The following is a 57,671-nucleotide window of genomic DNA, read 5'->3' on the forward strand; positions in this document are numbered from 1 at the left end:
TTTAAACCACAAAATTCAAAATATTATCTGTATACAACAGTAAATTTAGCTATAGTCAATAGTAACCTTACTTCCTTCTCCTGTTTTAGATGGAGTAACTAAAAGTTTTATAGGTACCCTATTTTTTAATTCTTCAACATGACTAATAATTCCAACACTCATTTTATCGCTTCTTAATTTTTCAAGAGATGTTATTACAGTGTCTAAAAGTTCATTATCTAAAGTACCGAAACCTTCATCTAAAAAGAAGAATTCTAAGGGTGCACTTCCTTTTAATTGTATTTGAGATGATAATGCCAAAGCAAGGGATAGAGATGTTACAAAAGTTTCTCCTCCAGATAAAGTAGATGTAGCTCTTATGCTTCCACCATTATTATCATCTCTTATTACAAAATTTCCGTTGGGATCTAATAAGAGAGCATATCTGTCATTTGTAATACTTTTAAGCCTTTTAGATGCCTCCATAGCTATATACTTTAACTGGCTAGTAGCAACAAATTCTACAAACTTATTCCCATGTATTAATTTTTCTAAATCATCTAGGAGACTTTTTCTGTGCTCTATTTCATTTTTTCTTTTTAATAATATTTGTAAATTATCTAGTGCAATTTTTATATCTTTCAATGATTTTTCAACAGTGGCTATTTCTTTTATTTTTCTATTTAATAAAATATTATTCTCATTTATCTCCATTTTAAATTTTTCCCATGTATCCTTATCCAAGGTTTTGCCATTTAATTTTTCACTTATCCTATTTATATTATTTTTTACATCCTTTTCTTCATCTTCAAAATATTTTATTTCATTTTCCAAATTCTCTATGGCTTCTTCTGAAATTGAATATTCTTCTACTTCTTTTTTAGATTTAAATCCATTTTCTATTAAGCTTATTTTTACCTTTTTTCTTTGATCAACTTTTAAAGCATTTAAACTTTCTTTCTTTTGTTCCTCTCCTACCTTTTTATCATATATTTTTTGAGTTTCTTCAGATATAATATTGTATTTATCTTTTAAATTTTCTTCTAAATATTTTATATTTTTTATATTTTCTTTTATTATATTTAAGTATTCCTCTGGTTCTTTTCCCTCAGATAATCTTTTTATTTCCTTTTCTTTATCATCTATTACAATTCTCTTTTCTTTTCCACTTTGAACAATTCTCGAAATACTATTTGACACTTCCAAAATTTGTTCATCTAACTCTTCCTTACTTTTGTCTACTTCACTTAATTTTTCCCTAATACTTTTAACTTCTTTTTCTAATATTTCTTTTTCTCTTTCCTTCTGTTTTATAGAGTTCATTTCATCATTTATATTAATAACATTAATTTTATTTTTTATATTATTATAACTTTCCTCTATAATATTAAATTCTTTTAAAATTTTAATATAATCTTCATTCAATTCTTTTAAATTAATTTCAACTATCTCTATACTTTCTTTTAATTTAATACTTTCTTTATCAATTGAATTTAACTTTACTTTTTCTTTTTCTATTATATTTTCTAAATTTTCTTTTTTTTCTTTCCAAAATCTTATATCTTCTCTTAAAATATTAAATTTTTCTTCTTTTAAAATAATAGTATTCCTATTTTCATGTATAACATTATCATTTATTTCTTTGAGGTCTTTTATATTATTCTCCATATTATAGATATCATTCTCCATTTTAGCCAATTCTATCTCAATACTTTTTTCTTCCCTATGCAAAATTTCTATGGAGTTTTCTAAATCATTTTTATTTTTATTTTTTTCTTCTAAAATATTTCCATCTATTTTTTTCAAAATCATAGGATGCTGAACAGATCCACATAAAGGACAAGGTCTCCCATCCTCTAATTCTTCGATTAAAAGACTAGCTATACTTTGCCTTTCTATTTTTTTTATTTCTTTAATTAATTCATTAATTATACTCCTTTTGTTTTCCAAAATTTCCTTTAATTTTAAAAGTTCCTTTTCCTTAACTAACTTCTCATCTTTTATAAGTTTTATATTAACATACAATTCCTTCTTCTTTTCATTTTCTTTAATTAATATATTAAAATTCTCTTTAATACTAAAAATTTCATCCTGCAGTTTTATTAAAGAATTTTCATCTCCAGGCATGTCTCTTATAAGCTTATCTTTATTTTCCTGTAAAAGTTTTAACCTTTCTTGTTTTATTTCCTTATCTTTTAATAATAAATTATACTTATACCTATTCTCACTTATAAATGACTGTTTTAATAAAATTTTATTTTTAAGCTCCTCTTTTATTTTTTCAACTTCCCCATATCTTTCCTCTAATTTATATGCCTTTTCCACCATTTCTCTGTATTCTGTTTCTACCTTTAGATCTTCAAATGCTCTTTCTCTTTCATTTATATTTTTTAAAAACTTTTGTTTATTTAAAGTATTTTCTTCCAACTTAAAACTTAATAGTCTATTATCCCTACTTTTTTCTTTATACTCTACCTCAAGGCTTTGTCTTTCATTTTTTAGCTTTTCTAGATCCATTTTCACCTTAATAGCTTGATATAAATTAGTTTCCTTTTTAATTAACTCTGGAAGTTCTTTATCCTTTTTAAGTAAAATATCATTATACTTACCTTTAATATGTTCAAGTTCTATAGTCTTATCTTTAAAATTTTTATTTAATGCTTCTAACAAAGTTTCATTTTCTTTTATCTTATTCTCAGTATAAAAGATTTCATCCATATAAGGTTGTACTTTTAATGCTGCTTTAGCTTTGCTTAACTTATATTTTTTATCTTCAAATTCCTTATTTCTTAACTTAAGCTTCTCTCCCTTAGTCAAATAATACTTAAGTTCTTGGCTTAGTTCCCAAATAAATTTATATTGGTCATAGTCTTTATCCATTTTCTCTTTTTTATTTTTAATTTGTACTTCCTCATCTAAAAGCACTTTAAACCGATTATCAAGTTCTATATACCTTTCATTAGAAATATCTTTATAATGTTTCATTTCTCCATCCAACTTATCTAATTTTGCTAAATTAATATTTCTTGCTTTTTTTATTTTCTCCCATAAATTTTTCCCATATTTCTGAAGCCTAAAAATCCTCTCCAGCATATCTCTTCTCTCTTTACCAGTAAGTCTTAAAAACTCACTAAACTTCCCTTGAGGCAATACCACAGAACGAGTAAAATCTTCTGCGGTAAGGCCTATTATTCCTTCTACCTTTTTTAAAACATCTCTTGCCCCTTCTGCAATTACATTATCCTTCTCATTTATTTCTATAAGCTTAGCAGAAAAAGTCTTATATTTACCATTTTTGTCTCTCTTAATTATTCTCTCTGCAATATAATTTCTTCTTTTACCTTCACTATATATTTCAAACTCATAACTTACATATAAATTATCTGAATAAGTATTTATATATTCACCATTTCCTCTAGCTATATTCCCATATAAAGAAAGAGTTATGGCATCAAGTATAGTAGATTTACCACTACCAGTAGATCCAAAAATACCAAAAAGTCCCCTACTTATTAAAGTTTCAAAATCAATTGTTTGCATTTCTATAAAACTATTTAGCCCTTTGATTTTAAGCCTTTTAGGTTTCATCTTTTTCCTCTCCCTCTCCATGGCAAATTTCTAAAAATAGTTTTTTAACTTCCTCCTCTGGCTCTACACCCCTCTGAAATTTATAAAAGCTTTCAAAAAGTTGTTCCATTGACTTATCTTTTATATTTTCACTTTCTATAATCTCTTCTTCTCCTAATATTATAGGTTTTATTTCTAAAATATCTTTTTTTAAATTTCTCATAGTTTTTATATCTTCCTGTGAAATAAAGCTATCCGTTCTTATCTCTAAATATACCCATGAATTTTTTTCTCTATTTTCTTCGCATTTTTTTATTGCATCATCTATTCCATTACATTTCCATATTTCAATAGGTTTATAATTATGAAACATAATACTTTCAATCCTTGGATCCTGCCCAGCTTTTATGTCTAAAACATAACAACATTTAGCATAATTTATTTCACTTTTGCTATATTGAAGAGGTGATCCTGAATAATATGCATTTAAACTTGTCCCCCTTACTTTTTGAGGTTTATGTAAATGTCCAAGGGCTATATATTGAGCTCTTTTAGGAAGTTTATCTACATCCACAGCTAAGCTCCCCCCTAACTCAATAGGTCTTTCAGAATCACTACTATCGCTACCACAAATAAATATATGAGAAACAGCTATATTTATAGTATCATCTCTATATTTCAAAGATAATTTTTCAAATATCTCCCCAACTCTATCAGAATAACTCCTCCTTTTTGCTTCCTCATTTAAATCATAACTTAGTACTTCATTAAGCCTTTTTTCACTAGGATATGGCAGTACTATTATTACTGCCTTTTCTCCTCTTAATTCTATTTCAATATATCCTTCACCAGAGTCATTTATAAAAGCATCTCCATATTGACCTTTTTTTACTACAGTTTTAGGTAAATCTACCATCACTATTCCATGCTCTTTAGCAATGGGACTAGCGGCTACTAATCTATTAGGACTATCATGATTGCCAGATATAATAAGTATAATTCTCTTACCATTATCTGATATATCCTTAATTATTCTATAAAACATTCTCTCTGCTCTTGCAGGAGGGTTACCACTATCATATATATCCCCTGAAATTATAACCATATCTATATTATATTTTTCAACTATTTTTTTAAAATCCTTTAAAAATAGCTCTTGCTCATCTAATCTACTAACGCCCTCTAAACTCTTACCCAAATGCCAATCAGAAGTATGTAATATTCTCAAAGTTAATCCCTCCATTAAATTATACACATCACTATAATTCTACAGCCTCTATATAAAAAGGTAAATAGAAGAAAAGTACATAGCAACTATATACTTTTCCTCTTTCTTAAATTTTAAATTTTTGGGATAGTTCCTCTAATTTTAATGATGTACTCTTTAACTCCTCTGTCATCTCAAATACTTTATTTATAGTAGATGATTGTTCATTCATAGATGCAGATACCTCCTCGGTAGAAGCTGCGGATTCTTCGGAAATAGCTGATATTCCTTGTATAGTAAGCAAGACCTCTTCTTTATCACCATCAACATCAACTATATTTTCTGCTAAACTTCTAATATGTTTAAGAGTTATTTTTATACTTTCATCTATTTTATCAAATACCTCTTCAGTACTCTTAACAGCTTCTGCCGCTTGAAAAACAGACTTCTTTCCGTCATCCATGCTTAGTTTTGCGTTGGATATTTCCTCTTGTATTTCACTTACTATTTCCTCTATTTCCTTAGTAGATAACGATGTTTGTTCTGCAAGCTTTCTTATTTCATCTGCAACTACAGCAAACCCCTTTCCTGCCTCTCCTGCTCTTGCAGCTTCTATAGCAGCATTTAAAGCAAGTAAATTTGTTTGTTCTGCAATAGATTGGATAGTGTTTATAATTTCCCCTATAGATTCGGATTTTTCATCTAAAATAGAAATATTATCAGCCACGTTTTCAACTGCTTTCTTATTTAGCTGAAACTTATCTACAAGTTTAATAAGAGAATTCATGCCTATATCATTCATTTTCTTTACATTACTAGAATGTTTTTTTACTTCTTTTGAATTATTTACCACTGTACTAATTTGAAATGCTAATTTTTCTAATTTCTCTGCCCCACTTTGAGATTGACTTGCCTGTTCTTGGGCCCCCTTAGCTATCTCACCAACTGTATTAGATACTATTTCTATTGAATCATTACTCTCATCTATAGCTACTGCTAAACTCTTAGAACTTGAAGATATATTAAATATGCTATCATTTAAGTCCTTAACTATATTTTTTAATGACTCTCTCATCTTTAGTACTGCCTTTACAATATCACCAATTTCATCTTCACTTGTGGTCATATAAATTTCTTCAGTATTTAAAGTTAAATCCAAATTTGAAGTTGCATCTATTAAATCTTTAGTTTTATTTATTCTCTTTATTATATTTATTATTATCATAATTCCTATTAATACTGATACTATTACTGCAATTAAATCTACTATTCCTATTAATATAAATGAATTTTTTTTATTTTGTTTTGTCTCAATAATTTTATCTTTAGCAAAACTTTCAACTATTTTACCTATATTTTCTATATTCTGTCTTGCAATATCAAATCTATTTTCTACAGATTTTTCATCTATCATTTCTGTTTCCCTATTATTTAATTGTTTTTTAGCTAAAGAATCAGTTATTTTTATACATTCACTTTCCCATTCTGTAAAATATTCATTAAACTCATTAAAATCTTGGAATATATCCTTATTATCTACCTTATATTTTAAAAAAGCCTCTTTATTCTTTTCAACCAATTTTTTTGCAGCAGCAATTTTTTCCCTTGTTTCTTTTATGTTAGTATCTCTATCCTTTATATGTTCTTGAAAATTAGGATCTTTTCCATCTGTTAAAAATAAGTTTCTTTGAGCCACCATAGCTTGATACATATCCCTATCAGCATTTAATATTAAATTAGAAATGCTATAACTTTGTTCATATAGACATTTTATTAAATTTTCTTCCAATGAACTACTTTTTGCTACAGTCAATATTATTGTAAGAACTAATGCAGTTATTGGTACAAATAATACAATTGTTAGCTTCTTTTTTAGCTTTAAGTTTTTGAACATATTGATAACTCCCCCTATTGTTTTTTTCATATATATACCATACTTAGAAATTATATCATAAAATAATTGAGATTTGTGTACTGAAAATTACATTTTTATTATAAATATTACAAATATGTAAATTATATTCGTGTATTTTCATAGTTTATTAAATTTATTCCACAAATATTATGAAGTAAATTTTATGTAAAATGGTCACCTAGCATAACATTTTTAATAGTCTCTCATATAATATATTATCTAAATACAATAATTAAAATTTTAATCCTTTACCTATTTTAGGAGGTGAATTTATATGCTTTGTTGTTGTATACTATCCTACATTGCATGGATAATATTTATTCTAATAATATACTGCGTACTTTCCTGGATATTAAGATGCTTCTGTCATTGCTGCTAAAATTATATAAATTTAGGGGAAACTTACTTATTTAAGTTTCCTCTTTTTAATATATATGATTATGTTATAATGATGTAATATAATATTAATTATACAAAGGAGAATAACCATGCAGAACATTGAACTATCGCTATTTTGTCAGTTAGAAGGGGCTAGAGTTCTTCTTCGTACTCCTACAATGAATGATATAAGTGCTATAATAAAATATTATAAAAAAAATGAAACTTATTTAGCCCCTTTTGAGCCTGTTAAATGCGATGATTTTTACACTGAAGACTTTTGGGAAAAGAAAATAAAAAATATGATTAAAGAAATTCATAATAAGACTTCACTTAGATTGTTTATATATGAAAACAACCATCCCGATATAGTTATAGGTACAATATCTTTCAAAGATTTTTCACCTTTTCCTAGTTATACCTGCAATTTAAGATATAGTATCGCTAAAACTAAACAAGGGAATGGATATATGACAGAATCCTTAAAATTAGCTATAAAATATGTATTTGAAGAATTACATATACATAAAATTATAGCAAAATATATGCCTATAAACGATAAAAGTAACAACTTACTGAAAGGCTTAGGATTTTATGTTGAAGGCTATTTTAGAGAATGTGTATTAATAAATAATCACTGGGAAGATCATATAGTCGCTAGTTTAATAAATAAAGATTGGAAAGAACCCTAACAATAAAAAATCCCTAGTTATATATATGGGTTATAACTAGGGATTTAATTATTTACACACCATTTTATTTTTATCATACTTTAGAAAGCAACTTAGAATAATTCTCCATTGCTTTTAAAATCAACTCCTATCTAAAACTTTTTCTTTTAGTTTATTTGAGAGTTACTAAGCAATTCTTTTATGTCTATTGCTTTTTTTTTTGTCTTCTGGCTTTTCCATACTTTCCTCAAGACATTCATCTATTATTTCTTGGGTTAACTTAAATATTTTTTCGTCTTTCATATAATATACCTCCTTTTAATTTAATGTTTATATTTTGCATATGAATAAGTATATCATTTTTAATTATAATTGCAAGTTGTTTTTGATACCCTTGCAATTATATAAACGTTTTCTTTTATTAAAAATTTGTTAAGATTATTTATACAAAATAATAGATTGATGTTTTTTTATTAATACATCAATCTATTATGGAGACCTTCATCTAAAAGTCTGAAAATTCTAGTCCTATAATATTTCTATTATCGTCTTGTAAATAGTTATTTTTAAATTCTAAATTTTTGTCTATATATGAAGGAAATTTAATTATAAATTCACTTCCATTTCCTTCTTCACTATCAACGCTTATATCTCCATGATGTAAATCAACAAGTGCTTTAACAATAGATAATCCAATACCACTTCCTTCACAGCCCCTAACACTCTGACTATTTATCTGCCTAAATCTTTCAAATATAAATTTTTGCTTGTTTTTAGGTATTCCTATTCCATTATCTTTTATAGAAATTTTAATTTCATCCCCACTATCAAATAGTGCAACGCAAATTTTGCCATTCCTAGGTGTGAATTTTATTGCATTTGACAATAAATTTAACATTATCCTTTCTATTTTTTCAGAATCACAACACATTATCTTCTCCTCAACATTTGTATCAAATATTAGTTCAATTTCTTTGCTTGATGCAAATTCTGCAATAGACAATGTAATATCTTCTATTACATTTACTATATTACAATTTTCCATATATAATTTATAAAATCCTGAATCTATTTTGGTTATATCTATTAAATTATTTATAAGTCTTAAAAGTCTTAAACAATTTTGTTTCAATATTTTAATTTTCATATCCAAGTTTGCACCATTATCTATAATTAGACCTTTATCATTATATAGTTTCATTAACTGTATACTACTTAGCATAACATTTAGTGGAGTTCTTAATTCATGGGATACATTAGCAAAAAATTCAGTTTTAAACTTATCATTTTCCTTTACTTCTTCTAATAATTTTTCACTTTTCTCTGCCTTAACCTTTAGCTCATCATTAATCTTTTGATGCGTAATATCTCTTCCAATTATTCCTATACCTTTTCTACTCCCATCTAAATTATAAACAGGAACCTTTATTACATCAAAAATTTTATTGTTACCATTTCTATCTTTTATAGTCTCCTCTGTTCTATATATATTTTTGTTTTCCCATACTAATTCATCAGATTTTATAAATCTTTCAAATATATGCTTACACCTAGGGACTATTTTAGAAAGTTCCCTATCATTTTTTCCTTTATAATCTACATCATTTAAGTCCAATATATTTATATTTGTTTCATTTAACATTAAATATTTACCTTCTCCATCTTTAAAACATACAAGGTCTGGCACTGCATCTATTAAATTCTTCAAATTTTTCTCGCTATCTTTTAATACTCTTTCTATACTTTTTCTTTTATATATATTGTTAAGTAAAATAAATATAATTCCTAAGAGTACACACATAGATATTAAGATAGATATCCATAAATATTCCCTTGAAATCTGATATACACTTCCTTTAGAATTATAATTATTAAGCAACAAATTATTCAATACCATTTTGTTATCAGTTAGTATAATTGAATCTTTATCCATAATTGTGAATTTAGTATATGATTTTAGATTTGCCATATTATTTATATGCTTTTCATTTGTATATAATTGTAAATCTCCATTAAGATTATTTTGCTTTTTATCATAGTCATATTCATTATTATAAAAAGCAATAGGTATATTAGGGAATATTTTTTTATGATGTTCATTTATAAATGAGGAAGTGCAATTATTACATGATATAATCATGTCGATTTCTTTATTTTTATATTTTTTAGTAAAGTAATTTAATAACTTTTCAATATCTTTTTTACTAAAAGATTTTTTATAATCTAAATACTCTTTTTCTATTATTATTCCATTATTGTTTACAATATTTTGAATTTCTTGAAGAACTGAAATATCATTATGATGATATGAATCAATAATTAAAACACATCTTTTTTCTATTTCTCCGTTATATATAAAATTATTATAAAAAACATACGTCCCTAAAAACAATGTACATAAACAGAGAAACAAAATAATTTTTTTTTGATTTTTTGACATTAAATCTATCCCTCCTATCTAAATTTAATCTTATATTTCAATGTATGAGTAATATTTCCATTTTATTCATGTAAATTTTTTTAATAATTGTCTAATATTATCGTATAATTTGTAATACAGTATAATATTAACATTAAAAAACATGTTTTTCAACAAATTTTAACATTAGATGTATACACATCCAAAAAAAGACTATATAAACTCTATTTAGTTTATATAGTCTTTTAAATACACACAATTTATTTATTAAATAAATTACATTATATGTTTAATACTATATTTTGTAAGTTAACTCTACTATATTTATTATTACTTGTACTGCTTTCTCCATAGCATATACTGGGATATATTCATATTTCCCATGAAAGTTATGACCTCCTGTAAAAAGATTTGGTGTTGGTAAACCCATAAATGATAATCTAGCTCCATCAGTCCCCCCTCTTATTGGACTTATATCAGGTTTTACTTCTGCTTCTACCATAGCTTTATAAGCTAAGTCTATAATATACTTTACAGGCTGTATTTTTTCTTTCATGTTATAATATTGGTCCTTAATTACTAATTGTAAAATACCTTCTCCGTATTTTTTATTCAGTAACTTCACTTCATTCTTTAAGTTTTCTTTTCTTTTTTTAAAGTTCTCCTTTTCAAAATCCCTAATTATATATTGTAATTCAGTTTTTTCCACTTCCCCCTTAATACTTATCAAATGATAAAAGCCCTCATACTTTTCTGTCCTCTCTGGAACTTCATTTTTAGGCAAACTATTTATTAATTCCGCAGCAATTGTCATAGAATTAATCATTTTATCTTTCGCAGAGCCTGGATGAACATTTCTTCCATTTATACAAATTTTAGCACAAGTTGCATTAAAATTTTCATACTCCAATTCTCCAATAGTCCCTCCATCTACAGTAAATGCAAAATCCGCATTAAATTTTCCTACGTCAAAATTATCCGCCCCACATCCTATTTCTTCATCTGGAGTAAAAGCTATACATATTTTACCATGTTTTATTTCCGGATGATCTATTATATATTTTACAGCAGTTATTATTTCAGCTATTCCTGCTTTATCATCTGCCCCAAGTAAAGAAGTGCCATCAGTAGTTATTAAAGTTTGACCAATATAATTTTTCAACTCTTTAAAGTCCTTTGGAGATAAAACTATATTTTTTTCTTCACTTAATATAATATCTTTACCATCATATTTCTCTACTATTTTAGCGTTAACATTTTTTCCATTCATATCTGGACTGGTATCCATATGAGCAATAAACCCAACAGTTTTTACTTTTTTTTCAGTATTAGCTGGAATTTCTCCCATAACGTATCCAAACTTATCTAATGACACATTTTTTAACCCTATTTCAATAAGTTCATTTTTGAGTTTTTTCGCAAATTCAATTTGACCTGCTGTACTAGGAGATGTACCAGTATTTTCATCCGATTTTGTATTTATCTTTGTATATCTTAAAAATCTTTCAACAACCTCTAACATATTCTCCACCTTCCTGTATAATTTATTAATCCTTATACTTAGTATTTTAACATAATATATTCCAATATTATCATATTAATCTTATTTAATTATCTTATGCAATAAACATTTTCTCAAACATAAACTATATTATACATATACTAATAATATAAATTTAAAAAGAGAGTGATATATTTGAAGGCTGATGCTGTTTTTGAAGGAGGAGGCATGAGAGGTATAGGCATTATTGGAGCATTAACTTACATGGAAAAATCAGGTTATATCTGGCAAAATACTGCCGGAAGTTCTGTAGGGGCTTTAATAGCGTCCCTAATTGCTGCAGGATATTCCTCTAAAGATTTAAAAGAAATGGTTATAAATTTAAATTTTCTAAAATTTTTAGATACTAGTGGTTTACAGCGCTTCCCCCTATTTGGGAAAGCCCTTGGTTTCTTTAAAGAAAAAGGTATTTACTCTGGAGATTACTTAGAAGAATGGATAAAAAAATTATTAAATGATAAAAACATAGATTCCTTTAAAGATCTTAAGTTCTATAATAAACCCTCATTAAAAATAATAGCTTCAGATATAACTAGAAAGAGGATTTTAGTATTACCAGATGGATTATCTGAATATGGTTTAGATTGTGACAATTTTTCTGTGGCTAAAGCAGTTAGGATGAGTACTAGTATCCCGTTTTACTTCAAACCTGTAGAATTTAAACACAAATATGGCACAAGTTATATAGTTGATGGGGGTATATGTTGTAATTTCCCTATTGATATCTTTGATATCGAGGGAGTTCCACCTTGGCCAACTTTTGGTTTCAAATTTCAATTTCCTAAAACAAGTTATACTGCCTCAGGTAAAACAGATCCTTTATCCTTTTTATTTGACATAGCCGATACTATGAAAAATGAATCTAATGCCCCTTGGAGTAGAGAGGAAAATAAAGCTAGAACCATATTTATTCCTTCTGCTACAGTGGACTCAGTAGAATTTAATATTTCTAAAGAAAAAAGTATTGCTCTATTCAAATCCGGTTATAAAAGTGCTAAAGAATTTTTAAATACTTGGAGTTTAGAAGATTATATAAAAAAATATAGAAATTAATATTTTATATAAATAAAAGGAGAATTTTATCTCCTTTTCATTTCTTATTATTTTATCCTTATAACTTTGGGAACTATTAATTGAAATTTTGTTCCTATATTAACTTCTGAGGAAAAGTTAACCTCAATCCCTAAACTATTAGATATAGATTTTAATAAACTAAGACCAATACCACTACCGGTAATATTTGAAGCCCTCACATTGGAACTTCTAAAAAATCTATCAAAAATACGCCTCTGATCCTCCTTTTTTATTCCTATCCCAGTATCTTTAATAGTTATCTTTATATTTTTATTAAACTCTTCAAAAACTATTGTGATACTATCTTTAACTTTGGTATATTTAAAAGCATTTTCAAGTAATATTACAATAATTCTTTTGATCTTGTCATAGTCCCAACTTACTTTGATAATACCATTAGGTCTAATGACTTCAAACTTTTTATTCTGAATTTCTGCTAAATCAATATAAAACTCACTTATATTCTTAATAAATTCTTCTAAATTAATACTATCTATTTTAATATTGTTGCTTAAATCCTCCTTTGTTAATAATAATAAATCACTATTTAATTTTTCAAGCAACTTTATCTCACTCATCATTTTAGATATATACTCAAAATTATTATCAATGGATTCTCCCCATGAATTTGCCAGTAATTCCAACTTACCTTTAATAACTGCAAGAGGGGTTCTCATTTCATGAGATGCATCTTGAACAAAAAATACTTGCTTATCATAAGCCTCCTTTACTGGTTTTATAATTTTTTTCCCTAAAAATGAAGATAATAAAAGTGCTATTATAATCAATACTATTAGACTTAAAATTATAGAATTATTTAATTGATTAATAGACTGTATCTGTGAATCAATATTAGTAAATAACTGGATATTATACTGTCTATATACAAAACTTAAAGCCCTAAATTTATGCCCTTTATAATTTAATGTAATTATTTTATTTTCTGTTAACTTTTCCATTTTAGGAACATTTGTATTAGTAAAATAAGCACTTGGGCTAACAAACTCTAATCTTTCTTGAAAATATATTATAGCTGTAATATTAGGTGGAACTAATGGAGGATTAAAGTGAAACTTTCCATCCAATAAGTCTTTGTTTTTTTCCTTCATAATCATTGGTAGTGAATGTTCAATCATATCTTTTTGATGCAAAATATCTCTATCTACATTATTAAAAACTCTAGAAGTATATAAAAATCTGGTTACCATGGCAAAAATAAAAAGGCATATAAAAACTATTGTTGTACTTATAAATATTATATTTTTTTTGGTATAATAAAAAACATCTTTTTTACCCAATTCTATTTACCAATACTCTCATCTAATAAATACCCCATTCCTCTTTTGGTAATAAGATATTTATCATATCCAAAAGGTGCCAATGCCTTTCTTAATCTGCTTACATATACCTCTATTATTTCAGTTGAAGCATCACTATCATATCCACATACATTTTCAAATATTTGCTCCTTAAATAATAAAACTCCTTTATTAACCATAAGATATTGAATTAAACTATATAGTCTTTCATTTATATTTAGTTTTACTTTATCAATATACACAGATTTAGTTTTCATATCAATATACATATCCTTAAACTCTATTAAATTAGGTTTACTTATTTTCCCCATACTTTTTAGTATTGCATTAATTCTTGCTCTAAGTTCTTCTAAAAAAAAAGGTTTTGTTAAATAATCATTTGCCCCTAGATTAAAAGCCTTTAACTTATCCCCTAATTCCTCTTTTGCCGTTAATACTATAACACCAGTATTGAAAAGATTTTCTGAAATATACTTTAACACAGTCATTCCATCCACTTCTGGCAACATAAGGTCTAGTATAACCACATCATAAGTAAACATATATAAACACTCAAGTGCCTCTTCGCCATTATATACTGCTTCTACATTCATGTCCTTTCTAAAATACTCACTTATATTTTCACTAATCTTTATATTATCTTCAACAAGCAAAATTTTTATCATTTGTTTCACCTCAATTTCGGACTATTATACTACACAATCCTTAATAATAGCTTAACATAAACTCATATTTTTATTTATCGGTAATATTAATGTAGAATTTCATATTTTAGAACAATTTAAAATATTGGCTTTTTATATTTACTTTAAGTAATATATAGAGTATTATTATTATAAGATAATAATTATTTTAAAATAAACCTATATAAATTATGAATATTAAGGAGTGATTGTATGGATCAAAAAGCGCTTCATAAGTTTAGTTATGGTGTTTATATAGTTTCTAGCTGTCATGAAGGTAAGCAAAGTGGTTGTGTAGTCAACACCCTTTCTCAAGTTACATCTAATCCAATAAAACTTTCAGTTACTATTTCTAAAAATAATTTTACAGAAGAAATTATTGAGAAATCCGGTTACTTTGCAGCCATAACTTTAGCACAAACTGCACCAATGGATTTAATAGGTGAATTTGGTTTTAAAAGCAGTAAAAACATAGATAAATTTGCAAAATTTCATACTAAAACAGATATCAATGGTATTAAATATGTAACAGATTTTGCTGCTTCGATGTATAGTTGTAAAGTAATTAATTCATTTGATTTAGGAACCCATGTTATGTTTATTGGTGAAATTCTAGATTCAAAAGTATTAAGTGACCAAGAGGTTATGACATATAGCTATTATCATAAAATAAAAAAAGGAGCTACACCTAAAAATGCTCCTTCTTATATAGAAGAGCCTCCAAAAAAAGGTTATCGTTGTACTGTGTGTGGTTACATTCTAGAATCCCATACTATACCAAATGATTTTATATGTCCTATTTGTGGTGTGGATAGAGATAAATTTATAAAATTATAAAGTACAAAAGGAACAATTATACTTTATAAGTTAAATTGTTCCTTTTGTAGCCTTGAATTCTAAACTAAGGTATCTACTTCTTTATTTCCTACATTAAAATCATCTCTAAAACTAATATGTAACTCACTGATAAATTCCTAATAATATTAAAAACTTGTTTTTACAAAAATAAAACCTTTAAGTATATTTACTACACTTAAAGGTTTTATAAGAATTCTTTAATTTGATTTAGCTAAATTCTTTTTTACTCCTCTATATCCAATGAAACTTAAAATTATCATAGGTATAACGAACATTATATACATAATAAACACTACTCCTGCAACACAATAAAGTATAGCCCCTGTTAATGCAAAACCAGCCTTATTTAAAAATGCTCCCAATGTATTAAATATTGCAGCTAATACCACACAAATCATATGAGGCGTTACTAATGCAGTTGCTATTGCTCCTCCTAAAGCCTCTGTACTATTATTACTCCCAAATGCAGCACCACCAAAATAGCTTATTAAATAAATTGAATATATAATTCCTAATACTGCTGATATTATTAATACTTTACTTTTTTTCATAATTTAAATACCTCCCCTTTTTTACTTTTCTAAAACAAAATAATATCTGTCACAGTTAATTTCCTACGACAGATATTATTATAAAATATATACATTAATAATTGGTATGCTGTTAGCATACATGTAAAAACCCAACATTAATTTATATAATTTAATATAGACCCTGTAACAAATAATAAAAAAATAGTATACAATATATAACCAAAAAATTTTATGCTTTTTCTATCTTTTTTTAACAAGGGCATATTATTATTCATATTTAAAAAATTTGTATAAAGTGCTGTTAATAATAATAATACTATAAATACGAGCAAATCTACTAAAAATGAATTTTCACTAGGTAGTATTAATGCTAATATTAAAAAACCATACCAAAAAGAAGCTATAATTTTTTTGAATCTACCATTTCCCCTAAATCCTGGTATTAATTTGTAAAAATTTTTAAATGTTGTATTTTCTTTTGTTTTTATATTTTTATTCCATATGTTATCATTTTTAATTTTCTCTAATTTTTTTCTAATATCATTATCTAAATCTATTATAGATTGATATCTTTCCTCTGCTGAGATCATTATACACTTTTTTATTACATCCTCCAATATACCATTGTTCTTCTTATATTTAGGATAATTTCCAGTAGTTAAAACATTCATTAGTATGCCCATAGAATATATATCACTTCTACAATCGGTTTGAGAAAAACCAAATTGTTCAGGAGAAGCATATTCTTGAGTCCCCATTATAATAGTATCACAATTTTCTGCTTTTTTATAATTTCTAGATACATCATAATCTATTAACTTTAAAATTCCATCATTATTTATTATAATATTAGAAGGTTTTATATCTCTATGAATTATAGGAGGATTTAAACTATGAAGATCTTTCATTATATTACAAAGACATAACATATATTCTATGGTTTTCTCCTCTGATAATATCTTTTCTTTATTTAATATTTCATCTAATGTAGATCCATTTATAAATTCTTCTATAATTATTAATCTACCATCTACTTCTAAAATTTCGTATATGTATGGAGTATATATATTATCAATCTTTTGGACCTCTTTATATACAAATATATTATAGTTAGTTAAAATCTTTTTTACATAAATATTGCCACTTTGCATATGCTGTACTAAAAAAATTTGACTTTTATTATTTTCATTTAGTTTAGTTAACTCTTTATACTGTGATAATTTATATTCAACTACAAAATCTTCCATTAGAATTCCCCTTCAAAAATTGATTTTATACACATGAAATTATATCATATTAATGTATACTTTGATAATTTGAACTTTAAACTTTAGGAGGATTATTATGGAAAACAAAAAAACTTCTGAGCTCTTAGATATTTTAAATTCAATAGAGGATGAGTCTAAATTAACTAACTATATAAATGAAGCAAAAAACACATTTTCAAATCTAAATTTTCATTCCTATTTTGGAGATATTATTAAGAAAAAAAACTTAAAGAAAAGTAAGCTAATTGAAAACTCAAATATTGATAGAACTTATTGTTATCAAATACTTAATGGAACTAAAAATCCAAGTAGAGATAAAATTTTACAGCTTTGCATCTCAGCAAAATTAAATATTAATGAAGTTCAAAGATTATTAACTCTAGGTAATGTTGGACAACTTTACCCTAAAGATGCTAGAGATTCTGCTATAATTTTTGCTATTAATAAATCATTAACTTTATTAGAAACTGATTATATGTTAAGTGAATTAAATCTTACTCCATTAGGAGATGAATAATATTTTATTAAATAAAATTGACAAATTTATAGTACAAGTGTAATATTATTACTATAAATTACGTGTGTAATCTAAGGAGTATTATTATGGAAAATATACCTAAAATATCTGATTCTGAATGGAAAGTAATGAAACTACTTTGGGATAATAATCCTTGTAATGCAAATTACGTTATAGAAAATTTAGAGTGTGAAATGAATTGGAAACCCAAAACTATAAAAACATTACTAAATAGATTAGTAAAAAAAGGAGTATTAGGATTTGAAATCAGTGGACGATCATATTATTATTATCCATTAATAAAAAAAGAAGATTGTATAAAAAAAGAAAGCACCTCTTTTTTACATAAAGTTTTTAATGGGGTAGCTAAAGACATGGTATTAAATTTTATACAAGACCCTGACCTCACTGATGAAGATATAGAAGATTTGAAAAAAGTTTTAGAAAAGAGAAAATAATATGGATAAATCAGTATTTTACTTATTCTTAATTTTTAGGCTAGTAATGGAAATGTCAATATTTTCTATAATACCTATAGTTTCTATTACTATTTTAAACAAGCTATTAAATAAAAAAATTTCAATAAAATTTCAATATATACTCTATATTTTTATATTAATAAGATTAATACTACCTATAATGCCCAAAAGTTCCTTAAGTTTATATAACAAAGCAAAAATCTTAGTGAAAATAAATAATAAAAATAATATAGTAGAAATGATAAAAAATGAAAATAAAGATAGGAATTATGATAACAGCTTAAATTATTACAAAGAAAAGAATACTGATTTTAATAATCCTAAGTATTTAAGCTTTACCCACATAATAAATAAGTTTAATGTTAGTACTAAATATTTATTTATTATATGGTGTTTAGGCTTAGGTATATTAACTATATATACCATATTAACTTATGTTATATTCCATAAAAAAATAAAGCAAAGTGGTAAAAACATAACTGATAATACTATACTTGATTTTATGTTGGACTGCACTAAACTTTTAAAAATTAAAAATAGTTTCAAATTATTAGAACTAGATTACATAAATAGTCCAGCTACATTTGGAATAAAAAAACCTATGATACTCATTCCAAAAGGAATGTTTTCCAAACTAGGAAAAAAAGATTTAAAAAATATATTATTACACGAACTATGTCACTGTAAAAGAAAAGATATCCTGATTATATACCTTTGTAAAATTATTTCTATACTATATTGGTTCAATCCTCTAATTTGGCTTACTATCAATGAATTGAAAAAATCTTTAGAACTAAGTTGTGATGAAATGGTACTTTCTTATATAAATAAGGAGGAAAAATTAAATTATGGATACACTATACTAAATATTTTGTCTTGCTCTAAAAATAAATCATCAATATACTTTCCTTTAAATATACTTGGTACCAAAAAAGAGCTTTCAAAAAGACTTTCCTTTATACGTGACTTTAAGAAGAAAAGTGTATGCAATAAGTCTATCTCTTTAATAGGAGTTTTATTAACTGGATTAATCATGTTAACAGAGCCTAACATAGTTATTTCTACAACTGTAGATAAAGATATATCTACCAAATATATAGTGGATGAAAAAGGCAGAATTAGAAAAATTGATAATACTGACTTCCCTTTCACTAAGGATAATACAGTTTTAGGTGAATGGGTTTCCATAGACTTTATAGAAAAACCAAATGATTTTATTCCTAATAAAAAAAGCTTTAGAGATGATTTATACATTAACAATATACATTTCTTTCAAAATGGACAAACAAACAAAGTGTTTTATAAATGGTCAAAAAATTTTATTATATGTCCTTATGATAAAACTGTTAGTAGGTATTATATTAAAATTATAAATAATACTAAATATATGTTTTTACAATGGAAAAGTGGGGATTATGCATTTAGAAATAGTTTACCACGTTATTATGTATTAAAAAAAGTTAAATAGTTTATTATTAGAGACGCATTGTTTCATATCTCTAGTAATAAATTTTTTTGATAAAGATTACATTTGTAATCTTTATCAAAAAATAATCTTAAGGAGGACACTATGTCAAATTATTTTAAAACAATTAGTACTAAAAAGAAAATATGTTTCTCAATTATTTTTATCTTAATTATACTTATAATATTTACTTTTACTTTTCCAATATGCAAATATAGTAATGCAAAAGTAAATAGTAATAATGGTATCGCTAAAGTTCCCAATGTGGCAGATTTTAAAAGAAAGCAGTTAAAAGCTCTTCCAAAGTACAATAAAAATTCCGAAAAAATGTGGCAAGTAGATTTAAGAGGTTATGATTTATCTCACCTTGACATTAAAAATGATTTAAATGATTTATTATATGCAGATTTTGATAGTAAAACAAAATGGCCTTCAACTCTTCCAAAAAGTTTTAATAAAAACTCTATTATTGAGTACGGCAAAAATCCTGGTTTAAATTTAAGAAAATTACATAAAAAAGGTATTACGGGTAAAGGAGTTAGTATAGCAATTATAGATCAAACTCTTTTAACCAATCATAAGGAATATAAAGATAGATTAAAATTTTATGAAGAAATCCATAATATTGACGATGAAAACGGTGCCTCTATGCACGGTACTGCTGTTAGTTCTATTGCCGTAGGGAAAACCGTAGGTGTTGCACCAGAAGCAGATTTATATTATATTGCAGAAACTCATGGAACTTTAACCTTAAGTAGCTTTATAACGAGATTCCCTTTTGATTTTACTTATTTAGCAAAATCCATAGATAGAATTATAGAAGTAAATAAAACCTTACCTAAAGAAAAAAAGATAAGAGCCATTTCCATGTCTATTGGCTGGATGGAAAAAGAAAAAGGTTTTAAAAAAGTAGATGAAGCCGTAAAAAGGGCTAAAGCTGAAGGTATATTAATGGTTTCAACAAATTTTTATAAATATTATGGAGTTAATTTTTGGGGGCTTGGACGAGACAGCATGAAAAATCCAGATGATTTTCAAAACTATGAACCAGGAATGTTTTTTAATAATACATTTTTTAAATCTAATGAAAAGTTCAATTATAAAAAAGATATTATGGTTCCAATGGATAGTAGATGCACTGCCTCTCCTACAGGTACATCTGATTATGTATTTTATAGACAAGGTGGTTTAAGCTGGTCCGCTCCTTATATAGCAGCATTATATGCTTTGTGCTGTCAAGTAAATCCTTATATAACTCCAGATGAATTTTTAAGGGCAACCGTAGACACAGGTAACATCATACAAGTAGAAAAAAATAACAAAAAGTATAATTTAGGGAAAATAGTAAATCCTGAAAAACTTATAGAAAAAATACAAGTAAATAAATAAAATATAACATACTAATATTATTGAAAAATAATTAAAAAAGGTTATATTAATAGTGATTTTACAAATATAACCTTTTTTAATATATGAAGTTTTATTATTCCTATGATTAACTATATTCTAGAATATAGTATTTAATTAATCACTTTAATAGTAGCAAAACTATTTTATACTTTCCAAATTCATTTCAATATTGCTTCTATAATAGTATCTGCCATATATAAATTTTGTTTCTCAATCTCATCATATATTATAATTGATTTTTCATAATCTTTATTTAGAATATAAACTATCTCAGATTTTATTAGGCCTAAATACCTTTCTAAATTTACCTCCCAGTAATTTTTATCACAATGACTATTAAAATTTTTAAGTAAATTAGCCACTTTTATAGCATTTGTCTTCCATTCTATTTCAATGCTATCCGCTTCTTTTTTACTCTCATTATTCACTGCTTTAATGTATCTAATAGTAAATTCAATATGATTTTTTACTAACTCGCTTAATTTTACTACTACACTTTCTAAATAAAATTCTTTTAGTACCATGTTAATATCCACAAGATTTTTTATAAGTCGTTTAGCAATAAACTTTTCATCTTTGGAATCTGTTATTATACTAGTAATAAGCATTCTTATCCATGCAGTGTGTTGGCTACTAAGCATACGAATTTTATTGGTTAAATTTATTTTAAATTTATTCCTTTTTTCTTCAACATAATAATTACATTGATCATACTCTCCATATTCCGCACATACAAAATTAGGATTTAAAGTCACAATAGAGTTTAAATCATTGGGATACTTTTTTAAATTTAAATTACCACTAGAAAAGAACTTTATCTTTGAGCATTCTGGCAATATACTCACTCCTTTTTAATAATTAATTAAACCAACCCATTGTGTCCTATTTTAAATTTCACTTAAGGACTACATCTTTTCCTTATTTCGCCAACCACAAAGCTATTTCAGATCCTACCACTCCCTCTCCAATTTCAGCTACTTTGTTTTTTGACTAGCTTTTTACTTAAAAGTACCTCTGTTGCCGTTACTAAGTTGTTATCTGTGACTTCATCCACATCCAATACTACTAAATCAAAGCCGATAGCTACTATATTCCCCCTGTTAACTCTATATATTCTCTTTATATATAAATATTATCATTAAAGGTAATTACTGTAAACATTCTATCCCTTGGTTTTACAGTATATAATCAGTTATAAAAAAATTAACTCTCCATATCTAATTAATTCTAATTTTACCTAAATAAAAAATCAGTTTAGTATTTAAATAAATAACACTAACCTGATTTTTCTAATTTTAATTATAGAATTTGTTAATGAGTTCCTCTTACTACTTTAAAACCTTCTTTTTTAAGCATTTCTTCATGCTGTTCATACATTTCACATTCTATCTTTATACAAACTGATAAGTGTATAGTATCTACTTTGTTTTTTTTCAATTGATTTATTTTATGTCTCCAATTCTCATCCTTGGCTTTAGTTTCTTTGCAACCAAAACAATAAAAGAAACTATTAAGTAACGGTTTATCTTTCTTATATATTTCAAAGGCAGCTTTAGAATTATTATATGCCTTAAAACAACCTGTACCTGAGCATTTCCCAACTAGCTTTCTACATGCCATTATTGCTATAGCCATAATTTAACCCCCTCTCTAAATAGTTTTAAATATAATATGCATATGGCCCTCATCAAAGTGAATCTTACAATCCACCTGGTATACTTTTTTAATAAGCTCTTGTGTTAATACATCTTTAGGTCTCCCATCTGCGACCACACATCCTTTGTTCATAACATATAGTTTGTCACAATAAGCCGCTGCTAGATTTAAATCATGTAGTGCTACCACTACAGTAATTCCTAAAGACTTTACTAAGTTTAATATTTGAATTTTATATTTTATATCTAAATGATTGGTAGGCTCATCTAATATAAGTAATTCTACCTGCTGAGCTAAAGCACGTGCCAATAAAATTCTTTCCTTTTCACCCCCTGACAAGGTTGAAAAACTTCTCTTTGCTTACTGAAGCATTTCTACTTTCTCTAACTATTTTATAATCATTTTCTGTATTCTTTTCAAGCACTTTTTATGAGGATTTCTACCCATAATCACCATATCTTGGACCTTTATATCAAAAGCTACATGATTAAACTGACTTACAACTCCTAACTCAGTGTCCATATCTTTTATAGACATATCTAAAAGGCTTTTATTATCTAAAAATATACTACCTGATTTTGGTTTGCATATACGATAAACAGCCTTTTACAAAGTAGATTTTCCACTTCCATTTGGACCAATAATCCCTACAAAATCACCTTCTTTAACACTTACACATGCATTTTTTACTATGGTCTTTCTCCCTATTTCCACATCTATATTTTTAATATCTAGCTTCATATTAACTACCCCTCTCCAAAACCATACCAACGCTTTAATATAATATATATAAAAAAGGGAGCTCCTACAGCTGAAATTATAATACCTAATATATATGGATCTGCCAAAGGATTTTGAACTATAGCTTACATTACTACTCCTCCTATAGCTAATCCCATACCTGCAACTACACCAAGCAAAACTCTTGGCAATCTTATCTGCCAGATTATATCAACAAATGGCCCTTAAATAGCATCTCCCTCTCCTATATTAAATCCTTTGTTTAATATAACCTTATAAACATCTACAAAAGATACATTAACTGGTCCAATAGTCACTGCTAAAATAATTGAAAATACTAAAGTTATACTTAATCCTATTACAACCATTAAATTACTAAATTTCATTGGTTTTCTCTCTTTATTATATTTAATTAAATTAACCATATTTTATTTAAACAATTCTGGATACAATTCTTTAGAGTATCGTTCTACTGCATCAACTGTTCTTACTCCTACTGCCCAAGTTTCTGCCAAATCAGTAATAATTATTTTATTGTTTTTAATAGCATTAACATTTGCTAAAGCTTTATTTTTAGTAAGTATTTTAGATATATCTTTATCACTTATTTTTTTATTATCTCCAAAATGAATAAGTACAATAGCATCTGGATTAACTGATACAACGTTTTCTAAACTTATAGAACCTGACTTATCCCCTAAGTTTTCTGCTCCTGCCTTTACCACCATATCTCCTACTAAATAATTTTTTCCATAAACTCTAAATGTGTTTTTACCTTTATGAACTTTTTATGCAACTTTTTAATTCTTTTTTCCTTCATATCTTACTTCCTCTTTTCTTAAATTTATCATATTTATTTTAGATTTGAAAAAACTCTTTAACTACAATTAGTTAAAGAGTTATATATACATAAACAATCCATAATAAACACCCCCTATTACTCGTAGAGTTACAGTGAAAAAAATAGGCAGATCTTCTGGCTCAAGCATCATAATTTTCTTTTGCCTTCCCATAATAAAACAGTAGCTTATATTGAAGAAAACTCCTCTGTTACAGCGGCGGTACCGCGTGGGATTTACACCCAACTTCCCTTTTAATTAATAAAAAAATTAAACCTATTTATAATTTTCTATGAATTTCTACAAATTATTTTAGCATAAACATATTCTTATATCAAGATATGATTTGAATATTCCAAACTCCAAATATATTAATAAATCTTTAATGTTAATTTACAATACTAATTAGTTTTTATTAACTTTTAATATTACAACTACCTTTATTTAATTAATTATTATAGTTATTTTTTTTATAAAATAAATTATTTATCCTATATTTATAATTTAGTAAAAAGCTAAGAACTATTAACCTTTTTAAATGCATGTACACATAAAATCATTAATGTTAAACTTAGGTTATAACAAAATAATTTTGCTGTGAAAATTATTGCCCATAAAGAATATTCACATAAATAATTTAATTTTCTCATACTTTACTATAATTAATTCTTTATATTATAAATTAAGAAAGGATTTTTTAAATGAAAAATATTATTATTATCTTTACTGGTGGAACTATATCCATGAAAGAAAGTGAAACCACTCACGCAGCAATTCCTGTTATGTCTGGGAATGATATATTAAAACTTACACCTGGAATTGATAAAATTGCAAATATTGATTTCTTAAATTTTGGGATGTTTCCTGGCCCCCACATGACCCCTGAAAAAATGTTTGAACTATCTAATATAATAAAAGATAAAGTTACCTTGGGAGGCTATGATGGTGTAGTTATTACCCACGGTACAGATTCCCTTGAAGAAACTGCATATCTAGTAGATCTTACTTATAAACAAAGTAATCCCGTAGTATTTGTAGGATCAATGAAGAATAGTTCAGAATTTGGTTGGGATGGACCTAGAAACCTTATGGATGCAGTTAATACTGCTACTGCAGATGAATCTTATAACAGAGGTGTAATGGTGGTTATGAATAATGAGATACATGCAGCTTCCCAAGTTACTAAAACTAATACTCATACTCTTGATACCTTCAAAAGTGTGGATTTCGGGCCTATTGGTTTTGTTGATAATAATAAGGTATATTTCTATTACAATTATACTAAAAGACAATACATCAAAACAAAGCATGCTAGTAGTATAGTAGATATTATAAAATGTGGATGTGGTATGAATAATCGTCTTATAAATTTTTGCGTGAGTTCAGGAACTAATGGCTTAATAATAGAAGGTATGGGGCGAGGTAATGTTCCTCCCAAAATGGTATCTGGTATAGAAAATGCTTTAAATAAAAACATCCCTGTGGTCTTAGTGTCTAGATGTATAAAAGGAAAAGTACTTGATGATTATGGCTATGAAGGTGCTGGAAGAGAGCTTAGAGAAAAAGGCGTGATTTTAGGAGATAATCTTAATTCACATAAAGCAAGAATAAAACTTATTATTGCTCTTGGATATACTAATAGAATTCATGAAATAAAGGATATCTTTGAAAAAAATTACTATTAATTATAAAGGAGTTTATTAAATGGATGACACTGATGATAAAATTATCCAAATTCTACTGAAAAACGCTAGAATCTCTATGAAAGAACTAGCTAAAATTATTTCTCTTTCAGCACCTGCTACTGCTGAAAGAGTTAAAAAACTTGAAGAAATTGGAGTTATAAATGGTTATAAAGCTATTATTAACTATGAAAAAATAGGCCAGCCTATTAATGTTCTAATTAATGTAGATATGAAAATAGAGGTAAATGAAAAATTTATGAAATTTATAGAAAATGAAGATTCAATTATAGAATGTCACCATGTTACAGGACCTTACTGTAAAATTTTAAAAGCTAGTCTTAAAGATATGGCTGGTTTAGAAAATTTAATTGGGAAAATTCAAGTATATGGTAACACAGAAACTTTTATAATATTGTCTTCCACAATAAAGGATAATATTATAAAATTAAATGACATTTAGTATGTTTTATTAACAAAATATTATGCTTATTTAACAATACCTATTTGACAATATTGGTGTTAATTTATATAATCAACCTTAAAAACACAAAATTATTTTACCCACATATTACAATAAATATATCTGGTGATCTAATGCGCTAAATATTTAAGGGGGTTGATTTAAAATGATGTGGAAAGAAAAATATAGGGTTGGAGTAGATTTAATAGATCTTCAACATAAAGAACTCTTTAAACGTGTCTCAGAGTTTATTAATATAGTCCAAGATAAAAATACTACAAAGTGGAAAGATAAAATACAACAAATTAAAAAGACTATGATTTTTATGCAGGAATATGTAGTGTCTCATTTTGATGCTGAGGAAGCTTACCAAAAGAAAATCAATTATCCTGATAAAAAAAATCATGAAAAAATTCATAGTGATTTTAAAAATATGGTTAATAACTATGCTATACGTTTAGAAAAGGAAAATTATCCTGAAGAATTAGTAAAGGAACTAGCAGGCAAACTAATGACTTGGCTTATTATGCATGTAACTCAAACAGACCAAAAAATTGGGGATTTTGTAAAGAAGCAAGGGGGAGAAATATAGTGAAACAAGAATATATAAATTCATTTTATAAAGCTACTATAGATGTATTTCGCCTAATGCTTGACGTTGAAATAAATAGAGAGGAAATTTCTCTTGTTGATGGAATGATAAGCAGTAAAGAAGCTAATGTTGTACTTGGAGTAACTGGAGATTTAAAAGGGTCAATACTTTTTAGTTTTCCTAAAAAAATGACTTTGAAGATGATAAAAATTATGTGTGGTATGGAAATGGACAGGATTGATGAATTCGTTTCTTCTGCCCTAGGTGAAATGGCTAACATTATTGGAGGAAATGCATTAACCCTTTTAAACTCTAATAATTATCTTTGTGATATAGTTCCGCCTCAAATTTTTGTAGGTGAGTATAACTCTTATTCAATGGCCAATGAAAAAGCACTATTCCTTCCAATTAAATCTTCTATAGGTAATTTTGACATACATATTTTTTTAGAAGAAAAAGCAACTAATCAATTTTAGTATATTATTTTATAATAAACACATAATATTATTCAGAGAGGTGATTACCAATGGGTAAATATTCTAGAGAAAATTATATAAGGTTATACCGAAAATAATTTTAAATCTCAAGGATTTCACTAATCTAATTGCCAGAAAGCCCTAATGCTTTCTGGCTTTAATTTTCATTATATACTTTTGTTTCAGTAAATCACTAATAAAAATAATTTATTAATTTGTTATAATTAAATAATAAATTATTGTATGTAGGGTGAAAAATTTATAAAAATTAATAGGCTATTAGCAATTGTAGTCATACTTTTAAATAGAGATAAAATATCTGCACCAGAATTAGCGGAAAAATTTCAAGTTTCCATTAGGACAATTTATAGGGATATTGAAGCAATTAATCTAGCAGGGATTCCTATAGTATCTCAAGCTGGTAATAAAGGAGGATTTTATATTATAGATAATTACAAAGTAAACCATAAGTTGTTAATATTAGAAGATATGATTGCAATAATAGAAGGTCTAAAAAATATGAATAGATTATTAGATGATACAACTGTACAAGTTGCCATTGAAAAAGTAGAAAATATCATATTTAAAGAAAAAAGGAAGTTATTGATTTGCATTTGAATAAATATTTATAGATACCTGACCATGGGGTTTTAATAAATGTGAAAATGAAAGCTTAAAATATAAAATTATATATAATACTATTAAAATACTTCAAGAATTTAAAAAAGCTTTTGATAAAATTCCTTTAATCTCACAAAAAGGACATCCCTCAAAAAAAGTATTACTACCTTTAAAACCTGATTTTATAACCGGATGGTCTAATTTTTTATCTGAAAAAAATTGTGGTTCCATTGATTATTTAATAAAAGAAAATATGAATGCTGTAATTTTAGAATCAGCAGGTGGGTTAGGTACTCTAGATACTGTGTATAAAGACTTTCTAACACTTGGTAAAATATTTAATGCTGAAGAAGATTCAGTATCAGTAATAAATAAAATGAAAAAAGAACAAAAAGAAGTTGAAAATAAAGTAACCTCCGTAAAAAATAAGCTTAAGGTACTTGGATATGATTCAGGTGAAAATCATCCCTTCGTAGTAGCTGGTGGCTTAGGAGGAAACTTGATTTAGTGTCTGTATACATAAGAGCTTTTGTAGGAGACTTATTAAGAAGTGCTTATTAATAATAAAAGTGTACTTAATATGAATCTAAAGGAAAGGGCTACTAAAATGGCTGTACTAGCCCAAACTTCAAATCAAAATCTTAACTTTAAAGTAATAGATATTGTATTAATGAGGCTTTATGCTACTAAAAAAAGTATATTTTCCTACACAAAATCTGAAATATATTTTGCTTTATCTGCTTTAGATAAACTAGGAATTGCTCATCTTTCTAGTAGAATATTTAGTACTTTATATGGAGGCGAACGTCAAAGAGCCCTTATTACACGAGCTATTTGCCAAAATGTTCAACTTTTAGTACTTGATGAGCCTTTAAATCATTTAGATATATTCTATCAACTTGAAATAATGAAACTAGTAAAATCTTTTGGTTTAACAGTAGTTTGTGTACTTCATGATTTTATAATAAATTTGAAATTATGTGATAAATTGGTTATAATGAAAGAAGGTTCCGTATATGCTACTGGTCATACAAAAGACTTAATAAACTCATCTATACTAAAAGATGTTTTTAAATATAGATGCAACTATAATTTTTCAAAAAAATATCTGTGGTATTTTATATTAATAATTTAAAATAAGAGAACTTTTTAAGAGCTCTCTTATTTATCTATATATCAAATTATATTAATATTACTCATAAACATACTTAATAAATTTCTTTTCAACATATTTATAAATCTGTACTCTATTTATGTATTTTATATATTTGTGTAATATATAAAAAAATTTATAATAAAGATTTATTGTATAGATAATAAGAAAGGGGTGTATATATTTTGAACAAAAAATTTGAAACTTATTCAAAAACAAATGCTTTAGTTCTTTCATTAGCCATATTAATGGGTGCATCAACACCTGTTTGTGCTATAGAAAGAACTACTATAAGGGAAATTACTACTAAGGGACAATTGACATTTAATAATAGTCATTTTATTACTAATAAAGAAAACCCAGTTGCTAAAACTGAATCACCGGCTCCATTCCAAATTGCTATAGACAATTGGGATGGGTCTCCAAACTATACAATATCAATGAATTTATGGTATGGTGAAAATGGTGATATTTGGAATATTTATGAAAATGGCAAGTTGATTAAAGAGGTAAAATTAGTAAACAATTCACCAAATGCTCAACATGCAGAAATCAAATTTACAGATAAAAATAATGGCACCTACGAGTATACTTCCGAACTTATAAACGCAGCAGGTGTAACTAAATCTCAAAACACTATTGTTCATGAGGTAACTAAAAACGATAAACCTATTGATGTTCCTTTACCTGAATCAGTTAGTGGTGAACCTGCCGTTGGTTATACGGTTCTAAATGAAACAGAATCAAACTTTGAATGGGCAGTATTTGTATCAAATCCTAATAAAAATTATGTATGGGAAGGAAATAGTTTTTCTTTATGGGGAATATCCTTTGAAACTGACAATAAAATAACTTCAATTTCTAATGCAGGTTCTTTTAAACAAGATGATAAAAAAGTCACAATTAATTTAAAACAAGATGAAAGATATTTGCCTTTAAATACTACTAGAATATTTATAGTTAAAGGTGAAAAAACTTCATCAAAAACACCTGAAAACTTTAAATCTAACTTGATTAGAGGGGGAATTGATTATCCAATCTTTGCTTCTCTACCTGCTAGTTTTATAAAAAACAAACCTAACCTAAATGAAAAAGATTTAATAACTAACAAAGATAAATATTATAACCCAAAAGTTAAAACTAATACTTTAAATAAACTTATGTATAATAATCCAGCTTCAGACACTCAACTAATAATACCCATACCGAAAAAAATGCCTGTTCCTATAAACGGAGTAAATGGTTTAAGAATTTGGATTCCTTCTAAATACCTAGCTATGGGAATTGGAACAGGTACTGAATACTTTGGTTTAAATCCAAATTTTATGGTAGGCTTATCAATAAAAGAAAACTTTACTTGTGGATTAGCCCCCATTGAATCTGGATATACAGAAAATATTGTTACTGTAGACGGAAAAAAATGGTCATGGCCCATTCAAAAGAAACATCCTGATGGACCTTTCCAACAAGAAAAAGGTAATTTTAATGAAATTAAAAAACAATACCCAGATTATTTACCAGATACAGCAGAACATGAAAATTACGTAACTTTAAAAACTGGTGAAGTAGATGATCCATCTTATGTTCATGCTGCTATATCTTCTTACATGAGTCTTACTATGACTAGAGAACTTTTATATGCCATCCCTAATAATGACTTTAAAGGATTTATACAAAACTCTAAAGATCCTTGGGCAGAATTTGTTTTAGTTGACAATGCATACAATAGAGGTGTATATGGATTACTTCAAAGAAAATTATTTACAGAGAATAGGGACAAAGCCATAAATTCTTCAGATATAAATAAAGATTTTAATCTTTCTGGTTTTGCTAATCATATCGAGAATGTTCAAAATGTAATAAAAGCTATGGATTCAGAAACAGAAAACTTCTACGATGCAGAAATAACATGGAATGACATGGAAAACTATCTTAAGGAATTAAGATTATATTATGGAAGAAATATACCAACTGATGATGATTGGAAGGCTATGAAGACAGATGTTAAAAAAGCTTATGATATCCTTTCTAAACATTGGGGTGGAACCCATGTATCTTTAAGATATGATTTCTTAACTCTTCTAAGGGTATGTGAGGCACATCTTCCATTAAATAAACAACCTGCTCCATCTAGCCCTTCTTGGATAGAACAAATAAATTCCGCTAATAATATAGGTTAACTGAATTTATAGGTAAAAAGAGCTGATTTGAAAAATTTGTTTTCAAACAGCTCTTTTCATGGTTTTTACCTTTTAAATATAACATTAACTTCCTATTCATATATATTTTTACTAAAATATCTTTCTCCTCTATCTGGTAATAAACTTATAATATTTCCACTATTTATTTCATTAGATAATTTCATTGCCGCAGCAATGGCTGCTCCTGAAGATGTTCCAACAATTAGTCCTTCATTTAAGGCAAGTAGTTTAACTGCATTTAATGCTTCGTTGTCCTTAATTTTTATAACTTTATCTATATAATTAAGGTTCATAGTCACAGGAATAAAATTATTTCCTATACCCTCTATATTATAGCATGCCTCTTTTCCTCCACCCAAAGTTGAACCATCAGGATCTACTAGTATACCTTTTATATTAGGATCTTTTTCCTTAAGATATTTTAATACGCCACTATAAGTTCCTCCACTTCCTGCTCCACAAAGAAAATAATCTATTTTCCCATCCAAGTCTTTATATATTTCAGGTGCTGTAGTCTTATAATGGCATAATGGATTTGATTTATTACTAAATTGGTTTAAACTTATTGAATTTTTTATTGTGCCAATAAGTTCATTTGCTTTTTTCATAGCTCCTAACATTCCCTCCCCTCTAGGCGCAGCTATTATCTCTGCCCCTAAAGCTTTCATCAATGTTTGTTTCTCTATAGAAAATTTTTCCGGCACTACAAGTATTACTCTGTATCCCTTATTTATAGCTGCTAAGGCTATGGCAATTCCTGTATTCCCAGCTGTTGCTTCTATTATTGTATACCCTTTTTTAAGCAACCCTTTTTTTTCAGCATCTTCTATCATATATATACCAATTCTATCTTTAACACTTCCTCCAGGATTTAAAAATTCTAATTTAGCAAATAAATTTACTCTCGACTTTATACATAAGTTATTTAATTTTAAAATAGGTGTATTACCTATATAATCTCTAATGTCTTCTATATATTTCACTATACTTCACCTCTTTTAATATTATATTTGTATAATCTTCAGTTAATTAATTCAAAATTTTATAGTTATTACAACTATTCATGTATTTTATTTTGTATACTTACTTTCATTTAATGCCATTTCCAAATCTTTTATAATATCATGTACACTCTCTATTCCAACAGATAACCTTATTAGGTTGTTAACAATACCTGCCTTTTGTCTTATTTCATATGGTATAGCTCCATGTGTCATGGTTGCTGGATGACATATTAAAGATTCTACTCCCCCTAAGCTTTCTCCAAATGTTATAAAATTTAAGTTTTTAAGAAATTTTTTATAATTATATCCTTCATTTAAAACAAAAGATATCATTCCACCATATCCTTTTCCTTGTTTTGATTGAACATTATATCCAATATGGTCCTTAAATCCTGGATAATAAACCTTATTAACTTCTCCTCTACTCTTTAAAAATTCTGCTACAACTTTAGCATTAAAATTATGTCTGTCCATCCTAACCCCTAAAGTCTTTATCCCCCTAATAAGTAAAAAGGAATCAAACGGTGACAAAACACCACCTGTAGCATTCTGAATAAATTTAATTTTATCTTTTAATTCTTTATCATTTACAACTACTAATCCCGCAAGTAAATCACTGTGTCCACCAAGATATTTAGTTGCACTATGCAAAACTATATCTGCTCCTAATGTTAATGGTCTTTGAAAATATGGTGTCATAAAAGTATTGTCGACTATTGTAATTAAATTATTATCCCTTGCAATTTTTGCTACCTTTTGAATATCCGTTATATCCATTAATGGATTGGTTGGAGTTTCTATATATATTGCTTTTACAGTATTATCAATATTATTCTTAATTTCTTGTAAATCTATTGTATTTACTATCCTATATCCTATATTAAAGTTTTTAAAAATCTTATCTAACACTCTAAATGTACCACCATATAAATTATTTTGAATTATTATATTATCTCCTGATTTAAAAAGAGAAAATATAGCTGTTATTGCAGCCATTCCCGATGAAAATGCAAATCCACCAACCCCATTTTCTAAATCAGTTATAAGTTTTTCTAAAGCTTCTCTTGTAGGGTTACCAGTTCTTGAATATTCATATCTATTATTCTTCTCAATATCTTCTTGTCTGTACGTAGATGTTTGATATATAGGCACATTCACTGCACCTGTAAAGCTATCTCCATCAATTCCTCCATGTATCAAAAGTGATTCAAAATTCATATTACCATTCTCCTTCCTTATAACTTTTTAGCTTGGGCTATAAATATTTTCGTCTCAGTATATTCACCTTTACTTGAATATCCTTTGCAATACAAATCAGTATTCTCTATTTCTAAATTTCTAAACTTATATTTATATAACCATTCCTCTATTTCCCAATTGGAAAATCCTAACCACTCATCATGCATTTCTTCTCTCGCCCATTGCCCATTATGTTTGGTCACATCTGAAATTACTATGCTTCCTCCTTTTTTTAATATCCTATAAACTTCTGATATTACTTTATCCACATTTACTGCATGATGTAATGCCATATTTATAAATACAATATCTACTGATTCATCGAATAACACAATATTTTCTAAATATGATTTAATTGGATATATATTCTTTATATCTTTTTTATAAATTTCTTTCTTTAATTCCCCTAGCATATTATTTGACTGATCTAGTGAAAACACTAAATTTGCTTTTTCCCATAATGCTAATGATATAAATCCTGTTCCACACCCTAAGTCTGCTGCAATCTTATTATCTATAGGTATTTTTGATAGTACCTTATATTTTAATTTCTCCTCAAAATATTCACTTCTAATCAAATTCCAATTAGTTGCTATTGACTCAAAATAATTTAAAGAACTCATATTGACATCCCTCCAATTTTCTATATAACTTTATAAAGCAAAAAAACTTCTGCTCATTTAAGAGGCAGAAGTTCTCCGCGGTTCCACTCTAATTATTATATAAAAATATAATATCTTTCTTAACGCTATAACGTGCGTACACGCAAACTCCTACTGAAACCAAAGTTTTTTCAAAGCAGTGCTCAAAGATGCATTCTCATAGATTACACTTAAAGTCTTTTACAGCCTAGGAAGACTTCTCTCTAAAAGCTTATTCTATGATACTATTTCTTTTCTTTGCATTAAATATTCATAGTATTCATATGTGTTTACTATGTTTTATGTAATATAATATATGCCTTTTTATTTATTTTGTCAATATATTTTTTCACATACCATATATTTTTATATTTATAAACAACCTCTATTTTTATATTTTAGTTTATATCTATATAATCTTCTTTAAAAAGTTTAACTTTTATTTATTAATAAAGCTAGTCTTTTATTAGTATAAGACTAGCTTTATTGTGAATTTATTAGTTTTTATTTATCTATAATAATTTTAAAAAGGTTCTTGCCGCTGGAGATAATGATACACTTTTCAAATAACAAAAGCCTATATTTCTTTTAGGTATTGGTTCTACAGTTTTTACTTCGTATAAAATCCCCTTTTTTAAATACTCTAATGAAAATTCTTTTACAACACAGGCTATTCCCAAATTAATTTTTGCAAACTGTAACAATAAATCATGAGCACCAAGTTCAATATCTGCACTAATACTAACTCCCTTTGTTAATAAATAACTTTCTACATACTGTCTTGAATTAGATTTACTATCTAATAATATAAGAGGCATATTAGAAATTTCCTCAAAAGTCAAAGGACGTTTAATATTCTCCATAAGTCTTGCTCCGCATACAAATATATCTTGTATCTCCATACGTTCTTCAATTTGCAGAGCAGTATCTTCAATAGGTAAATTGCAGATTGCTAAATCTATCTCCCCCATTTTTACTAAATTACATAATTCTTCAGTGGTTCTATTTAAGATTTTTAATTTTACATTTGGGTATTTTATATGGAATTCCTCCAAATAAGATAATAAAAAATATTTAGAAGTTGTGTCTCCTACTCCTATTTTTAGCTCGCCTATCATAAGATTTTTTGAATCTAACATTTTTTTTTCTCCTGTATCAATTAAACTTATAGCAGAAGATACATATTCAAATAAAATTTCTCCTTCATTAGTTAAAATAACTCCTTTAGGAGTTCTTGTAAAAAGCCTTATTTCTAGTTCCTTTTCTAGTTGCATTATAGATTGACTTACAGCTGGTTGTGTCATATATAACTCTTTGGCCGCATTGGAAAAGCTTTTACACTTCCCAACACAACCAAATACTCTATATAAATCTAATTTACTTATCATATAAGTCCTCCTTATACCCATTATACGTACTATTTATTTTACTTATACCATAAAAATATTGTATATTACAAGTGTAGTAATTAAAATAAACTGAAAAAATAATGAAATTAAGGAGAGATAGATTTGGAAAGAGTAGTTGGAACTGTTGTTAGAGGTCTTCGTTGTCCTATTATCCATAAAGGAGATTGTATTGATGATATTGTAGTGGATAGTGTATTAAAAGCTGCTGAAGTTGAAGGATTTAAGTTAAACGATAAGGATGTTGTTACTGTAACAGAATCTGTTGTAGCTCGTGCCCAAGGCAATTATGCTACTATAGATCAAATTTCAAAAGATGTAAAATCAAAATTCGGAAATGATACCATAGGAGTAATATTTCCAATACTCAGCCGTAACCGTTTTGCAATATGCCTTCGTGGTATTGCAAAAGGTGCCAAAAAAATTGTTCTTATGCTTAGTTATCCATCTGATGAAGTTGGCAACCATCTTGTTGATATAGATATGCTAGATGAAAAGGGTATAAATCCTTGGAGTGACGTTTTAACTGAAAAACAATTTCGAAACCATTTTGGGGAAGTTAAGCATACATTTACTGGTGTTGACTATGTTCAATACTATAAATCTTTAATTGAAGAGTATGGTGTTCAATGTGAAGTTATATTCTCAAATAATCCAAAAACTATACTAAATTACACAAAAAATGTTCTTACTTGTGATATACACACAAGATTTAGAACTAAGAAAATACTTAAAAATAATGGTGGCGAAAAAATATATAGTCTTGATAACATATTGACTTCATCTATTGATGGTGGCGGATTTAACGAAAACTATGGTCTTTTAGGATCAAACAAAGCTACTGAAGACTCAGTGAAATTATTCCCTCGTAACTGTCAAATTGTTGTTGATAATATTCAATCCAAACTTAAAGAAAAAACGGGTAAAAATGTTGAAGTAATGATTTACGGTGATGGTGCATTTAAAGATCCAATAGGTAAAATATGGGAACTTGCTGACCCTGTAGTTTCTCCTGCATATACAAAAGGTCTTGAAGGAACACCAAACGAGGTTAAATTAAAATATCTTGCAGATAACGACTTTGCACACCTAGAGGGTGAAGAACTTAAATCTGCTATCTCTGATTATATAAAAAATAAAGAAGATAACCTTGTAGGTTCTATGGCTTCTCAAGGAACTACTCCAAGAAGACTTACAGATCTTATAGGTTCACTTTCAGATTTAACCTCTGGAAGTGGAGATAAAGGTACCCCTATAATATTTATACAAGGTTATTTTGACAACTATACAAAATAAATTTTATAAAAATTGTGGTAATTTTTAATTACCACAGTTTTTATTTTATCATTTAATCTCCTCACATATATTTATAGTAAAATAAAGTTCGCTTTTAAATATAAACATATTGTCACTGCTTTAAATAATTGTATATATTTTAAGACTAGTACTAAAATATAGTTCCAGGTCATAAAATAAAACTGAGATAAAAAAGAAAGCATTATATAAAACTTGGACAATCATACCACCTATAACATAAAAATATGGTTAAATATAAATATATGAATATTAAAGCAATGTTTGAACTCCTTGCTTACTTAGCAATAAAATAGTATTGCTTTCTAATTAAATGTTATTAAACTTAAAAACTATATATAAAAGGGAGTGTGTAATATGTTGAATTGCAACAAAAAAAGATTGGAAGATAAAATTGCTACATTTAGTAAATTTGGCGCTACAAACAATGGTGGAATAACAAGATTATCTCTATCTAAGCCAGCCCTTCAAGCGAGAGCAGAATTTTCAAAAAGAATGAAATCCCTGGGAGCAACTATTATAACTGATGACATGGGTAATATTTATGCTACTCTTAAAGGTTCTGAAGATAACCTTCCTCATATTGCAATGGGTTCACACTGTGATTCCGTAGTACAAGGCGGTAATTATGACGGTATTTTGGGGGTACTTACAGCAATGGAAGTAGCTGAGACTATTGTAACAGAAAAAGTATCTCATCGTCATCCAATTACTGTTATGATCTGGACAAATGAAGAAGGTGCCCGATTTGATCCTGCTATGATGTCCTCTGGTGTAATTACTGGCAAATTTGATAAAGAAAAGATGTTAGCCTCAAAAGATATAAATGGTATAACTTTTGGGGAGGCACTAGATCAAAGTGGATACAAAGGTGAAGAAAAAAATAGAATTAACCCTAAAGATTACATTGCACTTGTAGAACTTCATATCGAACAAGGTCCTGTTTTAAGATCCAAAAACATTGATATAGGTGTTGTAGAAGGTGTTGTCGGAATGATCAATTATGAATTCCAATTCATAGGTCAAGCTGGACACGCAGGTACAGTTCCTCAAAAAATGAGAAAGGATGCTCTTTTAGCAGCTTCTGAAGCTATTCAATATTTGCATAAAGAACTTGATAAACTTGATGATAAATTAGTATACACTACAGGTAGAATAATTTGTTCCCCTAATGTACACACAATTATACCAGACAATGTTAAATTTACTTTAGATGCTAGACATCAAAACCCTAAAGTTATCCAAGAAGTTGTTGCAATTATTGAAAACCTTCCCAATGAATTGGCAAAATGTAAAGTTATATATAAAAAATTATGGTCACGTAATACCGTAAGATTTAATAACGAATTAATTAATCTTGTAGAAAAAAGTTCTAATTTCTATGGTTATTCAAATATGAAACTTTACAGTGGACCAGGACATGATGCACAGTTCGCCGCAGATATGTTACCTACAACTATGATATTTGTTCCTAGTATTGGAGGTCATAGTCATTGTGAAATAGAGAAAACTCCTCTTGATAACTGCCTAAAAGGAGCTAATGTACTGTTGCAAACCATTTTAAGCATAGATAAACAATAGATATTTACACTTTTCCTCAGCTTACCTATTAAAAAGGTATGCTAAATGATATTTCATTTGGCATACCTTTTTCATTCTGTAAACTATAAATTATTAATAACTTAACTCTAAAACTTTAAACTATGTATGTTTATTTTAATTTACAAGGCACTTTTGTAATTTCACTTTCATCCTCAGATATTAAATATAAATTAAACTCATTTAAATTTTCTATTTCCGAAGTTTTTATAGAGAATTCTACTTTCTGTTTTCCGTTAATTTCATTTAATCTACAATCTAACACTCTATTTGAAATATCAGCATATGCACAATATGCCTTCTTTCCTTCTATAGGTATAGAAAAATTTGTTAAACTACTATTTGATTTTTTTAAAATGTCATCCTTTATATGTGCAAAATTTTTCTCTTTAAGATCAGAATAATTTTTAATTTCTTTATTATAAATTGTATTTTTCATTTTTTCCACAGGAAAATAGTAATCTGAATGAGTATATTCCGTAGACTCAAATAAAACTATGTCTGGGTTAAAAATGTTTATATAGTAATCATAGTCAATTACATTATGATAATTATGTATTCTAATTACCTCTGAAAAACTTTCTGTATAAAATTTATCCCTTCCTTCAAAATAACTTCCAGCAAAAATAAGTATCTTAGGGGCGTACTCATTGTTATGATTTTCATAATTTGCATAATATGCAAATTGTTTAGACTGCTTAATTTCATTTCTAAAATCATTAATGGATACCGAATTATTCTTTTTTAAATTATAATGCATAGTCTTTTCATGTATATCAAAATGTGAAACTGGAAGAGTTGTGTTAGTATACTCCACAGCTTCAAACCTATCTTTATCTAGCTTACCTACTCTTGAATCCAAATCATTTAGTCTATCTAATATAGCTGAAATCCCAATAATAGCCCCAGTTTCATTCCAATGATTAGCATCATACTTTTTATCAAAAACCTGATTAGAACTTTTAGCCTCTATTAAAGCATCTCCTGTATATATATAATTAACTTTTTTATCTTTAAGCAGACTTAAAAAGTAATCTAGATTTTCAGTGTTGTAGTTATATCCATCTGGTAAGAATTCTGAATAAACTGTAGTTTTACTAGGTTCTGTAGCATATAAAAATTTTATACCCCTATTAGTACAATAATGTTGAAAATTTATTATAAAATCCGAATAAATTTCTTGGAATTTTTTATTCAAGTCATTTTCTTTTAATTTCGGAAATATATAAGAATTTTTCCCAAATTGATAGCTTGGATGTATCATTTCGTCAAATAATGTATTCATACCTTTTGTATACAAATTAACCATCTCAGTTCTAAATCCTATACGATCCTTTAAATAATTTTCTATATTTTCAGTAATACTTTCTCCCGAAAACACCTCAGAAATTTCTGTAAGTTTCCTATTGTCTATATCCGAAACTTGATTAGCTTTTAAATTCATGGTAATTATGGGAGATACAATTATAAATAAAAACAAAATTGTCCTAATATAATATATTTTTTTCATCCTATGACACCTCCCTTAAAATTGAAAATAAATAAATGGATTGTATGTGGAATTAACTATAAATATTATTGACAAAATTAACAAGACTTCAATTAATATTGTTTTTAACCCTTGTACTATTTTATTATTTTCATATAATTTGAACGTATTCATAACTACAGGTGTACTAAATATAAAAGAAATAGTGAACCAAAATACCAATTTTTTATTAAGAAAGTAGCTAAATTCATATGTAACCTTTGTTGCTTTATTTATGCCAAACATTATTGATAAATAGTTTATCCCGTCTATTAATCCATCTGCTCTAAATAATACCCATCCTAAAATAACAATTAACATAGTAACTATTGTTTTTATAAACGATGGAATTTTTATATACCAATTCTTTTTGTTTATAATCTTTTCAACAATTATAAATATACCATGCCATACTCCCCATATAATAAAATTCCATGAAGCTCCATGCCATAATCCTGTAATTAAAAAAACAATAAATAAATTTAAATATGTATTACCCTTTCTATTTCCTCCTAACGGTATATATAAATACTCCTTAAACCAAGTTGACAAAGATATATGCCACCTTCTCCAAAATTCTGTTATAGACTTAGATATGTAAGGATAATTAAAATTTTCCATAAACTTAAATCCAAATAAATACCCTAACCCTATAGCCATATCGGAATACCCTGAAAAATCAAAATATATTTGAAATGTATACAAAATAGCTCCGAGCCAAGCTGTAGGCTGATCCACTGCATTACTTGAAAGTGAAAAAATTACATCTGTTACCCCACCTAAAGTATCTGCAATGATTACCTTTTTTGATAATCCTATAACAAATCTTTCAATACCATAACTGAATTTTTCAATAGATTCTATCCTGTTTCTTATTTGATTATCTATATCCTTATATTTCACAATAGGACCTGCTATTAATTGTGGGAAAAATGATATATATAATGCCACAAAAAAAATATTTTTATTAACCTTTGCATCATTTTTATATATATCAATTATGTATGACATACCCTGAAATGTAAAAAAAGAAATTCCTATAGGCAACATAATTTCCCTATATTGAAAATTAGTATGAAAAATTCTATTACTATTTCCTATTACAAAATCGTAATATTTATAATAAAAAAGTAATATTAAATTAATTATTATGCCTATTAATAAAGTAATCTTTCTTAATTTTTCATTGTTTTTAAACTTGTCAATAAACAAGCCAAACATATAATTTAATAATATTGAAATCCCTAACAAAGGTAAATATTTCAATCCTCCCCAAGCATAAAAAATTATACTTGTAAAAAGAATTATATAATTCTTAAAAACCTTACTATGAAGAACACTTCCCAAGATATAGTAAATCAATAATGTTAACGGCAAAAAAATAAATATAAATATTTGTGAATCAAATAACATGTCTTCCCCCCTATACAGAAACTACAATACACTATATTAAATAAAAAAATCACCCTAACATGATTTTAATATATTATTAATGTTTTTTAGTTAATAAATAAACTTTTCATATAAAATTCATAAAATATCTATTTATTAACATACTAAAATTATTCAATGTATTATAGTATAAATTTATTATTTTTTATTATCCTAAATATAAGAAGTAAACATTAAAAAAAGCTTAAAAAATAAATTAAATTATTCTTAATTTGTGAACTTTTTTTAAATTGTTTTTAAATTATATATATATAACTTAAAATAATCTACTTATACATCCTTTAATAAAAACTATGTTAAACATTGAAACTAGGGATAAATTTCATACTATTATATATAAGATAATTAATATATTAATCATTTATAATTGTTTAAAAAAATTCACTTTACAAAATCATTTAAAAAACTTAATTAAATAAAAGTGTTTTATATGTTAAAATTAAAAATAAGGTAAAAAAATAAACTAATCAATATTTGGGTATATTTTTTATATTCTTTATAAAACTAGGAGGTGGACACTTGGCAATATATCTTCTACTAGCTTCTGTAATTATATTGATATGTGTACTTTTTAATAAACTTTCAAATAAAGTTGGTATACCTATGCTGTTAGCATTTATTGTCCTCGGTATGATTTTCGGATCAGATGGCCTTTTTAAAATACCCTTTGGAAACTATGAATTTGCAGAACAAATCTGCTCAATAGCTTTAATATTTATAATGTTCTACGGAGGCTTTGGTACAAGTTGGAACGAAGCTAAACCTGTAGCTGTAAAATCCATTTTACTATCCACACTAGGAGTTATATTTACTGCAATACTTACAGGTTTCTTTTGCTATTTTATACTTCATATAGAATTATTAGAAAGCTTACTTATTGGGGCTGTTATAAGTTCCACAGATGCTGCATCGGTGTTTTCAATATTACGTTCTAAAAAATTAAACCTTAGTGATAATACAGCATCAATGTTAGAGTTAGAAAGTGGTAGTAACGACCCTTGCTCCTATATGTTAACTGCAATAGTATTGTCTATTATGACCGGTAAAGCAAATACCTCTATGGTAGCATATATGGTCTTTGCTCAACTTGTATATGGTATTATAATCGGTGTAATTATATCAATTTTATCTATCTATATATTACGTAGATTTAAATTTACTACTGCTGGTTTTGACATGGCCTTTGTAATAGGTGTAGCTATTTTATCCTATGCGCTCCCTTCTGTAATTGGAGGAAATGGATATTTAAGCACATATATAGTAGGAATAGTTTTAGGAAATACGGATATAGCAAACAAAAAGTCATTAGTAAATTTTTTCGATGGTGTAACAGGACTTATGCAAATGCTTATATTCTTTTTATTAGGACTTTTAGCATTTCCTTCTCAAATACCATCAATATTTCTACCCTCTATTGCAATAGCGTTATTTCTAACTTTTATTGCAAGACCTTTAGCAGTTTTCGCCATACTTAAGCCAGCAAAGTGTAAACTTCCCCAATTACTATTAGTATCCTTTGCCGGACTGCGTGGTGCTGCTTCCATAGTTTTTGCCATTATGGCAACAGTAAGTCCCGCCTACACAAGAAATGATGTATTTCACATTGTATTTTGTATAGTATTACTATCTATTTCTTTTCAAGGTACACTAATTCCTTGGGTAGCAAAAAAACTGGGAATGATTGATGACAATGCTAATGTCCTTAAAACATTTAATGATTATTCTGAAGAAAATGATATACAATTCATTAAGTTAGCAATTACAAAACATCATCCTTGGAAAAATAAACTCATTCGTGATATTATTTTACCACCTGATACCCTAATTGTTATGCTTATGAGAAATAAAGAGGCTATTGTACCAAATGGAAATACAATACTTTATGAAAAAGATATAGCAGTTTTAAGCGCTACTCCTTTTCAGGATGAAAATTCTATTAAGTTTATAGAAAAGAAAATTACATCCAATAGCAAATGGAAGAACAAAAAAATATCTGAGTCTTCTATAAGTTCAGATGAGCTAGTCATAATGATAAAACGTAAAGGGAAAATTATAATCCCAAGAGGTAATACTTTAATAGAAGAAAATGATGTTTTAGTAATAAATTCACCTATAGAAGCTTAAATAAGTGCATAAAAAACCAGCTCATACATATCCATGAACTGGTTTTTTACACTAAATTAAATTATTTCATTGATTGAATAATACTTTCACAAATAGACTCCATTGAATCTTTATCTTGTTCTTTCATACTTGAGTTAACTGTTATATCACTATCTAGTATAGTCATATCTTTCATATCATTTAAAAGTTCTCTCATAAGTTTACCAGATTGAGGTGCCCAAGAACCATTCTCTATGAGAGCAAAGGTACGTTTTTGTAAATTCAATGCTTTCATATCCATTATATAATTTAACATGGGTGGATAAATCTTTAAATTATAGGTTACTGAGGCAAGTACTATATGGCTATATTTAAAACTTTCTGAAATCAAATAAGAAACATGAGTTTTTGAAACATCATACATAACTACATTAGTAATACCTTTTTTCACTAACCTAGTTGCCAAATCATTAGCAGCTGCCTCTGTATTACCATACATCGTTCCATAAACAATCATTACTCCTTTTTTCTCAGGTTCATAACGACTCCATTTATCATACTTATCTAAGAAATACCCAAAATCATTTCTCCACACTGGTCCATGTAATGGACAAATCATTTTAATTTGGATATTACTAGCTTTCTTTAAAAGTGCTTGAACATGAGGTCCATATTTACCTACAATATTAGTATAATATCTCCTAGCCTCATCAATCCAATCCTTATGAAAATCTACTTCATCATTAAACAATTTACCATCTAAAGCCCCAAAGGAACCAAATGCATCCGCAGAAAATAACACACCATCTGTAGTATCATATGTTACCATTGCCTCTGGCCAATGTATCATAGGAGCAGCTATAAATGTAACATTATGTTTACCAAAAGATAAATTGTCTCCTTCCTTTACTTCTATCACATTATCATGTATATTAAACCCAAATTGGTTCATAAACATAGAAGCCTTTTTTGAGCATACAATTTTTACTTTTGGATAACGAAGAAGAATTTCTTCAATACAAGCTGCATGATCTGGCTCCATATGATTAATTACCATATAATCTAAATCTCTGTCCTCTAAAACGGCTCGTATATTTTCAATAAATTGACGACAAATTGACCAATCCACTGTATCAAATAATACTGTTTTGTTATCTATTAATAAATAAGAGTTATATGAAACCCCTCTCTCAATGGGATGAATATTTTCAAAAAGAGCTAGACGACGATCATTTCCACCGACCCAATAAAGATCTTCAGTCACATTTCTAACACAATACATACTTTAATCCTCCTATACATTATTAATTTCTCTTTATATATTGATTATACTTATACTTCTATAAACATATCTTTTTCTTCACCACATGCAGGACATGTCCATTCCTCAGGTATATTTTCAAATAATATACCTGGAGTTATTTCACCTTCTAGATCTCCTACACCAGGGTCATATTCATAACCACACCCATTACATACATAATATTTCCAAGTTGGAGTAACTTTTTTAGGAAGTGCCCTCTTCATTTTCTTCATTGGAGGAGCTTCTACTTTTGGTTTACCATTATCTAATGCAGCTGTAAGTAATGGCAGTATTTCCATAATATCTCCAACAATTCCATAGTCTGCATTTTTAAAAATTTTAGCATTTGGATTAATATTTATAGCTACAATTGTTGAAGCATCCTTTATACCTTTTAAATGTTGACCTGCACCAGATATGCCACAAGCAATATAAAGATTTCCTCTAAATTTTTGTCCAGACATACCAACATATCGGTTTATTGGAACATATCTAAGTGTTTCTGCCACTGGACGAGAAGAACCTATCGCTGCACCAGCTTGCAAGGCTAAGTTTTCTATAAGCTTCATATTTTCTTTTTCCCCTATACCCATACCTACACTAACTACTCTTTCAGCTTTACTAATAGGTGTATCTAAAGGAATTCCAACTGTAAAATCATATCCATCAGCTTTAAGCGCTTTTACAAGAGCATCTACTCTTTCTTTAGCAGTACCTTTTTTTAATATTACTTTTTTACGATATCCTGTAGCTGGTTGATTTACAGCTACTTTGTTTATAGACTGAGTTTTAGGCATCTTCCCTATTATATTTGCAGCTATAACTACACGCTGAATTTCGTTAGTTCCTTCATATATAGTACATATCTTAGCATCTCTGTAAGCTCGTTCAACCTCCATACCCTTTAGATATCCACTTCCACCAAATATTTGAAGTGATTCATTAACAACTTCAAGACAAATGTCCGAAGCATATTGTTTTGCCATAGCCGCTTCCATACTATAAGGCTGGTTATTTTGTTTAAGTTCTGCAGCACTGTAAACAAGTAATCTAGCTGCTCTGAGTTTAGTTGCCATATCTGCTAATTTAAAAGCTATTACTTGTTGTTGACAAATAGGCTTACCAAATTGAACTCTTTCTTTTGAATACTCTAGTGCATGTTCATATGCTCCTTGGGCAATACCTAAAGCCTGAGCTGCGATTCCAATACGTCCACCATCTAAAGTAGCCATGGCAATTTTAAAGCCTTCTCCCTCTTTCCCAAGTAGATTTTCCTTAGGCACTTTAACATCATTAAAAATTAATTCTGATGTAGCAGAAGAACGAATCCCCAATTTATCATAATGTTTACCAAAACTAAAACCTTCAAAATCTTTTTCCACAATAAAAGCACTGATACCACGAGTGCCTATATTAGGTGTGGTAACCGCAAAAATAACATAAATATCTGCCTCACCAGCATTAGTAATAAAAATCTTCTCACCGTTTAAAATATAATAATCATCTTTTAATACTGCAGTGGTTTCTGTTCCACCAGCATCACTCCCTGCATTTTCTTCAGTAAGACCGAATGCACCGAGCTTCTCTCCCTTTGCCAATGGAACTAAATATTTTTTCTTTTGATCTTCAGTTCCAAAGGCTGCTATTGGATAAGTTCCTAATGATGTATGTGCAGAGAGAATTACTCCTGTTCCTCCATCCACTCTTGATAATTCTTCTACTGCAATAGCGTAACTTATAACATCTAGTGATGCTCCCCCATATTTTTTAGAATATGGAATTCCCATAACGCCCATATGTGCTAATTTTTCAACTACTTTCCTTGGAAATTTATTTTCCTGATCTAGCATAAAGGCAATAGGCCTAACTTCTTCTTCTGCAAACTCTCTAATTTTTATTCTTAAATTTTCATGATCTTTTGTAGTTTTAAAAAACATAAAATCCACCTCCAATTTAAATAATACGGTTTATACTATTAATTTCAATAAACTTTATTTTTTATCTAACTCACTTTAAAATTTCCTTTTACTTCAATAAAGCATTTAATTAATATACAATAATTTATTCAATATATTTTTAAATATTACCTAAAAAGTATATTAAAACCGTATAGTTTTATTGTATACCTTATTAGTGTACTTTTCAACTCTAATTTGAATTATTTATTCTCTAAAACAATAAAAATTATTAATTTATCTATATATTATAAATATTTATAATATAATTCACTGTTTTAATCTAATAATTGAATATTTTAATGATTATTATTTTACCTAGTTATTATCTTGTTAAAATTAAATAAACTTTATACACCCCTATAAGAGTTATAATTGTGAAATAAAATCACATATTATAACCATATAGCATATTATAATGTTATAATCCTATGAGAGGAATGATAATATGTATAATATGTTTGAAACATATCCATGTCCTTACTGTTTTACTCCACCAATAGACCCTTATATATATCCTTATTACTATAACACCCCAATGTATGATCCTTACTTTGAGAATTATTCTACTAATGATTATATGCCATTAACTGGTGAAATAGAGTATGACCCAACTCCTGAGGAAAATGAATTTAGGGGCAATGGAGGTATGATTCCATTAAAAGATTATGGCCCTCAACCATTTGTTGTTAATATTGAAAAAGCTACTACACAAAATAATAAATTTCGTACAACTTTATGGACTGGAAAACATTTACAAGTTACATTAATGAGCATAAAAGTTGGTGAAGATATAGGCCTAGAAATTCATCCTAAAGTTGATCAATTCATACGTATTGAAGAAGGTGAAGCACTAGTTCAAATGGGAGATAGGAAAGATAAATTGAATTTTGAAAAAAGAATTTCTGATGATTATGCTATAATGGTACCTGCAGGTAAATGGCATAATATAACAAATATTGGTAGAAAACCATTAAAATTATACTCTATATACGCACCACCAGAACATCCCTTTGGAACAGTTCATGAAACTAAAGCAATTGCAGAAGCAGCCGAGGAAAAACGTCGCCGTTAATATAACATACACATTATTTAAAAAAGTTTATTGTAATTTTTGAAGCAGTATTTTAATATTCACATAAAATTTTATATTTTATACACAAAAGGCTATATAGCAAAGCTATATAGCCAAATTTATTTAATCACTCCTTAATCATTTTTAAATCCTTTTAATACCTATTATCTTTAACTCTATCTTAAAAATAAATATAATAAAATTGTATAGATTGAAATTATTATATTTATTATTCTACCTCCATTTTATTTATATAAAAACATCCATATAAAATACCTAAAACAAATATTATAAAAGCCAGTATAACCTGACTTGGAAGTATTGATATATCCTTTATAATTTTATGATGGTTATGTATTAGCATAAGATTAGATATTACTGGCAATGGAAAGGGTATAATTGCTCTTACACTAGGCTCAGTTAAAAATATAAAACTTGCTACTATCTGAACACCAATATACACTATTGTCACAATAATTTTTTTACTTATAATTGCCAAGGTGGCTGTTACCGTAATCATTAACATTTGAAAGAAAAAGGATTTTAAAGTAATTAAAAAATGTTTTATTAAAATTTGTACAGTAATGCTCTCTTTGAAAAATATATAACTCATTAACGTAAGCATAACAAATTCTGTAATATATAAAAACAATGATATTATTATTGCACAAATGATTTTCCCTAAAAATAATTTCCATCTTTCATGCCTGTATGTAACCATGGATACAATAGTATTATTATTAAATTCTAAGATAATCATATAAGATATCAGCAAATTTACAACTATAAGAAAACCATAGGAAAATACTGTTAAGTTCACCCAAGTAAATAAAGAATCTGCATCTTTTATAACTTGTGAGTTTAAAGTTAGTGAACTAAACTCAATCACAATAAATACTCCTACAATTAATGAAATCCAAATTCTTTTAAATTTTTTTAGTTCACAAATAATAATGTTTAACATAATACTCCTCCTAATTAAAGTTCATTTATATTGTCTAGTAAATATTAGCTTTTCTATAAAATAACACACATCCTAAAATTCCAATTAAAAATATAAAAGTCCCCGTGCATATTTCATTATTATTTATTACCATATTTAATGGAATAGGTACATCTAATATAGCTACCTTAAACTTTGCCACAGGTGCTGCTGGTATAATTGAGTAAATAAAATCACTATACTTACTTCCTAAAATATAGCTTACATTTCCTATCAATAAAATTAATGAGTAAATTGAAGTAACAATTATACTTTTACTTATTAAAGCTATTAAAATTGCTATTGGCAAAATAGCAACCTGAAAAATAAATGAAATCATGAATACTGTAAAATGATTTAAAAGGGCATCTAAATTTATAGGACTCTTTAAGACAATAAATCCTTTTAAAACCACAAAAATATAACTTGTAAAATAAATAATAGCTATTACTATAATACTTATTAAAAATTTATTTAAAAAAGCTTTACATCTACCATTAGGATATGAAAAATCTATCGAAGCTGTTTCATATTTAAATTCTCTAATAAAAATACTCCCAATAAAATTAGGAATTACAAATGTATAAAATATACTAAAAGCTATATACTCAAATTTAAAAAAGTATCCATACCAGTTTAAAGATGAAACCATAGACCTATTTAATGTACCAAAATACAGACATACTCCTCCTATTAATAGTAAATTAATATAATATCCCGTTCTTTTTAGTTTTAAAAATTCACAATACAATCCATCAAACATCTTGTCCTCCTGCAGTAAGTTTTACAAAATAGTCCTCCAAGGTATCCTTCATTACATTGACCTCGTAGACCTCTACTCCTTCAGAAATCATTTTTTTAGCAACTTCATTTGACTTATCAAGCATGTCATATATTCTAATACTATTTGGCTCTGTTACTTCATAATCTTTTACATTAACGAACTTTTCTAATATAGTTACCGCTTTTTTATCATTATTAACTTTTAAATTAATATAATGTCTATTCTTCTTTTGAAAATTTTTATAATCAATCTCTTCTATAAGTTTGCCTTTATGGATAATACCAATTTTTGTAGCAAGTTGTTGTATTTCTCCAAGTATATGACTTGATATTAGAATTGTTATTTCTTTCTTTTTATTAAGTTCTAATAAAGTCTCCCTCATTTCTTTTATTCCTACTGGATCAAGTCCATTAGTTGGCTCATCTAAAATGAGTAACTCTGGTTTATGCAAAAGTGCTCTTGCAAGACCTAATCTTTGTTTCATACCTAAAGAATATTTTTTTACCTTTTTCTTTTTAATATCAAAGTGGGTAAGTCCAACAACATCTAATGTTTCCTTTATGTATTCTGTATTAGGAACTCCCATAAGTCTTCTGTGAATATCAAGATTTTCCATTGCAGTTAAATTAGGATAAAAACCTGATGTCTCGATTATTGCTCCTATTCTACCAAGCACTTGTCTATCTCCCATATTTTTCCCGAAGAGTTCGTATTGCCCTTTTGTTGGAGAAATAAGACCCATAATCATTCTTAAAGTTGTTGTCTTACCTGCCCCATTTCTCCCTAAAAATCCATATATCTCCCCTTTTTTAATATTCATATTAACATTTTCAACCACTTTTATAGCCCCATATCTTTTTGTGAGATTATAAGTTTTTAATATAGTTTCCATTAATTTTCCTCCCTGAACATTTTTTATTAACCTATTATAAATTAAAAAAGTTTGCATAATTATTAAAAAAATCAACTAAATCCACAATAAATAATTAAGGATTAGCCCTCATTTATATTCATAATAAGGGCTAATCCTTAAATCCAAGCTACATATATATTACAAATTTATTAAATACATTATATATATTTACTACACAAATTATTAAATAACTTTACAGTACATTTTAAATCTTAATCTCTACCATTAGGAAGCTTTACTGTAAATATAGTTCTTTCATAAGGCTCACTTTTAACAGCTATATTTCCATTCATATGCTGAACCATATTTTTTACTATATTAAGTCCAAGACCGCTGCCTTTTAAACTTCTATTTCTTGAACTTTCCCCCGTGTATAGTCTATCAAAAATATATGGAATATCACTTTTACAAATCCCTTTACCTCTATCCCAAATATGAAGTATTACTAAATCTTTATCTTCCTTTAAAGAGACACCAATTACTTTCCCTTCATAACCATATTTTAAAGAATTTGAGATAAGGTTACTTATAATTCTATCTATATAACTTTTATCACCTAAAACGAAAATCTCTTTTTCTCCTATATTTATCTTAGGAACTATACACTTTTCATCTATTTCATTCATAAAATCAATTATATTTTTCCTTACTATTTCAGATATATTTATCTTCTCAATAGTTATATTGATATCATTGCACTCAAACTTTGCAACTTGAAAAAACTCCTCCATAAGTTCTTTTAATGCAATACCTCTTTCTCTGATAATAAAAACATATTTTTTTCTTTTTTCTTCTGAAATTGAATTCTCAAATAAAAGATCCACATATCCCATAATGGCAGTAAGTGGGGTTCTTATATCATGAGAAATATTTGAAATCATTTTTTGATGGTTTTCTTTATAATTTTTATTATCAATGGAAAGGTTTTGATACTTGTCAAGAAAAATATTAATTTCCTTAACCAGATTTTGATTACTTTTGCTTAGATTGTAAAGCTTTATTCTTTCTGTTGAATTTTCTTTTATAATCTCTTTCAGTTTTATAGTAATCCTATCAGTTTTTATTTTGTTATTTAATAAAAATATTGATAATAGTATTATAATACCTATTAATAAATAATTCATCCTCTATCACCTAATAGTTTGTATCCTATTCCCCAAACAGTTTCTATAAGTTTAGGATTATTTGGATCATCTTCAATCTTACTTCTAAGTCTTCTCATATGTACTGTTACCGTATTGTAATCAGATAAGAATTCTTGACCCCATACGTTATCATATATCTGAACTTTAGTAAATACTCTATTGGGATTTTCAAAAAAAAGTTTAAGGATCTTCATTTCCTTTGCAGTAAGAGTAAGTTCTTTCCCTGCCTTTTTAACTATATATCTATTCATATCAAATAAAACATCATCATAAATGTATATTTCATTATCTTTTAAATTATTATCCTTATTATAATAAATAGACCTTCTTATATTACATTTTACTCTTGCAATAAGTTCAGGTATTGAAAAAGGTTTTACAATATAATCGTCAGCTCCCATACCAAGACCTATTACTTTGTCACTTTCTTCTCCCTTTGCAGATAATATCAAAATTGGCACTTTGCTCTTTTCCCTAATCCTCCTCATAGCCTCAATACCATCCATAATCGGCATCATAATATCTAATATTACCATATTATAATTTTGGGAATAGAATTTTTCCACAGCCTCAACACCATGAAAAGCTTGTTCAACTTTATACCCTTCCTTTATCAATGACTCTTTTATCATATTATTTATAAAAACATCATCTTCTGCAATTAATATATTTATACTCTCCATAATATCACCTTTAATAATAATTTATTAAAATTTAATTCTAACTTCTCCTTTATTATAACAAATAATCATAAAAAATTATTATAATTACACAAAATAAAAAAACTGTATACTCCAAAATCAACTGCACACAAAAAACTAGCCTAATAATAAGCTAGTTTAGGATATAGTTTTTATAAAAAGTACTTTATTATAGTTAACACTTACACTTTTATAAACAATTAATCTCTTTTATAAAAATAGTATAGTTTTTTACAAATATTGTTTTATTATCATAAAAAATATTATTACTTAACTGTAGTTTCTGTGCTTACTTCTACTTTTTTTCTTTTTTTTATATCAGATAAACAAATATGAAGAATAATACCTACAACTAATCCCCAAGCTGCTCCCTTCGTAGCTAAAATAGCTCCCATAACCCCTGAAATTCCTCTTTCTAAATCATTAGTACACATGTCCATAGCAAGTCTTGTACATACATATCCTTGAACTAATAAAGTCAATGATAATGCTACTGGTAATACTGGTTGGACAAAAGAAACTACTGGTACTAATGTTACACATATAAATGTGACCCATCTATAGGTTCCTACTCCACCAAATAAAGAATCCATTGCTTCACGGCCTTCTTTATATCTTTGAGAAACCGCTGCTGTTACTGCTGCCCATAAAGGTCCGCAAAGTGGTACATATGGTGCTACACAAGACATAGCTACATTTCTAAAACCACTTATTATGTTTGACCTATTTGAATTAAAATCAATTTTTTCATCTTTTCTAACCTCATCAGCTTCATTTATTAGAGCTTCACTAGTAACAAAATCTCCAAAAGCAATTATATATGCCATTACAGCCATTGGCAATGCTGAAATAAATAGAGATATTTTAGGGAAGCCTACTCCAAAAGGGGATATAGTCTTTATTATTTCAGGCATATTAGGTATATGTATTATAGAACCTACTTCAATATTGGGTACTGGTAATTCTTTTGCAATAGGTCCAACTACTATACTTATAATTATTGCTGGTAACATTCCATACTTGCCTAAAGAATTAAAAAATTTATTTTCCTTTCTAAGTTTTTTAAAACTTTCAGAGAATAACAAATAATATGCTAGTATACCACCTATGGCTATAGCTATTGGAAATTTATTAAATCTTCCCGTATCTTTAAATTCCCCCATAATGGCTGCTATACCGGCTCCTAATAATATACCTGATTTTATAGAATTAGGAACTATATGTATAAGTTTACTTGCCATTCCCGTTGTACCCATAATAACAAATATAAGCCCTACTAAAATTTGTAACGCTATTAATGCCTGTATCCTCTCAGGTCCCATGGCAAATCCACCAAGAAAAGCAGTGGTAAGAGGTATTGCTGGAGTTATCCATCCTGGTACTACTGGATCTCCAAGCATAGCATGTAAGCAATAAAATAATCCATTAATTATAACCATTCCCCAGGCAATTTCAAAAGGTATCCCTAAAGTTTCAGTTAAAATAGGTATAGCTCCTAGACAAGTAGCACACATTAATATAGCTTGAAGTGCCTCCGACCATTCCCATTTGTAGTGTATAAAAGGAAATCTTATTTTAAATATTCCCGCTTTAATATATGGATGTTCCTTGCCATATTCTCTTTGCATGGCCATAAATTTTCCTCCCCTTTTCATTAAATTAAAATATATTGGACTAATTAATACACTAGTTTATAAACTATATTATCTAATATTTTGATTAAAATTTACCCTGAAACCTCTTTTCAAATTCTTCTATTAAACTTTCTTTAAAATTTGGATGAGCTATATTTATCAGTGCTCTAGCTCTATCTTTTAAAGTCTTTCCCCTTAGATTAGCAACACCAAACTCTGTAACTATATAATCTATATCATTTCTTGAAGTAGTTACTGCAGCCCCTTGATCCAATAAAGGTACTATTTTTGAAACTTTTCCCTTTGATGCTGTAGATGGCATAGCCATAATTGATTTTCCATTCTTGCACATATTGGCTCCTCTAACAAAGTCTACTTGTCCCCCAACTCCACTAATCTGCTTTAATCCTATACTTTCTGATGCAACTTGTCCCATTAAATCAACTTGAACACATGAATTTATTGAAACCATTTTGTTATTTTTCATTATAACTGTTGGATCATTTACATAATCTACAGGATACATTTCTAGCATTGGATTATTATTGGCGAAATCATAAAGTTTTTTTGTTCCCATTAAAAATGTAACCACTATTTTACCATGATGAAGAGTTTTAGCTTTATTAGTTATTACTCCTGATTCGACTAATTCAACAACACCATCAGATATCATTTCCGAATGGATTCCTAAATCTTTTTTATCTTTTAAAAATAATAAAACTGCATCTGGAATAGCACCTATCCCTAATTGAAGTGTAGACCCATTCTCTATTAATGAAGCACAATTTTCTCCAATAGCTTTTTCTACTTCTCCTATTTTTGCTGGTTTAAGTTCTATTATTGGATGTGAACTTTCAACTATATAATCAATATCTGAAATATGAATGAAAGAATTTCCCATAGTTCTTGGCATTTTATCATTTACTTCTGCAATAACAATTTTGGCACACTCTGCTGCTGGCTTAGTATAGTCATTTGATACTCCATAGCTACAATATCCATGCTCGTCTGGGGTAGAAACCTGAACTAAGGCAACATCTACAGATAAATTTTCTCTGAAAAGTCTAGGTACCTCGGTAAAAAAACATGGTGTGAAGTCTCCTCTACCTGAATTTACGGCATCTCTTGTAGTACCTCCAACAAATATGGAATTATGTCTGAAATATTTTTCCATACCTACCTTCGCATAATCTGCTTTGCCCATGGCAACCATATGAACTATTTCCACATCATGGTAATTATCTTTATGTGCTACCATTTCTTCAATAATAGATGTTGGTTCTCCTACTGCATGTCCTATAACAACTCTATCACCTGATTTTATTTTTTTTATAGCTTCTTTTGCTAAAATAACCTTACTTTTATATATCTCCTCACAATTCAATTAAATATCCCCCTTTAATTCAACATTTTCATATCATCTATTTCCTTTAATATTTTAATGTAATCCTTATCACTAGAAACAATTATCTTTCCATATTTCCCATTTAAATTTTTGTGACCTGCACAACAACTTGTACACCCACATAGTACTATAATTAAATCATAAATTTGATTTTCCATTGCTAATTGGAATATCAAATCTTTATATTCCTTTTCCAATTTTTTAATTACATCTTTTCTATTATATCTAGGATTACAACCACCACAATATTTTATTCCTATCCTCATTTTGGTACCTTCATTGGTACCTTCATATGATTATTTAATATTTTCCTAGCCATATCTAATAATTCTTCACTCATTTCATTTATCATGACCACTTTTTTAACCTCAGGAATCTTTTCTTTTAAAATTTTTTCTATTACGTTTTCTACTGTATATTTAGCTGATGGACAACCACTACATTGCCCTACCAATTTTATTTCAACAACGCCATCTTTTACAGTTAATAATTCTATATCTCCATAATGTTGTCTAAGATAAGGCCTAATCTCATTAACTATTATTTTTTCTATTTCGTTAATCATTATTGAAATAACCCCTTTTTAAAATTTTTGTATGAAATTTAATTAAAAGTGAAGAATGAATTGTAAAGAAATTTTCCATTCCTATGATGTACAAAAACTCAAAATATAATTTTAAAAAATACATAACTCATATACTTCTTAATAACATTCAATTAATTTTTTCTAATACCAATAGTATTTTTTTCTTTATTCACCCTTCACTAAAAATTATTATTTAGATTTTTTATTCTTCTACCCTTGCAATGGCTTTTGCTAAGGCCTTCTTTTGAGCTATGTTACCTTGTCTTGCAATCATAATTCTCTGAGCTTGTGGTGAACCTGCACCATGCATAGATTCTGTTCTATATCCTACAGCTGCAGTGCCTAATGTTATATTTTCTATGAGTCTTAATATTCTCATACGATTTTCTGTAGATACAGAGGCAACACCTTTTAAGTATTTGTCTACATAAGCACCTAGTTTTTGGTCTCTAAAATCCTTTTCAGAAGGCATAGTGACCATTATTCCACCAGCTATATCTTCTGCAAGTCTTGCTATTTCATATGGGAACCTTGTAATGTTCTGTTTACAGACATTGGCAAGCAATAAATCTATTATATAATTGCCCGATTCAGTTTTATATCCTTCAGCTGAACATGCAATTCCGCAAGCATATAATGTTTCATTTAAGTGAATCATTTCTATCAATTTATCCTTAAGATGCGATGCTCTTGAAGCCCCATTATAATCAGCAGCCACTGCAGATGCTCCTATAAGAACGTCGCCAACTCCAACCTTACATCCTCCATAGCTTTGTCTATGGTATCCAGCAAATCTTTCAACTAACATACCAGCAAATTCAGTTTCCCCATCTAAGAAAATTCTCTCGTTTGGTACGAACACATCATCAAATATTGTTAAAGCTTCTACTCCACCAAAGTTTTTATTTCCAACATCTATATCTGCACCTTCTTCAAGTTTTCTTGTATCACAAGACTGTCTCCCAAGAATCATAAATACTCCTTTAGTATCTGTTGGAATTGAAAAAGATATTGCATAATCCTTATCTTCTGGTCTCATAGCTATTGTTGGCATAACTAAAACTTCATGTGAATTACAAATTCCTGTCTGATGAGCCTTTGCTCCCCTAACTACAACTCCATCTGGTCTTCTCTCTACAACTCTTAAATAAAGATCAGGATCTACTTGCTTACTT

Annotated in this window: 49 protein-coding genes, 3 pseudogenes, 1 riboswitch and 1 other annotated feature (1 of these 54 only partly in view); of the genes and pseudogenes, 19 read left to right on the top strand and 33 right to left on the bottom strand. The window is 27.5% G+C overall.

From position 1 onward, the window contains the following. Positions 1 to 45: 45 nt before the first annotated feature. The 3 genes from EJL03_RS06795 to EJL03_RS06805 all read right to left on the bottom strand — a co-directional run bounded on the left by EJL03_RS06795 (position 46) and on the right by EJL03_RS06805 (position 6,647). Positions 46 to 3,567, bottom strand: coding sequence for an AAA family ATPase (locus EJL03_RS06795; RefSeq protein WP_164509025.1), 3,522 nt, complete (start codon positions 3,565 to 3,567; stop codon positions 46 to 48). Next, positions 3,557 to 4,774 (bottom strand): exonuclease SbcCD subunit D, encoded by a 1,218-nt coding sequence (locus EJL03_RS06800; protein WP_125153211.1) that lies wholly within the window; start codon positions 4,772 to 4,774, stop codon positions 3,557 to 3,559. The genes EJL03_RS06795 and EJL03_RS06800 overlap by 11 nt, the downstream gene beginning before the upstream one ends. Positions 4,775 to 4,880: 106 nt before the next feature. Next, positions 4,881 to 6,647 (bottom strand): methyl-accepting chemotaxis protein, encoded by a 1,767-nt coding sequence (locus EJL03_RS06805; RefSeq protein WP_164509026.1) that lies wholly within the window; start codon positions 6,645 to 6,647, stop codon positions 4,881 to 4,883. A 509-nt stretch (positions 6,648 to 7,156) separates the two neighbouring features. Here EJL03_RS06805 and EJL03_RS06810 point away from each other — a divergent pair. After that, positions 7,157 to 7,738, top strand: coding sequence for a GNAT family N-acetyltransferase (locus EJL03_RS06810; RefSeq protein ID WP_125153213.1), 582 nt, complete (start codon positions 7,157 to 7,159; stop codon positions 7,736 to 7,738). A 484-nt stretch (positions 7,739 to 8,222) separates the two neighbouring features. On the opposite strand, the gene EJL03_RS06815 is transcribed toward EJL03_RS06810, so the two are convergent. Together EJL03_RS06815 and pepT are read right to left on the bottom strand one after the other, a co-directional pair. After that, complete coding sequence (locus EJL03_RS06815; RefSeq protein WP_125153214.1) at positions 8,223 to 10,157, bottom strand: PAS domain-containing sensor histidine kinase; 1,935 nt, start codon at positions 10,155 to 10,157, stop codon at positions 8,223 to 8,225. Between the two features lie 274 nt (positions 10,158 to 10,431). After that, on the bottom strand, positions 10,432 to 11,658 hold the full coding sequence (gene pepT, locus EJL03_RS06820) for a peptidase T (protein WP_125153215.1): 1,227 nt from the start codon (positions 11,656 to 11,658) through the stop codon (positions 10,432 to 10,434). 165 nt (positions 11,659 to 11,823) lie between these two features. Here pepT and EJL03_RS06825 point away from each other — a divergent pair, with 165 nt between their 5' ends. Then, entirely contained in the window at positions 11,824 to 12,750 is a 927-nt protein-coding gene (locus EJL03_RS06825) for a patatin-like phospholipase family protein (protein ID WP_243108663.1), read from the top strand. Between the two features lie 47 nt (positions 12,751 to 12,797). Here the strand turns inward: EJL03_RS06825 and EJL03_RS06830 are convergent, their stop codons facing one another. Continuing rightward, complete coding sequence (locus tag EJL03_RS06830; protein ID WP_125153217.1) at positions 12,798 to 14,069, bottom strand: sensor histidine kinase; 1,272 nt, start codon at positions 14,067 to 14,069, stop codon at positions 12,798 to 12,800. Positions 14,070 to 14,071: 2 nt separating this feature from the next. Then, positions 14,072 to 14,755: a response regulator transcription factor gene (locus EJL03_RS06835; RefSeq protein ID WP_125153218.1), complete on the bottom strand. Its 684-nt coding sequence runs from the start codon at positions 14,753 to 14,755 to the stop codon at positions 14,072 to 14,074. A gap of 231 nt (positions 14,756 to 14,986) precedes the next feature. Here EJL03_RS06835 and EJL03_RS06840 point away from each other — a divergent pair, with 231 nt between their 5' ends. Continuing rightward, positions 14,987 to 15,610 (top strand): flavin reductase, encoded by a 624-nt coding sequence (locus EJL03_RS06840; RefSeq protein ID WP_125153219.1) that lies wholly within the window; start codon positions 14,987 to 14,989, stop codon positions 15,608 to 15,610. 218 nt (positions 15,611 to 15,828) lie between these two features. On the opposite strand, the gene EJL03_RS06845 is transcribed toward EJL03_RS06840, so the two are convergent. Then, positions 15,829 to 16,182 carry a hypothetical protein gene (locus EJL03_RS06845; RefSeq protein WP_125153220.1) on the bottom strand — a complete coding sequence of 118 codons (354 nt, stop codon included), beginning with the start codon at positions 16,180 to 16,182 and terminating at the stop codon, positions 15,829 to 15,831. A gap of 137 nt (positions 16,183 to 16,319) precedes the next feature. Beyond that, entirely contained in the window at positions 16,320 to 17,411 is a 1,092-nt protein-coding gene (locus EJL03_RS06850) for a protein kinase domain-containing protein (RefSeq protein WP_125153221.1), read from the bottom strand. A gap of 97 nt (positions 17,412 to 17,508) precedes the next feature. Here EJL03_RS06850 and EJL03_RS06855 point away from each other — a divergent pair, with 97 nt between their 5' ends. The 4 genes from EJL03_RS06855 (at position 17,509) to EJL03_RS06870 (ending at position 21,282) form a co-directional block, all read left to right on the top strand. Next, positions 17,509 to 17,949 carry a hypothetical protein gene (locus tag EJL03_RS06855; protein ID WP_125153222.1) on the top strand — a complete coding sequence of 147 codons (441 nt, stop codon included), beginning with the start codon at positions 17,509 to 17,511 and terminating at the stop codon, positions 17,947 to 17,949. 86 nt (positions 17,950 to 18,035) lie between these two features. Continuing rightward, complete coding sequence (locus EJL03_RS06860) at positions 18,036 to 18,407, top strand: BlaI/MecI/CopY family transcriptional regulator (protein ID WP_125153223.1); 372 nt, start codon at positions 18,036 to 18,038, stop codon at positions 18,405 to 18,407. 1 nt (position 18,408) lies between these two features. After that, positions 18,409 to 19,896, top strand: coding sequence for a M56 family metallopeptidase (locus EJL03_RS06865; RefSeq protein ID WP_125153224.1), 1,488 nt, complete (start codon positions 18,409 to 18,411; stop codon positions 19,894 to 19,896). 102 nt (positions 19,897 to 19,998) lie between these two features. Further along, a complete protein-coding gene (locus EJL03_RS06870) occupies positions 19,999 to 21,282 on the top strand; it encodes a S8/S53 family peptidase (protein WP_125153225.1) in 1,284 nt (427 codons plus the stop codon). Positions 21,283 to 21,461: 179 nt separating this feature from the next. Here the strand turns inward: EJL03_RS06870 and EJL03_RS06875 are convergent, their stop codons facing one another. From EJL03_RS06875 to EJL03_RS06895, 5 genes and pseudogenes are all read right to left on the bottom strand, one after another. After that, positions 21,462 to 22,139: a hypothetical protein gene (locus tag EJL03_RS06875; protein WP_125153226.1), complete on the bottom strand. Its 678-nt coding sequence runs from the start codon at positions 22,137 to 22,139 to the stop codon at positions 21,462 to 21,464. 475 nt (positions 22,140 to 22,614) lie between these two features. Then, positions 22,615 to 22,938: a CGGC domain-containing protein gene (locus EJL03_RS06880; protein ID WP_125153227.1), complete on the bottom strand. Its 324-nt coding sequence runs from the start codon at positions 22,936 to 22,938 to the stop codon at positions 22,615 to 22,617. A 15-nt stretch (positions 22,939 to 22,953) separates the two neighbouring features. Continuing rightward, a pseudogene (locus EJL03_RS06885) lies at positions 22,954 to 23,700 on the bottom strand (ABC transporter ATP-binding protein). A 224-nt stretch (positions 23,701 to 23,924) separates the two neighbouring features. Next, a complete protein-coding gene (locus EJL03_RS16405; protein WP_243108664.1) occupies positions 23,925 to 24,086 on the bottom strand; it encodes a hypothetical protein in 162 nt (53 codons plus the stop codon). A 42-nt stretch (positions 24,087 to 24,128) separates the two neighbouring features. Beyond that, positions 24,129 to 24,446, bottom strand: a pseudogene (locus EJL03_RS06895) (ABC transporter substrate-binding protein); the annotation flags it as partial. Between the two features lie 203 nt (positions 24,447 to 24,649). After that, positions 24,650 to 24,834, bottom strand: a riboswitch (cobalamin riboswitch). A gap of 406 nt (positions 24,835 to 25,240) precedes the next feature. On the opposite strand from EJL03_RS06895, the gene EJL03_RS06900 reads away from it, so the two are divergent. From EJL03_RS06900 to EJL03_RS16805, 5 genes and pseudogenes are all read left to right on the top strand, one after another. Next, entirely contained in the window at positions 25,241 to 26,224 is a 984-nt protein-coding gene (locus EJL03_RS06900; protein WP_125153229.1) for an asparaginase, read from the top strand. 19 nt (positions 26,225 to 26,243) lie between these two features. Beyond that, positions 26,244 to 26,684, top strand: a complete 441-nt coding sequence (locus tag EJL03_RS06905; RefSeq protein ID WP_125153230.1) for an Lrp/AsnC family transcriptional regulator — start codon at positions 26,244 to 26,246, stop codon at positions 26,682 to 26,684. 166 nt (positions 26,685 to 26,850) lie between these two features. Beyond that, on the top strand, positions 26,851 to 27,276 hold the full coding sequence (locus EJL03_RS06910; RefSeq protein ID WP_125153231.1) for a bacteriohemerythrin: 426 nt from the start codon (positions 26,851 to 26,853) through the stop codon (positions 27,274 to 27,276). Further along, positions 27,276 to 27,752 (top strand): chemotaxis protein CheX, encoded by a 477-nt coding sequence (locus EJL03_RS06915; protein WP_125153232.1) that lies wholly within the window; start codon positions 27,276 to 27,278, stop codon positions 27,750 to 27,752. The genes EJL03_RS06910 and EJL03_RS06915 overlap by 1 nt, the downstream gene beginning before the upstream one ends. 261 nt (positions 27,753 to 28,013) lie before the next feature. Continuing rightward, positions 28,014 to 28,461 (top strand): annotated as a pseudogene (locus EJL03_RS16805) (helix-turn-helix transcriptional regulator); the annotation flags it as partial. 2 nt (positions 28,462 to 28,463) lie between these two features. Here the strand turns inward: EJL03_RS16805 and EJL03_RS16415 are convergent. Next, positions 28,464 to 28,604: a hypothetical protein gene (locus EJL03_RS16415; RefSeq protein ID WP_243108665.1), complete on the bottom strand. Its 141-nt coding sequence runs from the start codon at positions 28,602 to 28,604 to the stop codon at positions 28,464 to 28,466. 22 nt (positions 28,605 to 28,626) lie between these two features. Between EJL03_RS16415 and EJL03_RS16420 the strand changes: the two genes are divergently transcribed. The 3 genes from EJL03_RS16420 to EJL03_RS06930 all read left to right on the top strand — a co-directional run bounded on the left by EJL03_RS16420 (position 28,627) and on the right by EJL03_RS06930 (position 31,706). Next, the gene (locus EJL03_RS16420) at positions 28,627 to 28,881 is read left to right on the top strand and encodes a TroA family protein (RefSeq protein WP_243108666.1); all 255 of its coding nucleotides are present in this window, start codon (positions 28,627 to 28,629) and stop codon (positions 28,879 to 28,881) included. Between the two features lie 42 nt (positions 28,882 to 28,923). Next, the gene (locus tag EJL03_RS06925) at positions 28,924 to 29,508 is read left to right on the top strand and encodes an ABC transporter ATP-binding protein (protein WP_164509027.1); all 585 of its coding nucleotides are present in this window, start codon (positions 28,924 to 28,926) and stop codon (positions 29,506 to 29,508) included. 203 nt (positions 29,509 to 29,711) lie between these two features. After that, positions 29,712 to 31,706, top strand: a complete 1,995-nt coding sequence (locus EJL03_RS06930) for a chitinase N-terminal domain-containing protein (RefSeq protein WP_125153234.1) — start codon at positions 29,712 to 29,714, stop codon at positions 31,704 to 31,706. Positions 31,707 to 31,798: 92 nt separating this feature from the next. Here the strand turns inward: EJL03_RS06930 and EJL03_RS06935 are convergent, their stop codons facing one another. The 4 genes from EJL03_RS06935 to EJL03_RS06950 all read right to left on the bottom strand — a co-directional run bounded on the left by EJL03_RS06935 (position 31,799) and on the right by EJL03_RS06950 (position 35,999). Further along, positions 31,799 to 32,710 carry a PLP-dependent cysteine synthase family protein gene (locus EJL03_RS06935; RefSeq protein ID WP_125153235.1) on the bottom strand — a complete coding sequence of 304 codons (912 nt, stop codon included), beginning with the start codon at positions 32,708 to 32,710 and terminating at the stop codon, positions 31,799 to 31,801. Between the two features lie 87 nt (positions 32,711 to 32,797). Further along, positions 32,798 to 33,949: a trans-sulfuration enzyme family protein gene (locus tag EJL03_RS06940; protein ID WP_125153236.1), complete on the bottom strand. Its 1,152-nt coding sequence runs from the start codon at positions 33,947 to 33,949 to the stop codon at positions 32,798 to 32,800. A 17-nt stretch (positions 33,950 to 33,966) separates the two neighbouring features. Continuing rightward, complete coding sequence (locus tag EJL03_RS06945) at positions 33,967 to 34,593, bottom strand: class I SAM-dependent methyltransferase (protein ID WP_125153237.1); 627 nt, start codon at positions 34,591 to 34,593, stop codon at positions 33,967 to 33,969. Positions 34,594 to 34,650: 57 nt separating this feature from the next. Next, positions 34,651 to 34,879: a binding site (T-box leader), on the bottom strand. 244 nt (positions 34,880 to 35,123) lie between these two features. Then, positions 35,124 to 35,999 (bottom strand): LysR family transcriptional regulator, encoded by an 876-nt coding sequence (locus EJL03_RS06950; protein WP_125153238.1) that lies wholly within the window; start codon positions 35,997 to 35,999, stop codon positions 35,124 to 35,126. 123 nt (positions 36,000 to 36,122) lie between these two features. Here EJL03_RS06950 and EJL03_RS06955 point away from each other — a divergent pair, with 123 nt between their 5' ends. Together EJL03_RS06955 and EJL03_RS06960 are read left to right on the top strand one after the other, a co-directional pair. After that, complete coding sequence (locus EJL03_RS06955; protein ID WP_125153239.1) at positions 36,123 to 37,313, top strand: coenzyme F420-0:L-glutamate ligase; 1,191 nt, start codon at positions 36,123 to 36,125, stop codon at positions 37,311 to 37,313. Positions 37,314 to 37,688: 375 nt separating this feature from the next. Further along, a complete protein-coding gene (locus EJL03_RS06960; protein WP_125153240.1) occupies positions 37,689 to 38,912 on the top strand; it encodes a Zn-dependent hydrolase in 1,224 nt (407 codons plus the stop codon). A 130-nt stretch (positions 38,913 to 39,042) separates the two neighbouring features. On the opposite strand, the gene EJL03_RS06965 is transcribed toward EJL03_RS06960, so the two are convergent. Then, positions 39,043 to 40,440: an alginate O-acetyltransferase AlgX-related protein gene (locus tag EJL03_RS06965; protein ID WP_125153241.1), complete on the bottom strand. Its 1,398-nt coding sequence runs from the start codon at positions 40,438 to 40,440 to the stop codon at positions 39,043 to 39,045. A gap of 15 nt (positions 40,441 to 40,455) precedes the next feature. After that, positions 40,456 to 41,871 carry an MBOAT family O-acyltransferase gene (locus EJL03_RS06970; protein ID WP_125153242.1) on the bottom strand — a complete coding sequence of 472 codons (1,416 nt, stop codon included), beginning with the start codon at positions 41,869 to 41,871 and terminating at the stop codon, positions 40,456 to 40,458. Positions 41,872 to 42,429: 558 nt separating this feature from the next. Between EJL03_RS06970 and EJL03_RS06975 the strand changes: the two genes are divergently transcribed. Further along, the gene (locus tag EJL03_RS06975) at positions 42,430 to 44,034 is read left to right on the top strand and encodes a potassium/proton antiporter (protein ID WP_125153243.1); all 1,605 of its coding nucleotides are present in this window, start codon (positions 42,430 to 42,432) and stop codon (positions 44,032 to 44,034) included. Between the two features lie 61 nt (positions 44,035 to 44,095). Here the strand turns inward: EJL03_RS06975 and EJL03_RS06980 are convergent, their stop codons facing one another. Further along, positions 44,096 to 45,295: an FprA family A-type flavoprotein gene (locus tag EJL03_RS06980; protein WP_125153244.1), complete on the bottom strand. Its 1,200-nt coding sequence runs from the start codon at positions 45,293 to 45,295 to the stop codon at positions 44,096 to 44,098. Between the two features lie 50 nt (positions 45,296 to 45,345). Continuing rightward, positions 45,346 to 47,253: an acyl-CoA dehydrogenase family protein gene (locus EJL03_RS06985; RefSeq protein ID WP_125153245.1), complete on the bottom strand. Its 1,908-nt coding sequence runs from the start codon at positions 47,251 to 47,253 to the stop codon at positions 45,346 to 45,348. A 466-nt stretch (positions 47,254 to 47,719) separates the two neighbouring features. Here EJL03_RS06985 and EJL03_RS06990 point away from each other — a divergent pair, with 466 nt between their 5' ends. Further along, the gene (locus EJL03_RS06990; RefSeq protein WP_125153246.1) at positions 47,720 to 48,346 is read left to right on the top strand and encodes a cupin domain-containing protein; all 627 of its coding nucleotides are present in this window, start codon (positions 47,720 to 47,722) and stop codon (positions 48,344 to 48,346) included. A 229-nt stretch (positions 48,347 to 48,575) separates the two neighbouring features. On the opposite strand, the gene EJL03_RS06995 is transcribed toward EJL03_RS06990, so the two are convergent. The 10 genes from EJL03_RS06995 to EJL03_RS07040 form a co-directional block, all read right to left on the bottom strand. Continuing rightward, positions 48,576 to 49,310 (bottom strand): ABC transporter permease, encoded by a 735-nt coding sequence (locus EJL03_RS06995; RefSeq protein WP_125153247.1) that lies wholly within the window; start codon positions 49,308 to 49,310, stop codon positions 48,576 to 48,578. 34 nt (positions 49,311 to 49,344) lie between these two features. Continuing rightward, complete coding sequence (locus EJL03_RS07000) at positions 49,345 to 50,091, bottom strand: ABC transporter permease (RefSeq protein WP_125153248.1); 747 nt, start codon at positions 50,089 to 50,091, stop codon at positions 49,345 to 49,347. Beyond that, positions 50,084 to 51,004 (bottom strand): ABC transporter ATP-binding protein, encoded by a 921-nt coding sequence (locus tag EJL03_RS07005; protein WP_125153249.1) that lies wholly within the window; start codon positions 51,002 to 51,004, stop codon positions 50,084 to 50,086. Before EJL03_RS07005 ends, EJL03_RS07000 begins: the two co-directional genes overlap by 8 nt. Before the next feature lie 233 nt (positions 51,005 to 51,237). Then, positions 51,238 to 52,149: a sensor histidine kinase gene (locus EJL03_RS07010; protein ID WP_125153250.1), complete on the bottom strand. Its 912-nt coding sequence runs from the start codon at positions 52,147 to 52,149 to the stop codon at positions 51,238 to 51,240. Then, positions 52,146 to 52,853 carry a response regulator transcription factor gene (locus EJL03_RS07015; protein ID WP_125153251.1) on the bottom strand — a complete coding sequence of 236 codons (708 nt, stop codon included), beginning with the start codon at positions 52,851 to 52,853 and terminating at the stop codon, positions 52,146 to 52,148. Before EJL03_RS07015 ends, EJL03_RS07010 begins: the two co-directional genes overlap by 4 nt. 284 nt (positions 52,854 to 53,137) lie before the next feature. Beyond that, entirely contained in the window at positions 53,138 to 54,505 is a 1,368-nt protein-coding gene (locus EJL03_RS07020; protein ID WP_125153252.1) for a permease family protein, read from the bottom strand. Positions 54,506 to 54,590: 85 nt separating this feature from the next. Then, the gene (locus tag EJL03_RS07025; RefSeq protein ID WP_125153253.1) at positions 54,591 to 55,889 is read right to left on the bottom strand and encodes an acetyl-CoA hydrolase/transferase family protein; all 1,299 of its coding nucleotides are present in this window, start codon (positions 55,887 to 55,889) and stop codon (positions 54,591 to 54,593) included. A 14-nt stretch (positions 55,890 to 55,903) separates the two neighbouring features. Beyond that, positions 55,904 to 56,176 carry a hypothetical protein gene (locus tag EJL03_RS07030; protein WP_125153254.1) on the bottom strand — a complete coding sequence of 91 codons (273 nt, stop codon included), beginning with the start codon at positions 56,174 to 56,176 and terminating at the stop codon, positions 55,904 to 55,906. Continuing rightward, the gene (locus EJL03_RS07035; protein ID WP_125153255.1) at positions 56,173 to 56,475 is read right to left on the bottom strand and encodes a NifU family protein; all 303 of its coding nucleotides are present in this window, start codon (positions 56,473 to 56,475) and stop codon (positions 56,173 to 56,175) included. Before EJL03_RS07035 ends, EJL03_RS07030 begins: the two co-directional genes overlap by 4 nt. A 223-nt stretch (positions 56,476 to 56,698) precedes the next feature. Next, positions 56,699 to 57,671, bottom strand: partial view of a 4-hydroxyphenylacetate 3-hydroxylase family protein gene (locus EJL03_RS07040; protein ID WP_125153256.1) — the 3' portion only. It continues 482 nt past the right edge of the window; the window shows 973 of its 1,455 coding nt (coding positions 483-1,455); the start codon falls outside the window, past its right edge; the stop codon is at positions 56,699 to 56,701.

This window comes from Clostridium rectalis, from assembly GCF_900626095.1.
GTDB classification, from domain to species: domain Bacteria; phylum Bacillota; class Clostridia; order Clostridiales; family Clostridiaceae; genus Clostridium_AS; species Clostridium_AS rectalis.

What these genes read in the sequence shown, in the direction of transcription:
- EJL03_RS06795 (WP_164509025.1), bottom strand. Translation starts at nt 3,567, where the DNA reads ATGAAACCTAAAAGGCTTAAAATCAAAGGGCTAAATAGTTTTATAGAA.
- EJL03_RS06805 (WP_164509026.1), bottom strand. Translation starts at nt 6,647, where the DNA reads ATGTTCAAAAACTTAAAGCTAAAAAAGAAGCTAACAATTGTATTATTT.
- EJL03_RS06810 (WP_125153213.1), top strand. Translation starts at nt 7,157, where the DNA reads ATGCAGAACATTGAACTATCGCTATTTTGTCAGTTAGAAGGGGCTAGA.
- EJL03_RS06815 (WP_125153214.1), bottom strand. Translation starts at nt 10,157, where the DNA reads ATGTCAAAAAATCAAAAAAAAATTATTTTGTTTCTCTGTTTATGTACA.
- pepT (WP_125153215.1), bottom strand. Translation starts at nt 11,658, where the DNA reads ATGTTAGAGGTTGTTGAAAGATTTTTAAGATATACAAAGATAAATACA.
- EJL03_RS06835 (WP_125153218.1), bottom strand. Translation starts at nt 14,755, where the DNA reads ATGATAAAAATTTTGCTTGTTGAAGATAATATAAAGATTAGTGAAAAT.
- EJL03_RS06840 (WP_125153219.1), top strand. Translation starts at nt 14,987, where the DNA reads ATGGATCAAAAAGCGCTTCATAAGTTTAGTTATGGTGTTTATATAGTT.
- EJL03_RS06845 (WP_125153220.1), bottom strand. Translation starts at nt 16,182, where the DNA reads ATGAAAAAAAGTAAAGTATTAATAATATCAGCAGTATTAGGAATTATA.
- EJL03_RS06850 (WP_125153221.1), bottom strand. Translation starts at nt 17,411, where the DNA reads ATGGAAGATTTTGTAGTTGAATATAAATTATCACAGTATAAAGAGTTA.
- EJL03_RS06855 (WP_125153222.1), top strand. Translation starts at nt 17,509, where the DNA reads ATGGAAAACAAAAAAACTTCTGAGCTCTTAGATATTTTAAATTCAATA.
- EJL03_RS06860 (WP_125153223.1), top strand. Translation starts at nt 18,036, where the DNA reads ATGGAAAATATACCTAAAATATCTGATTCTGAATGGAAAGTAATGAAA.
- EJL03_RS06865 (WP_125153224.1), top strand. Translation starts at nt 18,409, where the DNA reads ATGGATAAATCAGTATTTTACTTATTCTTAATTTTTAGGCTAGTAATG.
- EJL03_RS06870 (WP_125153225.1), top strand. Translation starts at nt 19,999, where the DNA reads ATGTCAAATTATTTTAAAACAATTAGTACTAAAAAGAAAATATGTTTC.
- EJL03_RS06880 (WP_125153227.1), bottom strand. Translation starts at nt 22,938, where the DNA reads ATGGCTATAGCAATAATGGCATGTAGAAAGCTAGTTGGGAAATGCTCA.
- EJL03_RS16405 (WP_243108664.1), bottom strand. Translation starts at nt 24,086, where the DNA reads ATGAAATTTAGTAATTTAATGGTTGTAATAGGATTAAGTATAACTTTA.
- EJL03_RS06900 (WP_125153229.1), top strand. Translation starts at nt 25,241, where the DNA reads ATGAAAAATATTATTATTATCTTTACTGGTGGAACTATATCCATGAAA.
- EJL03_RS06905 (WP_125153230.1), top strand. Translation starts at nt 26,244, where the DNA reads ATGGATGACACTGATGATAAAATTATCCAAATTCTACTGAAAAACGCT.
- EJL03_RS06910 (WP_125153231.1), top strand. Translation starts at nt 26,851, where the DNA reads ATGATGTGGAAAGAAAAATATAGGGTTGGAGTAGATTTAATAGATCTT.
- EJL03_RS16415 (WP_243108665.1), bottom strand. Translation starts at nt 28,604, where the DNA reads ATGGAACCACAATTTTTTTCAGATAAAAAATTAGACCATCCGGTTATA.
- EJL03_RS16420 (WP_243108666.1), top strand. Translation starts at nt 28,627, where the DNA reads ATGAATGCTGTAATTTTAGAATCAGCAGGTGGGTTAGGTACTCTAGAT.
- EJL03_RS06940 (WP_125153236.1), bottom strand. Translation starts at nt 33,949, where the DNA reads ATGAATTTTGAATCACTTTTGATACATGGAGGAATTGATGGAGATAGC.
- EJL03_RS06945 (WP_125153237.1), bottom strand. Translation starts at nt 34,593, where the DNA reads ATGAGTTCTTTAAATTATTTTGAGTCAATAGCAACTAATTGGAATTTG.
- EJL03_RS06950 (WP_125153238.1), bottom strand. Translation starts at nt 35,999, where the DNA reads ATGATAAGTAAATTAGATTTATATAGAGTATTTGGTTGTGTTGGGAAG.
- EJL03_RS06960 (WP_125153240.1), top strand. Translation starts at nt 37,689, where the DNA reads ATGTTGAATTGCAACAAAAAAAGATTGGAAGATAAAATTGCTACATTT.
- EJL03_RS06965 (WP_125153241.1), bottom strand. Translation starts at nt 40,440, where the DNA reads ATGAAAAAAATATATTATATTAGGACAATTTTGTTTTTATTTATAATT.
- EJL03_RS06970 (WP_125153242.1), bottom strand. Translation starts at nt 41,871, where the DNA reads ATGTTATTTGATTCACAAATATTTATATTTATTTTTTTGCCGTTAACA.
- EJL03_RS06980 (WP_125153244.1), bottom strand. Translation starts at nt 45,295, where the DNA reads ATGTATTGTGTTAGAAATGTGACTGAAGATCTTTATTGGGTCGGTGGA.
- EJL03_RS06985 (WP_125153245.1), bottom strand. Translation starts at nt 47,253, where the DNA reads ATGTTTTTTAAAACTACAAAAGATCATGAAAATTTAAGAATAAAAATT.
- EJL03_RS06990 (WP_125153246.1), top strand. Translation starts at nt 47,720, where the DNA reads ATGTATAATATGTTTGAAACATATCCATGTCCTTACTGTTTTACTCCA.
- EJL03_RS06995 (WP_125153247.1), bottom strand. Translation starts at nt 49,310, where the DNA reads ATGTTAAACATTATTATTTGTGAACTAAAAAAATTTAAAAGAATTTGG.
- EJL03_RS07000 (WP_125153248.1), bottom strand. Translation starts at nt 50,091, where the DNA reads ATGTTTGATGGATTGTATTGTGAATTTTTAAAACTAAAAAGAACGGGA.
- EJL03_RS07005 (WP_125153249.1), bottom strand. Translation starts at nt 51,004, where the DNA reads ATGGAAACTATATTAAAAACTTATAATCTCACAAAAAGATATGGGGCT.
- EJL03_RS07010 (WP_125153250.1), bottom strand. Translation starts at nt 52,149, where the DNA reads ATGAATTATTTATTAATAGGTATTATAATACTATTATCAATATTTTTA.
- EJL03_RS07015 (WP_125153251.1), bottom strand. Translation starts at nt 52,853, where the DNA reads ATGGAGAGTATAAATATATTAATTGCAGAAGATGATGTTTTTATAAAT.
- EJL03_RS07020 (WP_125153252.1), bottom strand. Translation starts at nt 54,505, where the DNA reads ATGGCCATGCAAAGAGAATATGGCAAGGAACATCCATATATTAAAGCG.
- EJL03_RS07030 (WP_125153254.1), bottom strand. Translation starts at nt 56,176, where the DNA reads ATGAGGATAGGAATAAAATATTGTGGTGGTTGTAATCCTAGATATAAT.
- EJL03_RS07035 (WP_125153255.1), bottom strand. Translation starts at nt 56,475, where the DNA reads ATGATTAACGAAATAGAAAAAATAATAGTTAATGAGATTAGGCCTTAT.